This is a genomic window from Pseudoalteromonas sp. BDTF-M6, from assembly GCF_018334135.1.
Classification (GTDB): domain Bacteria; phylum Pseudomonadota; class Gammaproteobacteria; order Enterobacterales; family Alteromonadaceae; genus Pseudoalteromonas.
In genome coordinates this window covers 458,898-516,568 of sequence record NZ_JAGXTQ010000002.1, presented here as the reverse complement: position 1 = coordinate 516,568, position 57,671 = coordinate 458,898, and the positions used below count along the sequence as shown (strand labels likewise).

At 49.9% G+C, this 57,671-nt stretch carries 54 protein-coding genes and 1 riboswitch (2 of these 55 cut by a window edge); of the genes, 22 read left to right on the top strand and 32 right to left on the bottom strand.

What is annotated here, in order from left to right; genetic code table 11:
* From aceE to mdh, 3 genes are all read right to left on the bottom strand, one after another.
* Positions 1-787: the 5' end (the start) of a pyruvate dehydrogenase (acetyl-transferring), homodimeric type gene (gene aceE, locus KD147_RS06760; protein WP_212547299.1), read on the bottom strand. The gene continues 1,880 nt to the left of window position 1, outside the view; 787 of the gene's 2,667 nt are visible here — the first part of the coding sequence; it begins with the start codon at positions 785-787; its stop codon lies off the left edge, out of view.
* An 88-nt stretch (positions 788-875) separates the two neighbouring features.
* Positions 876-1,625 carry a pyruvate dehydrogenase complex transcriptional repressor PdhR gene (gene pdhR / locus KD147_RS06755; RefSeq protein ID WP_105253771.1) on the bottom strand — a complete coding sequence of 250 codons (750 nt, stop codon included), beginning with the start codon at positions 1,623-1,625 and terminating at the stop codon, positions 876-878.
* A 285-nt stretch (positions 1,626-1,910) separates the two neighbouring features.
* Positions 1,911-2,846 (bottom strand): malate dehydrogenase, encoded by a 936-nt coding sequence (gene mdh / locus KD147_RS06750; RefSeq protein ID WP_105200191.1) that lies wholly within the window; start codon positions 2,844-2,846, stop codon positions 1,911-1,913.
* Positions 2,847-3,340: 494 nt separating this feature from the next.
* Between mdh and argR the strand changes: the two genes are divergently transcribed.
* Complete coding sequence (gene argR / locus KD147_RS06745) at positions 3,341-3,808, top strand: transcriptional regulator ArgR (protein ID WP_105253770.1); 468 nt, start codon at positions 3,341-3,343, stop codon at positions 3,806-3,808.
* 18 nt (positions 3,809-3,826) lie between these two features.
* Here argR and KD147_RS06740 read toward each other — a convergent pair whose 3' ends face one another.
* From KD147_RS06740 to KD147_RS06720, 5 genes are all read right to left on the bottom strand, one after another.
* Positions 3,827-4,723: a Dyp-type peroxidase gene (locus KD147_RS06740; RefSeq protein ID WP_212547298.1), complete on the bottom strand. Its 897-nt coding sequence runs from the start codon at positions 4,721-4,723 to the stop codon at positions 3,827-3,829.
* A gap of 58 nt (positions 4,724-4,781) precedes the next feature.
* On the bottom strand, positions 4,782-5,822 hold the full coding sequence (locus KD147_RS06735; protein WP_212547297.1) for an ABC transporter ATP-binding protein: 1,041 nt from the start codon (positions 5,820-5,822) through the stop codon (positions 4,782-4,784).
* Positions 5,822-7,453, bottom strand: coding sequence for an ABC transporter permease (locus KD147_RS06730; RefSeq protein WP_105253767.1), 1,632 nt, complete (start codon positions 7,451-7,453; stop codon positions 5,822-5,824). Before KD147_RS06730 ends, KD147_RS06735 begins: the two co-directional genes overlap by 1 nt.
* Before the next feature lie 13 nt (positions 7,454-7,466).
* Entirely contained in the window at positions 7,467-8,483 is a 1,017-nt protein-coding gene (locus KD147_RS06725; protein WP_212547296.1) for an extracellular solute-binding protein, read from the bottom strand.
* A gap of 919 nt (positions 8,484-9,402) precedes the next feature.
* Positions 9,403-9,855, bottom strand: a complete 453-nt coding sequence (locus KD147_RS06720) for a Spy/CpxP family protein refolding chaperone (RefSeq protein WP_212547295.1) — start codon at positions 9,853-9,855, stop codon at positions 9,403-9,405.
* A gap of 165 nt (positions 9,856-10,020) precedes the next feature.
* Here KD147_RS06720 and KD147_RS06715 point away from each other — a divergent pair, with 165 nt between their 5' ends.
* Genes KD147_RS06715 through KD147_RS06705 form a run of 3 tightly spaced genes read left to right on the top strand, consistent with a single transcriptional unit; the run spans position 10,021 to position 13,020 of the window.
* Positions 10,021-10,704 carry a response regulator transcription factor gene (locus KD147_RS06715; RefSeq protein ID WP_212547294.1) on the top strand — a complete coding sequence of 228 codons (684 nt, stop codon included), beginning with the start codon at positions 10,021-10,023 and terminating at the stop codon, positions 10,702-10,704.
* Complete coding sequence (locus KD147_RS06710) at positions 10,705-12,072, top strand: ATP-binding protein (RefSeq protein ID WP_212547293.1); 1,368 nt, start codon at positions 10,705-10,707, stop codon at positions 12,070-12,072.
* A 6-nt stretch (positions 12,073-12,078) separates the two neighbouring features.
* Positions 12,079-13,020 carry an alpha/beta fold hydrolase gene (locus KD147_RS06705; RefSeq protein ID WP_212547292.1) on the top strand — a complete coding sequence of 314 codons (942 nt, stop codon included), beginning with the start codon at positions 12,079-12,081 and terminating at the stop codon, positions 13,018-13,020.
* Between the two features lie 192 nt (positions 13,021-13,212).
* On the opposite strand, the gene panP is transcribed toward KD147_RS06705, so the two are convergent.
* The 7 genes from panP to KD147_RS06670 form a co-directional block, all read right to left on the bottom strand.
* Positions 13,213-14,841, bottom strand: a complete 1,629-nt coding sequence (gene panP / locus KD147_RS06700) for a pyridoxal-dependent aspartate 1-decarboxylase PanP (RefSeq protein ID WP_212547291.1) — start codon at positions 14,839-14,841, stop codon at positions 13,213-13,215.
* A 249-nt stretch (positions 14,842-15,090) separates the two neighbouring features.
* Positions 15,091-15,756, bottom strand: a complete 666-nt coding sequence (gene trmB, locus KD147_RS06695) for a tRNA (guanine(46)-N(7))-methyltransferase TrmB (RefSeq protein WP_212547290.1) — start codon at positions 15,754-15,756, stop codon at positions 15,091-15,093.
* Positions 15,756-16,523 carry an ABC transporter permease gene (locus KD147_RS06690; protein ID WP_105187866.1) on the bottom strand — a complete coding sequence of 256 codons (768 nt, stop codon included), beginning with the start codon at positions 16,521-16,523 and terminating at the stop codon, positions 15,756-15,758. Before KD147_RS06690 ends, trmB begins: the two co-directional genes overlap by 1 nt.
* Positions 16,524-16,525: 2 nt before the next feature.
* Positions 16,526-17,446: an ABC transporter ATP-binding protein gene (locus KD147_RS06685; protein ID WP_212547289.1), complete on the bottom strand. Its 921-nt coding sequence runs from the start codon at positions 17,444-17,446 to the stop codon at positions 16,526-16,528.
* A complete protein-coding gene (locus KD147_RS06680; RefSeq protein ID WP_212547288.1) occupies positions 17,447-18,070 on the bottom strand; it encodes a flavin prenyltransferase UbiX in 624 nt (207 codons plus the stop codon).
* Positions 18,067-19,422, bottom strand: coding sequence for a UDP-N-acetylmuramate:L-alanyl-gamma-D-glutamyl-meso-diaminopimelate ligase (mpl, locus tag KD147_RS06675; RefSeq protein WP_212547287.1), 1,356 nt, complete (start codon positions 19,420-19,422; stop codon positions 18,067-18,069). The genes KD147_RS06680 and mpl overlap by 4 nt, the downstream gene beginning before the upstream one ends.
* Positions 19,423-19,614: 192 nt before the next feature.
* Positions 19,615-22,044 (bottom strand): zinc-dependent metalloprotease, encoded by a 2,430-nt coding sequence (locus KD147_RS06670; RefSeq protein WP_249318980.1) that lies wholly within the window; start codon positions 22,042-22,044, stop codon positions 19,615-19,617.
* Positions 22,045-22,221: 177 nt separating this feature from the next.
* Here KD147_RS06670 and KD147_RS06665 point away from each other — a divergent pair, with 177 nt between their 5' ends.
* Entirely contained in the window at positions 22,222-23,190 is a 969-nt protein-coding gene (locus KD147_RS06665) for a class 1 fructose-bisphosphatase (RefSeq protein ID WP_105187871.1), read from the top strand.
* Positions 23,191-23,250: 60 nt separating this feature from the next.
* On the opposite strand, the gene KD147_RS06660 is transcribed toward KD147_RS06665, so the two are convergent.
* The 4 genes from KD147_RS06660 to KD147_RS06645 all read right to left on the bottom strand — a co-directional run bounded on the left by KD147_RS06660 (position 23,251) and on the right by KD147_RS06645 (position 26,900).
* Positions 23,251-24,078, bottom strand: a complete 828-nt coding sequence (locus KD147_RS06660; protein WP_212547285.1) for a sulfurtransferase — start codon at positions 24,076-24,078, stop codon at positions 23,251-23,253.
* 45 nt (positions 24,079-24,123) lie between these two features.
* Positions 24,124-24,528, bottom strand: a complete 405-nt coding sequence (locus KD147_RS06655) for an FAD synthase family protein (protein WP_212547284.1) — start codon at positions 24,526-24,528, stop codon at positions 24,124-24,126.
* Positions 24,518-25,597, bottom strand: coding sequence for a CDP-glycerol glycerophosphotransferase family protein (locus tag KD147_RS06650; protein ID WP_212547283.1), 1,080 nt, complete (start codon positions 25,595-25,597; stop codon positions 24,518-24,520). Before KD147_RS06650 ends, KD147_RS06655 begins: the two co-directional genes overlap by 11 nt.
* A gap of 202 nt (positions 25,598-25,799) precedes the next feature.
* Complete coding sequence (locus KD147_RS06645; protein WP_212547282.1) at positions 25,800-26,900, bottom strand: phosphoribosylaminoimidazolesuccinocarboxamide synthase; 1,101 nt, start codon at positions 26,898-26,900, stop codon at positions 25,800-25,802.
* A 239-nt stretch (positions 26,901-27,139) separates the two neighbouring features.
* Between KD147_RS06645 and KD147_RS06640 the strand changes: the two genes are divergently transcribed.
* The 4 genes from KD147_RS06640 to KD147_RS06625 all read left to right on the top strand — a co-directional run bounded on the left by KD147_RS06640 (position 27,140) and on the right by KD147_RS06625 (position 30,741).
* Complete coding sequence (locus KD147_RS06640) at positions 27,140-28,216, top strand: CDP-glycerol glycerophosphotransferase family protein (protein WP_233998317.1); 1,077 nt, start codon at positions 27,140-27,142, stop codon at positions 28,214-28,216.
* Between the two features lie 72 nt (positions 28,217-28,288).
* Positions 28,289-28,987, top strand: coding sequence for an ABC transporter ATP-binding protein (locus tag KD147_RS06635; protein ID WP_212547281.1), 699 nt, complete (start codon positions 28,289-28,291; stop codon positions 28,985-28,987).
* A complete protein-coding gene (locus KD147_RS06630; RefSeq protein ID WP_212547280.1) occupies positions 28,974-30,242 on the top strand; it encodes an ABC transporter permease in 1,269 nt (422 codons plus the stop codon). The genes KD147_RS06635 and KD147_RS06630 overlap by 14 nt, the downstream gene beginning before the upstream one ends.
* Before the next feature lie 7 nt (positions 30,243-30,249).
* Complete coding sequence (locus tag KD147_RS06625; RefSeq protein ID WP_105253751.1) at positions 30,250-30,741, top strand: DUF3299 domain-containing protein; 492 nt, start codon at positions 30,250-30,252, stop codon at positions 30,739-30,741.
* Between the two features lie 83 nt (positions 30,742-30,824).
* On the opposite strand, the gene mutM is transcribed toward KD147_RS06625, so the two are convergent.
* Positions 30,825-31,634 (bottom strand): bifunctional DNA-formamidopyrimidine glycosylase/DNA-(apurinic or apyrimidinic site) lyase, encoded by an 810-nt coding sequence (mutM, locus tag KD147_RS06620; RefSeq protein ID WP_105187878.1) that lies wholly within the window; start codon positions 31,632-31,634, stop codon positions 30,825-30,827.
* 6 nt (positions 31,635-31,640) lie between these two features.
* Positions 31,641-32,129 carry a hypothetical protein gene (locus KD147_RS06615; RefSeq protein WP_249318978.1) on the bottom strand — a complete coding sequence of 163 codons (489 nt, stop codon included), beginning with the start codon at positions 32,127-32,129 and terminating at the stop codon, positions 31,641-31,643.
* A gap of 128 nt (positions 32,130-32,257) precedes the next feature.
* Between KD147_RS06615 and KD147_RS06610 the strand changes: the two genes are divergently transcribed.
* Positions 32,258-33,181 carry a manganese-dependent inorganic pyrophosphatase gene (locus tag KD147_RS06610; protein ID WP_105187879.1) on the top strand — a complete coding sequence of 308 codons (924 nt, stop codon included), beginning with the start codon at positions 32,258-32,260 and terminating at the stop codon, positions 33,179-33,181.
* A gap of 68 nt (positions 33,182-33,249) precedes the next feature.
* Here KD147_RS06610 and KD147_RS06605 read toward each other — a convergent pair whose 3' ends face one another.
* From KD147_RS06605 to KD147_RS06575, 7 genes are all read right to left on the bottom strand, one after another.
* Positions 33,250-34,005: a HesA/MoeB/ThiF family protein gene (locus tag KD147_RS06605; RefSeq protein ID WP_267894140.1), complete on the bottom strand. Its 756-nt coding sequence runs from the start codon at positions 34,003-34,005 to the stop codon at positions 33,250-33,252.
* The gene (gene thiE / locus KD147_RS06600; RefSeq protein ID WP_105187880.1) at positions 33,995-35,539 is read right to left on the bottom strand and encodes a thiamine phosphate synthase; all 1,545 of its coding nucleotides are present in this window, start codon (positions 35,537-35,539) and stop codon (positions 33,995-33,997) included. Before thiE ends, KD147_RS06605 begins: the two co-directional genes overlap by 11 nt.
* 7 nt (positions 35,540-35,546) lie before the next feature.
* Complete coding sequence (locus KD147_RS06595) at positions 35,547-36,338, bottom strand: thiazole synthase (RefSeq protein ID WP_212547279.1); 792 nt, start codon at positions 36,336-36,338, stop codon at positions 35,547-35,549.
* Positions 36,339-36,536, bottom strand: coding sequence for a sulfur carrier protein ThiS (thiS, locus tag KD147_RS06590; RefSeq protein ID WP_105187882.1), 198 nt, complete (start codon positions 36,534-36,536; stop codon positions 36,339-36,341). It lies immediately after the preceding gene.
* An 11-nt stretch (positions 36,537-36,547) separates the two neighbouring features.
* Complete coding sequence (locus KD147_RS06585; protein ID WP_105187883.1) at positions 36,548-37,552, bottom strand: FAD-dependent oxidoreductase; 1,005 nt, start codon at positions 37,550-37,552, stop codon at positions 36,548-36,550.
* Entirely contained in the window at positions 37,552-39,501 is a 1,950-nt protein-coding gene (gene thiC / locus KD147_RS06580) for a phosphomethylpyrimidine synthase ThiC (RefSeq protein WP_212547278.1), read from the bottom strand. Before thiC ends, KD147_RS06585 begins: the two co-directional genes overlap by 1 nt.
* 129 nt (positions 39,502-39,630) lie before the next feature.
* Positions 39,631-39,748, bottom strand: a riboswitch (TPP riboswitch).
* Positions 39,749-39,771: 23 nt separating this feature from the next.
* Positions 39,772-40,215: a YaiI/YqxD family protein gene (locus KD147_RS06575; RefSeq protein ID WP_212547277.1), complete on the bottom strand. Its 444-nt coding sequence runs from the start codon at positions 40,213-40,215 to the stop codon at positions 39,772-39,774.
* Positions 40,216-40,378: 163 nt separating this feature from the next.
* Between KD147_RS06575 and KD147_RS06570 the strand changes: the two genes are divergently transcribed.
* Positions 40,379-43,165, top strand: a complete 2,787-nt coding sequence (locus KD147_RS06570; RefSeq protein ID WP_212547276.1) for a S9 family peptidase — start codon at positions 40,379-40,381, stop codon at positions 43,163-43,165.
* A gap of 223 nt (positions 43,166-43,388) precedes the next feature.
* Here KD147_RS06570 and KD147_RS06565 read toward each other — a convergent pair whose 3' ends face one another.
* Genes KD147_RS06565 through zapB form a run of 3 tightly spaced genes read right to left on the bottom strand, consistent with a single transcriptional unit; the run spans position 43,389 to position 44,923 of the window.
* Complete coding sequence (locus KD147_RS06565; protein ID WP_212547275.1) at positions 43,389-44,375, bottom strand: MBL fold metallo-hydrolase; 987 nt, start codon at positions 44,373-44,375, stop codon at positions 43,389-43,391.
* Between the two features lie 36 nt (positions 44,376-44,411).
* The gene (locus tag KD147_RS06560) at positions 44,412-44,702 is read right to left on the bottom strand and encodes a cell division protein ZapA (protein ID WP_105187888.1); all 291 of its coding nucleotides are present in this window, start codon (positions 44,700-44,702) and stop codon (positions 44,412-44,414) included.
* Positions 44,702-44,923 (bottom strand): cell division protein ZapB, encoded by a 222-nt coding sequence (gene zapB, locus KD147_RS06555; protein ID WP_105200156.1) that lies wholly within the window; start codon positions 44,921-44,923, stop codon positions 44,702-44,704. The genes KD147_RS06560 and zapB overlap by 1 nt, the downstream gene beginning before the upstream one ends.
* Positions 44,924-45,188: 265 nt before the next feature.
* Here zapB and KD147_RS06550 point away from each other — a divergent pair, with 265 nt between their 5' ends.
* The gene (locus tag KD147_RS06550) at positions 45,189-46,028 is read left to right on the top strand and encodes a 23S rRNA (adenine(2030)-N(6))-methyltransferase RlmJ (RefSeq protein WP_212547274.1); all 840 of its coding nucleotides are present in this window, start codon (positions 45,189-45,191) and stop codon (positions 46,026-46,028) included.
* A gap of 49 nt (positions 46,029-46,077) precedes the next feature.
* On the opposite strand, the gene KD147_RS06545 is transcribed toward KD147_RS06550, so the two are convergent.
* Positions 46,078-46,935, bottom strand: a complete 858-nt coding sequence (locus KD147_RS06545) for a cation diffusion facilitator family transporter (protein ID WP_212547354.1) — start codon at positions 46,933-46,935, stop codon at positions 46,078-46,080.
* A 329-nt stretch (positions 46,936-47,264) separates the two neighbouring features.
* Between KD147_RS06545 and KD147_RS06540 the strand changes: the two genes are divergently transcribed.
* From KD147_RS06540 to pilB (KD147_RS06495), 10 genes are all read left to right on the top strand, one after another.
* Positions 47,265-47,711, top strand: coding sequence for an REP-associated tyrosine transposase (locus tag KD147_RS06540; protein WP_105214776.1), 447 nt, complete (start codon positions 47,265-47,267; stop codon positions 47,709-47,711).
* Positions 47,712-47,877: 166 nt separating this feature from the next.
* Positions 47,878-48,342, top strand: coding sequence for a tRNA (uridine(34)/cytosine(34)/5-carboxymethylaminomethyluridine(34)-2'-O)-methyltransferase TrmL (trmL, locus tag KD147_RS06535; protein WP_105200153.1), 465 nt, complete (start codon positions 47,878-47,880; stop codon positions 48,340-48,342).
* A 22-nt stretch (positions 48,343-48,364) separates the two neighbouring features.
* Positions 48,365-49,207 (top strand): carboxylating nicotinate-nucleotide diphosphorylase, encoded by an 843-nt coding sequence (gene nadC / locus KD147_RS06530; RefSeq protein ID WP_212547273.1) that lies wholly within the window; start codon positions 48,365-48,367, stop codon positions 49,205-49,207.
* 372 nt (positions 49,208-49,579) lie between these two features.
* The gene (locus tag KD147_RS06525; protein ID WP_502710217.1) at positions 49,580-49,987 is read left to right on the top strand and encodes a pilin; all 408 of its coding nucleotides are present in this window, start codon (positions 49,580-49,582) and stop codon (positions 49,985-49,987) included.
* Between the two features lie 67 nt (positions 49,988-50,054).
* Entirely contained in the window at positions 50,055-51,950 is a 1,896-nt protein-coding gene (locus KD147_RS06520) for a sulfatase-like hydrolase/transferase (RefSeq protein ID WP_212547272.1), read from the top strand.
* A complete protein-coding gene (gene pilB / locus KD147_RS06515) occupies positions 51,947-53,638 on the top strand; it encodes a type IV-A pilus assembly ATPase PilB (RefSeq protein ID WP_212547271.1) in 1,692 nt (563 codons plus the stop codon). The genes KD147_RS06520 and pilB (KD147_RS06515) overlap by 4 nt, the downstream gene beginning before the upstream one ends.
* A 97-nt stretch (positions 53,639-53,735) precedes the next feature.
* Complete coding sequence (locus KD147_RS06510; RefSeq protein ID WP_212547270.1) at positions 53,736-54,959, top strand: type II secretion system F family protein; 1,224 nt, start codon at positions 53,736-53,738, stop codon at positions 54,957-54,959.
* Positions 54,960-55,850 (top strand): prepilin peptidase, encoded by an 891-nt coding sequence (locus KD147_RS06505; RefSeq protein ID WP_212547269.1) that lies wholly within the window; start codon positions 54,960-54,962, stop codon positions 55,848-55,850.
* A complete protein-coding gene (gene coaE / locus KD147_RS06500) occupies positions 55,843-56,478 on the top strand; it encodes a dephospho-CoA kinase (protein ID WP_212547268.1) in 636 nt (211 codons plus the stop codon). The genes KD147_RS06505 and coaE overlap by 8 nt, the downstream gene beginning before the upstream one ends.
* Before the next feature lie 75 nt (positions 56,479-56,553).
* Positions 56,554-57,671, top strand: partial view of a type IV-A pilus assembly ATPase PilB gene (pilB, locus tag KD147_RS06495; RefSeq protein ID WP_212547267.1) — the 5' portion only. It continues 562 nt past the right edge of the window; the window shows 1,118 of its 1,680 coding nt (coding positions 1-1,118); its start codon is at positions 56,554-56,556; its stop codon lies beyond the right edge, outside the window.

Sequence of the window (57,671 nt, the reverse complement as noted above, 5' to 3'; positions counted from 1 at the left end):
GCTGTAGGTTACAGTTTACTAGGTAACATAGGTTGTCTAAGCCTTCACGGGCGGCAAAAGAGATAGCACCACGTGATTCTGGCTCATCCATCTCACCATCACCTAGGAATGCATAGACGCGCTGATTAGACGTGTCTTTAAGACCACGACCGTCAAGGTATTTCAGGAAACGTGCTTGATAGATAGAGGCAATTGGACCAAGACCCATAGATACCGTTGGGAACTGCCAGAATTCAGGCATCAATTTCGGGTGCGGGTAAGAAGGAAGACCCTTGCCATCCACTTCTTGACGGAAGTTGTCTAGTTGCTCAGCGGTTAGACGGCCTTCTACAAAGGCGCGGGCATAGATACCAGGTGAAATATGACCCTGGTAATAAACTAAATCACCGCCGTCTTGCTCGTTTGGAGCACGGAAGAAGTGGTTAAAGCATACTTCGTAGAATGCCGCTGACGACTGGAAAGACGCCATGTGTCCACCTAAGTCAAGATCCTTCTTAGACGCACGCAGAACGATCATGATCGCGTTCCAACGGATGATAGAGCGGATACGACGCTCGATATTTACATCACCCGGGTATGCAGGTTCTTGATCTGCTGGGATGGTATTAACGTAGTTGGTGGTGGTGCCGGTTGGCATATCAACACCGTCTAAACGCGCCTGCTCTAGCACTTGCTCAAGAATGAATTGCGCTCGCTCAACGCCCTCTTCACGCACTACCGACTCAAGGGCTTGTAACCACTCTTGGGTTTCTAATGCGTCTACGTCAACTTTATTGACTTCAGACATATGGAGTTTTCCTTATGTTTAAAATACGAATTTAAAATGCCAAAAAGCCCCCGTGCGAGCATGGCTCCACAGGGGCTTATAGCGAATTTTATTGTGTGCGGGTACGTCGCAATGAGCGCTCGATGCGCGAGTGCTCTTTGGTGGCTTCCAATAATGCTTCTTCGATAAAGGCTAAGTGGGCATTACTGGCTAAACGTGCCTGCTCCGGACGCCCTTCTATAACGGCATCCATTAACACTTGTCGATGCTCAGCAAGTTGCTGTGACACCTCTGTTTTCTTCATCAGTACCTGCAGGTTCTGCAGGACATTTTGTTCCAGCAAGGCTTGCATGCCACGCACCAGGTGCAGCAACACTACATTGTGTGATGCTTCAGCAATGCAAAAATGAAAGGCATTGATGGCTTTGGCCTTCGCCGCCAGATCGTCACTTGCGTGGGCGATTTTTTCGAAGCTTTCTTTGACCTTGTCAAAATCAGTTTGGGTACCACGCAAGGCCGCATAATACGCCGCAATTCCTTCAAGGGCATGACGAAACTCAAGTAAGTCAAATTGCGATTCCGGGTGCTTGCTGATCAGCTCAAACAGCGGATCGCTTAACCCTTCCTCCAACTGGTTTTTGACAAAGGTGCCCCCACCCTGACGGCGAGTGACTAAGCCTTTGGCTTCCAGTTTTTGAATTGCTTCGCGCAGCGAAGGACGAGAAACTTCGAACTGTTTGGCGAGCTCACGCTCCGGTGGTAATTTTTCACCCGGAGCTAACGAGCCCTCGAGAATCATGTTCTCAAGTTGCGCTAGGATCACATCCGAAAGTTTCGCTGCTTTGACTTTTAATGACATGGTTATTTTTAGCTTCGGGTAAATTGGTCATACCAAAAAGTGCAGATAAGGTATCAGATTCCCCTTAGACTGTCAAAATTGCTGCTATGCGCCGCCATTTTTATTCACTTCAGTATGTAAGATATGGACAAAAGTGAAAGTATTTTTCGTCCACCAAGAAATGGTCATACCAGTTAAAGGTATGTAAAAAAGCATAAAAAAAAGCCCCTACAACAAATGTGTAGAGGCTCTTGCATCCGCAGAGATGCTCTCCTTGGATGCCGCTAACGGCCCAGAGGCGTCAGCTTATTTATTCATGAAGTCGACACCTTCTTGGATGTCTTTGTTCAGAGTTGCAAGCATGTCGTCTTTTGCTTTTTGCTCAAACGCGCTTAGCTCACCGTAAGAAAGAAGTTCTTCAACACCGTTCTTACCAAGACGTACTGGCTGTGCGAAGAATTGTGCATCTTCACCATTACCTTCAACGTAGGCGTACTCGATTACGTCTTCACCCTGTAGGCCTTTCACTAGTGACAGGCAGAAACGGGCTGCCGCTGCACCCATTGAAAGTGTTGCGCTACCGCCACCGGCTTTAGCTTCAACAACTTCAGTACCCGCGTTTTGAATGCGTGTAGTAAGTGCTGCGATTTCCTCATCAGAGAAAGTAGCGCCTTCCACTTGTGAAAGAAGAGGAAGAATAGTTGTGCCCGAGTGACCACCGATCACTGGAACTTTAACCTGGCTTACGTCCAGGCCTTTAAGCTCGGCAACGAAAGTTTCTGCACGGATAACGTCAAGCGTTGTTACACCAAAAACGCGCGCCGGGTCATAAGTGCCTGCTTTTTTGAATACTTCAGCAACGATTGGCACAGTGCCGTTTACCGGGTTAGTGATCACACCCACCATGGCTTTAGGACAGTTTTTAACGATGCCTTCAGCAAGCGTCTGAATGATGCTCGCGTTTACGTTGAATAGGTCAGCACGGTCCATGCCTGGCTTACGCGGCATACCTGCAGGAATCAAAACAACGTCACAACCGCTTAGTGCTGCATCAAGGTCGTCTTTACCAAAACCTTTTACTGCTACCGCAGTAGGGATGTGTGATAGGTCTACGGCAACACCTGGAACAACAGGCGCTACGTCGTATAGAGACAGTTCAGAACCAGCAGGAAGGCTATTTTTTAGTAGTAAAGATAGCGCTTGACCGATACCACCGGCAGCACCTAAAACGGCAACTTTCATTTTAATTCTCCGTAAATAACGAGACTAGGTTATGTGAGATTTGGGTCATCAGACCTAAAGATGGCCCTAAAGATAATGAAAATAGGCCATAAAGACAAATTAATCCGCGTTATTTTGAGGATAATCTCGACCATAGTCGTAAACTTAACTGTAAAGATTCTAGGGTCTGTTTATCTTTGAGGTTTACTTTATGTTCAATCTAAACGCATTCTGGTCACGCCGCTCGTTATGGTGCATAGTCATTTTATGTACATAGCGAGTAACACAGAGCAGGATGCGTTTAGATGAACCCGTAGGGCAGCGCTTGTAGCGCATTTCTACTGTGTTGTTAAATGTTCATGTAGAATAACTACACCACACATGTGCCGCCTTGTATAAATACACTACAAACTGCTGCAGAAACAAACAGCAAAGGTCAACAGACCCTACTAAGATGAAATACACTGACTTCTTAGGTAGAATATTGACAACAATTTGCAAAGAAGAATGACATTATGCAAGCGCAAGAAAAACAAGAAGCTTTGGTAAAAGCCTTTAAGGCAATTCTTAAAGAAGAAAACTTCGGTTCACAAGGTGAGATTGTCGACGCCTTGAAGGAGCAAGGCTTTGACAATATCAGTCAAAGCAAGGTTTCGCGCATGCTCAGTAAATTTGGTGCGGTACGAACCCGCAATGCCAAGCAGGAAATGGTATACTGTTTGCCGGCCGAACTCGCCGTTCCAACCGCCAAGTCACCACTACGCCAACTGGTTATTGATATAGTTCACAACGAAATGATGATCATCATCAACACCAGCCCTGGTGCGGCGCAATTGATCGCCCGCCTGCTCGACTCACTGGGCAAGGCCGATGGCGTGCTGGGCACCATAGCCGGTGACGATACCATCTTTATCGCCCCCGCGAAGGTGTCAGAAATTGATGTTACCTTGGAGCGCGTGCGCAAACTGTTCGACAACGTATAAAAGAGGCTATCACCTCTTTTATAAACGTTTCAGTAAATCCACCGAGGGCGCAAAGAAGGCCGCGCCCATATCCGCCTGGGTGAAGTCGAGCCAGGCATCATAATGCAGATAATTCCCCAGCTGGCTATTGAGCATCTGTCCAAAAGCGGTGCCGCTGGCGGCACAGGTCACCGATAACAAACCTTGCTTATTCATACTCGCAAAGGGCATACCCTGGTGTAACAGTAGCGGCTGGCCCTTTTCATCTTTTAACTCGGTGCATACCGCATGACTATTGGCATTAAGTGGCATCAACAGCTCACTGTCGAGGCGAGTACGCCCCATCACGAACTCCTGCTCCTCTTGGCTCAGCGCTTGCCAGGCCACCAGGTTATGGGTAAAACGCTGCACATGGATATAGCTGCCGTGGGCAAAATAATCCTCGTCGCTCACCAAAGCAGTAAGCATTTTTTGCCGCCCATGAGGCGTATCTGGGGCATAGACAAAGCCATTAAAATCCCGACCATCAAGAAAACGAAAACAACTTATCTCTTCAACCAGCTCCACATCGGGCGCCAGCAACTGCAGGACTTGCTGGCCAAAGAGATGATTCACATCTTCTCGGTCCGAGCGTATTTGCACAAATAAATCGAACGGCTGGACACCGACACTGTGATCGCTGTGACTCACGCGCGGAAAATTCGTGAGTGTTGATGGTGTACGTTGGGGGTGTAAGAGCGGCCAATACTGGGCACCGATGGCGACAAAACTGGCGACCATGGCTTCGGAGAAACGCTCCTCAAACTCAGCCTGCACATCAAGGAGCCGAGCAAGCTTAACCTTAAGGGTTTCATCATGGCCATCAAGGACATTAAAAAAAAGGTGCAAGCCATGTAAGTTAGCTTGCGCGCACACGCCGGATTGCGCTTTGGCCATTTAAGTTCCTATGTTTTTATTCTTGGATTGTGCCCTCCTGCGGTGCGGGCCTGGGCGCTTAGGCGGTAAAAAAGTTTACCGCATGTGATGTAATTGTAATCGATAGCTTTTGTCCCGGCAAAAACTCTTGTTCAGGCTGCTTGACAGGCACTTCAAGCTCTTGGCCAAAGACCTGCACCCGATACACATACTCGGTGCCAACAAATCGCTTCGACAACACGGTCACCGGGCCACTTTCATCGGCAATAAGCTGCAGATCATGGGGGCGCACATACAACTGCCCCACCTGCTCACTGCCCTCAACCGCTTGCTGCGATTTAACCACCCCAAACTGGGTTTCAAAATGATAGTCATCCTGCTTTTGGGCATCCAGGTATAAACCCGTGCCAAGGAACTCGGCCACCACCTTAGAGCACGGATGGTGAAACAACTGCTGCGGTGTCCCCTGTTGGGCAATTTTCCCTTGGTGCATCACCGCCAGGGTATCGGCAAAAGCAAAGGCCTCTTCCTTGGAGTGGGTAACGAAAATCGCCGACACCTGTTGGTCTTTTATGATGCGGCGAATATCGGCGATCAATTGAAAACGCACCTGATGGTCGATATTAGAAAAAGGCTCATCCAGTAACAGCAGACTGGGCTTATAGGCCAGAGCTCGAGCGATGGCCACCCGCTGCTGTTGGCCACCAGATAATTGATGAGGATAACGGTGGGCACAATCTTCGAGATGGACCAGCGCCAGCATTTCCTTAACCCTTTTGGCCTTGTTGACCCGGGTCATGGCTTTGAGGCCAAAGGCAATGTTGTCGGCCACATTCAAATGTGGAAACAAAGCATAATCCTGAAACATCATGCCCATATTACGATGCTGAGGCGCAACAAAGCGGTTATCGTCGCATAAGATGGTCTCGCCGAGACGAATGACCCCTTGATGCGGGCGCAGCAAACCGGCAATAGCCTTGAGGGTGGTGGTTTTACCACAACCACTGGCCCCTAACAGGCAAAGGATTTCATTATCGCCTAAATGCAGGCTCAGGTTATCCACCACGGCACGCTCGCCATAGTTAAAGCTGATATTGTCTAAGTGAAGCTGTGCCGTCATCAGTGTTTTTGCTCCATCGAGCGGTTAATAAAATAGAGCGGAATTAGACCCACAACGACGATAAATAAGGCCGCCACCGAGGCCAGCTCAAGCTGTTCATCGCTCACATATTGAAAAACATGGGTTGCCAGAGTTTCAAAGTTAAAGGGGCGTAGCAGCAAGGCCGCCGGTAATTCTTTCATACATTCGATAAACACCAGCAGCGCCGCGGTTAAAATACCTCGCTTGAGAATGGGTATATGTACGCTGGTCAGGGTTTGTCTCGCACTGCGGCCCATAGACTGACTGGCCATATCCAAGCTGGGGCTAATGCGGCTAAAGCTCGACTCTATACTGCCATGAGCAATGGCATAAAAACGCACCACGTAAGCAAAAATAATCGCAAACAGGGTACCGCTTAAAAACAGCCCAGGCGCCTTATCATAGGGTTCCAGCCACTGGTTAACGCCCTCTTCCAAGGTGGTCAGCGGCAGCAACACGGCGATGGCCAATACCGTGCCCGGCAGCGCATAGCCAGTGCTTGCCAGGCGCCCAGGCCAGAGACTGGCAGGCGATGGCGTCAGGCGCTGGAAATAAACCACAAGCAGGCTCAAAACAATGGCCAGGACACTGACCAAGGCGGAAATTTTCAGGCTTTGCCAGGCATATAGGAAGAACTCGCTGTTCCAGGCCTGATCGAAATAATCAATGGCGTAGCCGCCTAACACCAGCACGGGAACCACGAACGCAACTAACAGGACTAGGCTGGCAAAGGCGCTGGCAGCAAAGGCCTTGGCGCCTGTAAGCGGATATAAAGACTCTTCACCGAGCTGAGTTTGTCGCTCAAACACCGCCTGATTACGACGGGAATAACGCTCGATAATGATAGCCACAAACAGGATTAGCAGCATGATGCCGGAGATTTTTGCCGCAGCGGTCAAAGAATAATAACCAAACCAGGTGTCGTACACCGCCGTGGTCAGGGTGCTAACGGCAAAGTAGCTTACGGTGGCAAAATCGGCCATGGCTTCCATGCTGATCAGCGCCACCGCCGCAGCAATGGCGCCCTGGCTTAAAGGCAGGCTGATCTTAAAAAAGCTCTGTGCCGGGGTGTTGCCCATGATTTCGGCGGCCTGCACCAGCTTATGCGACTGCTCTTTTAATGCCGTTTTAAATATCAAAAACAAGTAGGGGTACAACACCAAGGCCAGCATAACAATGGCACCGCCCAGAGTACGGATATCGAAAAACCAATAGTCGTCGGGAGATTGCCAGCCAAAGGCATCGCGCAGTGCAATTTGCACCGGTCCGGCGTAGTCAAACAGGTCGGTATACACGTAGGCAATCAGATACGTGGGCATGGCCAAGGGCAACATCAGCGCCCAGGAAAAGAGTTTTTTGCCGGGAAAATCACAGTAGGCCACCAACCACCCCAGTGGCAGCGCAATCACGCAGCTTAATAAGGCCACACCGAGGATCAAGAGGATGGTGTTGCCAATATAATCCCACAGCACGGTATTCCACAGGTGCGCAAACACCTGGGGGTCGCTTTGCAGAGATTCAAAAATCAGGAAGCCTAACGGCAACGACAGGCCTAAGCCTGTCGTCCACGCAATCAGCTGCCATGAGGACAGCGAAAATTTAAACTGCATTGAAACTAATCAGTTAAAGGTCGAATTTAACCTCGTCAAGAAGTCGTAACGCAGCGCTACGGTGCTTGCTTATTTCCGCTAACGGCAGCGTGTCTTCTTTAAACTCACCCCAAGATGCCACGAGCTCGGACAGGGGCACACCGGGCTTAACCGGATATTCCATATTGACGGAGGCATACATATTTTGCGCCGTATTGTCGGTCATAAACTCGATCAGTTTCAAGGCATTTTCCTTGTTTTTCGAGTGCTTGGTTAGTACCACGCCGGAGACATTTACATGAGCGCCCCTATCTTGCTGATTAGGGAAGTTAATATAGACGGCATCTGCCCAGGCCTTTTGCTGCTCATCCTGCATCATTTTGCCAAAGTAATAACTGTTGCCAATGGCCACATCGCACAGGCCTTCTTTAACCGCTTTCACTTGGGCACGGTCATTGCCTTGTGGCTTACGGGCCAGGTTTGCCTTGAGGCCTTCCAACCACTTTTTCGTCTCGGTCTCACCATGGTGAGCTATCATCGACGCTACCAGACCTAGGTTATAAGGGTGCTTACCCGGGCGCATACAGACCTTGTTAGCATAAGCTTCCGTGGCTAGGTCTTCGTAACGTAAGGTATCGAGTTTACCAACGCGATCTTTCGCAGAATATACATTACGTACTCGTTTCGTCAGCGCCACCCACTGACCATTAGGATCACGAAAACTGGCAGGAATGTTGGCGTCGACCTGTTCGCTACTGATGGTTTGCGTCAACGCCATGTCTTCTAATTGCATTAGTGCACTGAAGTTTGACGTCAGCACCAAGTCAGCTTGGGTGTGTTTGCCCTCACGCTTTAAGCGCTCTATCAAACCTTTTTTGGCAAACACCACCTTGGTTTCGATACCGGTTTGCGCCGTGAATTTTTCTAAAATAGGTTCAATTAAGAAAGGTTGGCGAAATGAATAAATATTAACGGTTTCTGCCGCCAAGGCCGGCGCCGCAGACAAAACAGAAACAACCGATGCCAATGCAAATCCTAGTGCTTTTTTCACCAAAGACTCCTACTTAAATAAAAATAATTCTCAAAAGCATCATACTGTTTAAGACAAAAAAGTACAGCGCTAAGCCGCTAAGCAAAAGAATAATTTCCCGGTTGGCCCGAAACTTTGTGAGATATATCGCACAGTTCACCGCGTTATTACCGCAATCGCTGCTAAAAAAACGAACAAAAAAAACCTAACCTTTTGATTTTTAATTCAAATATAAATTGTTGCGATACTTTTACAGAATTTAGTATGAGTTTAACTGGCTGACCTAGGTTAAAACTTTCCCTTATACTAACTTCATCGCTTGTAAGGGCATACGAGCGTTAAAAGTTAAGGAAACCACAGCAGGGATTGCCAGGATTTGTGCACCGGATGTGCTCAAGAGCCAGGAAGGACAACTGCAGGAAGCAGGACACAAGGACTGTAACCAAAAACAAGGACGAAGAGCAGGATGCTCAGGCACGGGATGTGCGAGGGGACACAGGCATTGGTTCGCCTAAGGAGTGCCAGCAGGAAGCGGGCAACACAGGATGTGGGGGAGAGAACCAAAGCGGCTTAGTAATTCAAAATGCTAACTACATGCGATGCACTGTGCCGTACGACAGGTTGTCACAGGAAAAAAGGGGACAGGGACGACACTGCAGCAGCCATGTTGCAGCTTAACCACTATAGTGGTTACAGGGAGTTGAACTTGCTTCAATACCGGCAGGATGCTGGAAAATTCCGTCAGCGCGACCTATATGGTCGCGTCTTTTTTTTCTACCACTCAAAATTTCTTTTCACCTTTACACCGGCGCGACCGCTCACATTTAAAATACCTCAACCGGCTATCGACCCGTGCAGCGGACAAAGAAAAAGGGAGAAACCTCCCCCTCCTTTAATGCCACCGCACAGATCTGGGCTTTTTATACTTCAGCAAGCCTTCTTATTTGTCACCATCGCGTTTATGTCCACGGCGCTCTTGATGCTTTACCTTTGCCCGTGCCCACTTCTGTTGCTGCTCTTCGGTGAGAATATTCCATACCTGATGCCTGGATTTGAGATGTGCAATTTTGCGCTCCAGTTGCTTACTTTGCTGGGCCTGAATGATTTCGCGGGCCGCCTGCTCGTCAAAACTGTCGCTGGTATTTGTAAGCGCTTGTAAGGCTTGGTGACTCTCGTGGCGAGAGCCCCGCTGCGGCTTAAGCTGTTTATTAGCATCCATAATGGCTTTAATTTGCGTTTGCTGCTGTTCACTCAGTTGGAGGTGCGTAATCATGCGCTCACTGAGCATACCGCGCTCACCATGCTTGTGGTGACTCCCCTGTCCCGCCATCGCGGCGGTTGATGCTAAACCGATAGAAATAACGGCGACTGTAAGTAACTTATTTAATTTCATAACGGACTCCTACGTTGTCCTTGGTTGTGAACTGGGTGCGTTATTTACTCTAGCAAGTGCAACGCAAAGCTATGTCAGAGGCACGTAAAGGTTGTGTAAAGGTGTCGCACTGTAAACAGTCGATCAGTTAGTATGAGCTGAGAACAGTTGTTTTTGAGATAGACGATGAAGGTTTTATTAATTGACGACGACATTGAACTGGCATCCATGCTCAGTGAATATATTCACTCGCAAGGCTTTGATGTAGAGTGTGCCCATGATGGCGAACAAGGCCTGGCTCTGGCCTTGGAAAACAGACACGACCTTATTCTGCTTGATGTAATGCTGCCAATACTGGACGGCTTTGAAGTACTAAAACAACTGCGTACCACTTCCTTGGTGCCGGTGATCATGCTGACCGCAAAGGGTGATGATTTTGATCGCATCTTCGGTCTTGAGCTTGGCGCCGACGACTATATTCCTAAACCCTTTAATCATCGCGAACTGATCGCCCGGATCAAGGCGATCACCAGGCGCATAGAGCATATAAACCATAGCCAACCACGACAAGAGCTGGAGTTTGCCAACCTTTCTATCTGCATGCAAAGTCGCAGCGCCAGCGCTCAAGGGCAAACCCTCACCCTGACCGGTACCGAGTTTGCTATTTTACATCTGTTGTTGCAAGAGCCCGGCGCGGTGATCAGTAAAGAGCAAATTAGCGAACAGGTTTTAGGCCGCCGTCTCGCCCCCTATGATCGCTCCATCGATATGCATGTCAGCAATCTGCGCAAAAAAATAGCCGAGCACATAGAGAACGAGCGTATTCGCACCATTCGTGGTGCCGGTTATGTCCTGATTGGAGACGCCTAAGTGAGCAATCCCTTTAACAAGCTCTATGTAAAAATTTTCCTGTGGTTTTGGCTGACTTTCGCCGCCACCATAATGCTGATGGCCGCCTTAAGCTCGGTCAGCTTCAGCGATCTTAGCTATGAACCTTTGCAAGGCAGCGATGCCCACTATTTTAAGCGCCTGGGTCACGCGGTTGAGCGCTCGGCAAAAAAGCATCAGCACTCGGCGCAGGAGGTGATCAACCTGGGACGCTTAAAAAAACGCAAGCTGTATTTATATTCGCCGGACAAGGACCTGGCTTACAGTAATTTTAATGCCGGCGAAGCGGTGGATTTAAGCCTGTTAAACTTTCGTCCCGATATGGCACCGCAAATGATTTTTAACGAGCATTTCCACGCCCTGGGGCCGCTGCTAATCAACCTGCCCGATGGTCAGTACCAGCTTTATGAGTTGCGCCCAGAACGCCCCCTGCCCTGGTTTGTGCGTCTCAAGTTGCTCCCGCACTGGCTTAAGGTCACGGTCGCCATTGGCGCCTCCTTATTGCTGAGCTTTCTCTTTACCCGCACCCTGATCGGCCCACTGAATTCGCTGCGCTTTAGCGCTCGGGCCATTGCCGAAGGGCAACTCGACAGCCGTGTCACCCTGGCCGCGCAACGAAGCGATGAAATTGGCATTCTCGCCCGTGAATTCAATGCCATGGCGCAGCGCCTGGAAACCCTGGTCAATACCCAAAGAACCTTGCTCGGGGATATTTCCCATGAGCTGCGCTCACCGTTAACGCGTTTATCCCTCGCCTGCGCCATCGCCCAGGACAAGGCCGACAAAGACACGCTAGTGCAGTTACAACGTATTGAAAAAGAAGCGCAATTATTAGACCTGATGATAGAGCGCATTCTCACCCTGTCGCGTTTGGAAAATCGCCAACAAAGCCTGCAAACCGAACTGATGTCACCGGCGCAACTCTTTACCCCGGTCTTTACCGATGCCGAATTTGAGGCTAGGTCGCAAGACAAAACCCTGAGTTTACCCTCACTGCCGGATCAGCCCTTGTTGCGAGTAGATGCCATGCTGTTGGCCAGCGCCTGTGAAAACTTGCTGCGCAACGCCATTAAGTACGCCAACAGCCATATCGAGGTGACGCTCAAACACGAGCAGCAACAATGGCAACTCAGCATTCGCGATGATGGCCCCGGCGTTGCCGAGCAAGAGCTCGCCCATATTACCGAGCCCTTCTATCGCGTTGGCAGTGCCCGAGCCCGCAACAGCGGCGGCACGGGTCTGGGCTTGGCCATAGCCGCCAAAGCCATCGCCGCGCATCAGGGGGAGCTGGTATTGCAAAATCATCCACAAGGTGGTTTAGTAGCCACCATCAAGCTACCTACGACTTAATACTGAATGTTTTATTCCAGCGAAGCCCTGCTCCATAAAAACGATGACGCCATCGCCCATTTTTGGCACAAGGAGATGAGCTCAGGCTTTTTGGAAACCAAGCACGGCAAGTTGTTTTATGCCTATCATCTGCCCTATCGCGCCGATTACGCCATAGTGATCAGCTCGGGACGCATCGAGGCGGCACAAAAATATCAGGAGTTGCTGTGGGAGTTGGCGCGTAACAATATCGCCGTGTTTATTGTCGACCATCAGGGTCAGGGGCGCTCTTACCGCCATCTCGCCGATGTGCACAAGGGCTATGTCGGCCACTTTGATGACTATAAATCAGATCTGCACCAGTTTATCACCGAGGTAGTGAACCCTCAGTGGCAGGGCAAAAAAATCCTGCTCGGTCACTCCATGGGCGGCGCCATTGCCCTGGACTATGTTTGCACTCACCCAGAGCAGTTTGCCGGGCTCTTTTTAAGTGCGCCCATGTTGCAAATAAACACGGGTTCAACAGCCCCCTGGCTTGCCAAGTTGTGGGCCAGCTCGGTCTGCACCTTTACTAAGGGCGAGGGCTATGTGCCCGGGCACGGCCCTTATGCGGCGGTGCCATTTAACGAAAATGAATTAACTCACAGCGAGGAGCGTTACCGGCGTTTTCGTGCCCTGTATCAGCAAAGCCCGGAGTTACAGCTCGGTGGTGTGACCTATAAGTGGCTGGATGCGGCCTTTAAGGCAATCGCTCAACTCAGGCAGAGTCAGTGCCCGGTGCCCTTGTTTATTGCCGCGGCGCAGGAGGATAGCGTGGTCGATACCTCGCCCTATCAGGACTTTGTCCATGCCCAGCAGCAGGCCGCATTAAAAACCTACTCTGGCGCTCGGCATGAACTTTTATGCGAGCAGGACTCCATACGAAAAGCCCTGCTGCGCGATTTGCTCAACTTCTGCGAGCAATTATAAGTAACCTGAGCTTCGGATAGCTAATGCCTTTCTAGCAGCCAGTTTTGACGCTAACGGCGTTGAATTCACTACCAATAGCCAGCTATTAGTGCGTAAATTCGCCTGGTTATCCCTAAAACTCTCTGGCTAGACAAGGGGGTATTTATAGTGAACTTTAAAAAACAATAAGTTAGCTCATCCCTTACCCAAACCTCAGGTTAAGTATTTCGCCAGGTATTTCTTATACATGGGGTCGGACAACGCCAATTCCCGCTGCTCCGCCAAGATATCTTGAAGTATCTCTTTCGAGGTCAATGGGTTGGCCAACACCACGCGAAATACCACGGTAGGCTGATAACCGTATTCGGGAGGCGTTAAGCGTGTCCGCGAGACAAACGAGCGACCGGCCTCACGCTGACGCTTCTGCATACTGGCGGTAAAACGGTTAAGGGCGGCGTATATGTCCAACTTGGTTTGCTCATCGGCGGTTTTTAATCGCTCCCTAATGGCCTCTGGTACGTAGCGATAGGTCAACAAACACAGCTCGGGCTCGGAGATCAGTTCAAAGTCCGGCTCCGCCTTGATCAAATCGGCAAAGTAACGGGCCTTATCCAAACTCTTATCGATCAGCATTTCATAGCCCTTGCGGCCAATAATGCGTAAACAGGCATGCACCAGCATCGCCATCCCCGGACGACTGCCCTCCAGGGTGTGGCTGCCTAAGTCTTTCGAGCCCTTACGCAGAATATACTCGGCATGGTGCTCGATGGCATCGGTGGCGCTGGGGTCTTTAAACAGCACGATACCTGCCCCCATGGGCACATACATTTGCTTATGTGCATCTATGGTGATGGAGTCGGCACGCTCAATGCCAGTCAACAGGTGACGGGCATTTTGCGACAATAAAGTCGCCCCGCCCCAGGCTGCATCGACATGGAAGTGACAGTCAATTTCCGCGGCCAAATCGGCCATCTCGTTGAGCGGGTCGATATTACCGGTTTCCGTCGTTCCCGCTACACCCACTATGGCCATCACCTTAATACCCTGTGCTTGCAGCGCCTGCGCTTCTTTGCGCATGGCCTCAACATCCACCTTGTTGTCTTTGTCGGTAGGAATGGAAATGAAGTTATCGCGACCAATGCCAAGCAAGTCCGCCGACTTACCCAGTGAATAGTGGCCTCGCTCGGATACCAACACCGCCAGGCCTTTATAACCATAGTGGAACATGGCCGCCACCAGGCCTTGTGCACCTATGCCTTTAAAGTCACCCTCGGGTTTGAGCAAGCGGTTTCGGGCAATCCACAGCGCTGTGATATTGGCGACCGTACCGCCGGAGCAGAAGGCTCCCAGCGAGGTTTTCGCGCTATGCATCCACTTATCGTAGAACGCTTGCTTGCGGTCATAAGCCATATGATGCAGCATACCGATAACCTGGCGCTCCAAAGGCGTAAACGCTTTTGAGGTCTCAATTTTTACCAGGTTCTGGTTTAAGCCCACCATGAGCTTCGACAGTGGCAACACAAAGTGCGGCAGGGCCGAGGTCATATGACCGATAAAACTAGGGGCGGCGGTGTGCACCGAATGCGCGACCAGCTTCTCCATGATATCCTGGGCATGAGCGCTGACAAACATAGGCTCTTCGGGGATTTGCGCCGATTCAAAATCGCGCTCGATCTCATGCAACGGTTTTTCCACCGCGGCAATATTCTCATTCAGGAAGCCCGCCAGATTACTGGATATTTCGGCTTCTATTTTGCTGAGCGTTGAGTCCGGGGCCTCTGGCACCGTAAAGACGCGCATCAAGCTGTGCTCTGATGCTACGGCAAAACGCTTATCACTCATGACATACCTAACTGGGTTGGCTTGGATACCAATTCACGAAACTGGTATAACGCGATGACGGATCGCTTCAAGCAGTCGATTTACTTGCGCTCACTTTATAGCAATCACCTTAGAAAGTCTTGCGGCTTTAGGCAATTTTAAGAAAGTTGCATGAACTTTTTGCGACATTTTCACTATAAATGGCAATGATATGGGCGCCTTAAACCAAGTCTTGACTAAGCCAGGCTGAGCCTAAAACGCCCTTTGTAACTAAAGTTGCACCACCAGGCGATAGCTTTGTTGACCACTGGCCCAATACTTGCGCTCGAACGGGGTAATGGCGGTATCACTGGCGTATTCACTGACCTGAGTAGGGTGACCGGCCAACTGCAGGGCTCGGGCAAACTCGCGCACGTAAATATCCCAGTTGCTGCGCACTTCAAGCTGACCACCTAACTGCACTATGCTTGGAAATACCGCGGCGCCATGCCAGCGCCGTTGCAAGTGCTTGGCCTTGGGCCAGGGGTTTGGATACAGCAAATAATGGTGCGTTGGCTGCCACTTGGCCTTTACGGCCAAACGCCAAAAGTCGTTCAGATCCGCTTGCACCAGCATGTATTGACCATTTTCGTCCTGGCGATATTGCACATCATGCTTATCCAAACGATGCGCCGACTTGTCGATGCCTATCACCAGGGCTTGTGGGTGCAGCTTAGCCAAATTGGCGGTGCTTTCTCCGACGCCACAACAGGAGTCGAGAATGATGGGCCCGTTAAAGGCCTGCACCTTGGCATTGACCTCATCAAAGGCCGCTTGCGTATGCGCGGCAATAGGTTTTTTAAACTCTGCCTTGAGGTGCTTGTTAACCACTTCATCAAGCTTTTCATGCAGACTCGGCTGGTTAGAGACTATGGCTCTTGAATTTGCTTCGCTCATCAGTGACGCAGCCCCACGCCCTTGCGAATTAGCGTTAATGCCACGGTAAACAACACAGTGATAAAAACCAGAAGCACACTAAAGGCGAACCAGATGTTCACATCCGACACCCCTAAAAAGCCGAAGCGGAAGGCGTTAACCATATAGATAATGGGATTGATCTGTGACACCCCTTGCCAGAATTCAGGCAATAGGCTGATGGAGTAAAACACCCCGCCTAAATAGGTCAGCGGCGTCAGCACAAAGGTCGGAATAATGCTGATATCGTCAAAGCTGTTGGCATACACGGCGTTGATCAAACCACCAAGGGCAAACACCGCCGAGGTGAGGATCACAGTCGCCACAATTACGAAGATGTTATGAATTTGGATATCCACAAAAAACAGCGATACCAGGGTCACAATTAAGCCCACCAGCATACCGCGTGCCATGCCACCGCCCATGTAACCCAGCACTATGATGTAATTGGGCACCGGTGCCACCAGCAGCTCTTCAATGCTCTTTTGGAACTTGGTGGAATAGAAGCTTGAAGCCACATTCGAATAAGAGTTGGTGATCACCGACATCATAATAAGACCCGGAACGATAAACTCCATATAACTAAAGCCGCCCATTTCGCCGATGCGCGAGCCGATCAGGCTGCCAAAAATAACGAAATACAAGGTCATGGTGATTGCTGGGGGGACCAGGGTTTGCACCCAAATACGCAAAAAGCGAATACACTCTTTGATCCAGATACTTTTTAGCGCGACGCCATATTTTAACATGATTACTCCCCTCGCCCTTGATTTAACAAGCCAACGAACAACTCTTCTAAACGGTTGGCCTTGTTGCGCATGCTTAGCACCGTATTGCCCTGCTCACTCAAGGCGCTAAATACGCCATTGAGGCCCTGTGACTTAGCGACTTCAACTTCCAGGGTATGCTCATCGGTCAGGGCAAACTGATAGCCGTCCAGGCTCACCGGTTGCACCGGCTGTTTTAAATCGAGCACAAAGGTTTCTTTATCCAACTTGGCCAGCAAGGCTTTGATGGTGGTGTGCTCTACTATGATGCCATGATCGATAATGGCGATGTTCTTACACAACAATTCGGCTTCTTCAAGGTAGTGCGTGGTCAGGATAATAGTCACGCCTTGTTTGTTGATTTCACGTAAGAAATCCCACATGGAGCGGCGCAATTCGATATCGACACCGGCGGTTGGCTCGTCGAGGATCAACAACTTGGGCTCGTGCATCAGGGCACGGGCGATCATCAGGCGACGCTTCATCCCCCCGGAAAGGGTGCGCGCGGCCTTGTCTTTTTTGTCTAACAGACCAAGCTGTGCCAGGTACTTATCGGCGCGTTTATGGGCTTCGGCACGAGGCACGCCATAATAGCCCGCCTGGTTGACTAAAATCTGTTGCAGGGTTTCAAACTGGCTAAAATTAAACTCCTGCGGGACCAAGCCCAGTTCCGACTTAGCCGCTTCCAGGTCGGTATCGATATCATGACCGAAGACCTCCACCTTGCCCGCCGTTTTATTCACCAGGGATGAGATCACCCCTATGGTGGTGGACTTGCCCGCCCCATTGGGGCCTAGCAGGGCAAAGAAGTCGCCCTGCTGAACTTGTAAATCAATGCCTTTGACGGCTTCAACGCCGTTTTTATAGGTCTTTTTTAACCCTTGAATATTCAATGCAATGGTCATTTATTTTTGCTCTCCATAACCCCAACGCGAGGTAAGTGTTTGCGCTATGCCCAGATGATCGAGAATACGGGCTACCATAAAGTCGACCAGATCGGCTATCGACTCGGGTTGATGATAAAAGCCCGGAGCCGCCGGCATAATGGTGACGCCCATGCGCGCCAGTTTAAGCATGTTTTCCAGGTGAATTTCGCTAAAAGGGGTTTCTCTGGGTACTAAAATCAGCTGTCCGCGTTCTTTAATCACCACATCAGCGGCGCGCTCCATCAGGTTATCCGAGGCGCCAGTAGCGATGGCCGAGACGGTGCCGGCACTGCACGGGCAGACCACCATTTTTTTCGGCGCGGCGGAGCCCGACGCCACCGGGCTGAACCAGTTGTCCTTACCGAATACTTTAAGTTGACCGTCTTGGGCATGAATCAGCTCGCTCAGCTGCTGCGTGGCTTTCTCTTCATTACCCGACAGCTTAATGCCGGATTCGGTGTCAAACACCACCCGGGCAGCGCTGGAGATCAACACAAACACCTGGTGGCCCTGCTCAATCAACACCTGCAATAATCGCAGACCGTATGGGGCGCCGGAGGCGCCGCTAAAGGCAAGAGTGATAGGTTCTTTGAATGTACTCATGATGTTTCCTTTTGTGCCAAGGCATCGAGTAGCTTCTGATGAATGTCGCCAAAGCCACCGTTACTCATAATCAGTATATGACTCCCCTTGGCGGCGGCAGCCACTATCTCGCCCACCAGGGCGTCCATATCTGCCAAACAACGGGCACCAGCCTGCTCGGCACGCGCTTGCAATGACCAGCCCAGCTCGGGAGGCTCGAATAAAAACACCTGATCGGCCTCGGCCAGGGAGTCCAGTAAGGTATCCTGATGCACGCCCATCTTCATGGTGTTCGAACGCGGCTCAAGCACCGCAATAATTGACTCATCACCCACCTTGGCACGCAAACCCGCCAAGGTGGTGGCAATGGCCGTGGGGTGATGGGCAAAGTCGTCATAGACGTTGACACCCGCCACCTCACCCTTGTGCTCCATACGGCGCTTTGGCGAGATAAACTCCGCCAGCGCAGCGATGCTGGTTGCCACCGGAATACCCACATGGCGAGCGGCGGCTATGGTCATCAGGGCGTTCTTAACATTATGCTCGCCAATGGCCTGCCAACGCACCACGCCTTGTGGCTCACCGGCAAGCAATACGGTGAATTCACTGCCATCGGCCTTAAGTAGCTGATAATCCCATTGCGCGGCGCCTAAGACTTCTTGTTCACTCCAAAAGCCCTTATTGATCACCTCGACCAGAGCCTGATCATTGCTGGGGTAAATCGCCTTGCCTGTGCCCGGCAGGGTACGCAGTAAATGGTGGAACTGAGTCTGTATGGCTCCTAAATCGGCAAAAATATCCGCATGATCAAATTCCAGGTTATTTAGGATCAGCGTTCTTGGCAGGTAATGGACAAACTTGCTGCGCTTGTCGAAAAACGCCGTGTCGTATTCATCGGCTTCGATAACAAAAAACGGGGTTTCACCCACTCTTGCCGAGATCCCAAAATTCTGTACGACACCGCCAATTAAGAAGCCCGGTTTAAGGCCGGCGTATTCCAACACCCAGGCCAGCATGCTGGCGGTGGTGGTTTTACCATGGGTCCCTGCCACCGCTAATACCCAACTATCACGCAAGATATGCTCTTTTAGCCATTCAGGTCCCGAGGTATAGCGCAGGCCTTTTTCCAGCACATACTCAACACAGGGGTTGCCGCGGCTCATGGCATTACCAATCACCACCACGTCGGGAGCCGGCTCTAACTGCGCCGGGTCGTATCCCTGCACCAGCTCAATGCCCAACTCTTCCAGCTGCGTGCTCATCGGCGGATACACGTTTTGATCCGAGCCGGTGACATGGTGGCCCAATGCCTTGGCAATCGCCGCAATGCCACCCATAAAGGTGCCGCAAATGCCGAGAATATGTATGTGCATAATGACTTCCTAAATAGCCCGAACCTGGGCTGCTATCTGGCTAGACATATCAGTCTTGAGCGAATTATATGTGTCGTGGTAGCTAATTTCTTAACCCGCGCTCGGGTTAAATAATAAGGCCGCGCAATAGGCGAGTATTGCGCGGCCTTATATGATGCCAAATTTAGCCTGACCAATCTACCTAGGGTCTCCCTAAATAGGCGAGCCCGGCGGTAAAGGCAATGGCTTAAAGCTTTGTTGCCACTGACCGTTTTCTAGGAAATGATTTATGGCATCGGCCAAATGTTGTTTAAAGGCGCTTTCCCCAGAGCTGACGCTTCCTAGCAGCTTGTTTTGTCTGTAATCCTCCGCCACACGCTGCAGGTAAAATTTAAACTGAGCCTGCACCTCCGGCGCCACCTTGTCGCTGGCAACCAGGGTTGCGAAGTGCTGCGCCGTCAACCATTGAATACGGTGTTGCACTTTTGCCTCCATGGCATTGCCATGGTTGTTATCGAATACGCTCTTTACCAGGGTATCGAGTAATGCATCAAGGTTATAGGCCTGCTCGGAGCGGGCGCCCTGTTGCGCCAAGCGATTAACGCGCTCCGGGTGCAATAACAAGCTGAGGCTGTGATTTGCCGCTACCTCGGGCAGAGCCATGGCATCTAAGGTAATGCCAGTGCGACCGACAATGCTTTCACGGGTGCTGTATTCGCCATAGGCTTTAGGCGGGATCAGCGCCAAAATAGACTCAGGGATCACCAGCTCTTTGGCGTCTAAAGTGAGCAAAAGCGAATCCAAAGCACGGCGCTGCACCTCGGCATCGACCACTTGCGCACCCTGTACTTGACCTTGACCACGTACCTCGTAGCTGTAATCCACACCGGCGATCAGCTTGACCACGGCTTCCACCTGGTAACGGTGGAATAAATACAGGGGCACCAACACTTCTTCAAGCTGAGATAATGAGGTGCCGGATTTGATATTTTCAATACCAAAACGGGCTAAGGCTTTTGCTCGCACCGCCATTACCCGAGCTAACTCGGTACTGGGGTTATCGCCGTTGTCCCACAAATGGCCCGTTGGGTGGGCACCGCCCTGGGCTCGGGCGTCTCTGTCGGAGATAAACTCGAGACCTAGCTCTTTATTTTCGGCAAGGATCTTGGCCAGGGCTTGTACCTCGTTTTGTCGGCTGAAGTCGCCATAACCATATTTGATCACCTGCTCATCCCATACGCCCATCCCCTTGGCATAGCCTTTGGATGTATCCAGCACTCCCTGCTCGTCCAGGCTGACTAACGGGTGAGGGTAATCCATCACCGAGGCCCGCGCTTGAGGCGAGGCGGCAAAGTTATGAGCGATACCCAGGGTATGGCCAATTTCATGGGCGCTGAGCTGGCGAATTCGATCCAGAGCCATGGCCTGCAACTCGGCGGTGACTTCATCCCCCTTTTGATACGGGGCCGCCAGGGCTTCGGCAATCAGGATATCCTGGCGTACACGCAGCGAACCCAAGGTCACATGGCCCTTGATGATCTCGCCGGTGCGCGGGTCTATCACCGAACCGCCGTATGACCAGCCGCGGGTAGCGCGATGCACCCATTGAATGACGTTAAAGCGCACGTCCATGGGGTCGGCATGCTCGGGGAGCATTTTTACCTGAAAGGCGTTTTTATAACCGGCTTTTTCAAACGCGCTATTCCACCATTTGGCACCATCGAGCAAAGCAGTGCGCACCGGCTCCGGCACGCCCGGGTCCAGGTAGTAAATAATGGGTTTAACCGGCTCGCTCACGGCCTGGTTGGGGTGCTTTTTGGCCAGACGATGGCGGGGAATATAACGCACCAACATGCTCTCGCCCAAAGGCGCCGAATAGTCCTTGTGTTCTACGCTCCAATAACCGGACTGCGGATGGAATACCCGCGGCTGATATTTATCATCCGGTAAGGCAATTAAGGAGTGGTGCATATTTACGCTAATGGCGTAAGGGTCGGCGCTAACCTGTTTCACATACTCGCCGGGCTTGGTACCGGTAAAGGTGAGCACCGCTTCCAGTTCGGTATTTTTCACAAATGACTTACTGCGCGGCATAAACACCGCACTGCGGCTGGTGTCGACACTAAAGTTGCCCTGTTTGCGCGCCGCAAGGGTACGGCTTACGCCATGTACATCGCTCAACAAGTAAGGGGTGTAATCCACCAGCACTCGGGTATCCGTGCTGGCCTGCACTTCAAAGCCATATAGAATACTGGAGGCAAAGGCTTCATTAACGCTTTGCTGCTCTGCACTATTACTGCTTGAGGCACGGTAATAGGTGTTCAAGCCACGCAGCATCACCTTGTTGCCCATGCGCTCGAACTGTGCCAAATAGGTGTTGCCTAATTGGCCTCTGTCTAACCCGATATCGTTGGAGCCCAGACCATAGGGTAAGCTTTGCTGTAACAGGAACGGCGCCTTCAGCTTATCTACCTCGAGATAAAGTTTGCCCTCGTCATTGGCGTAATAAAAGGTGAAATAGCCAGGATATTTGCTCATATTTTGAGTAAATTGGCTGATAGACTTAATTGCTGCCTGCGCTTGGGTTATCATAGGCATGAACAAAAGAAACAGTGCTATTCGTATTATCTGCGTACTTGGCATAATTCTCACTTTTGTTGTTATTGGTATCGTAGGTTGGCTGTGGAATTTATAAGCCTTGAGTATATCTTTATGCTTAGAGTCTACAACCACAAAGCGATAAATAGACAGCGTAATCTAGACGACACTCTCTCACTTTAAAATGTCGTATAGACCCCATAAAACTTAGGAACAATTAAGATGCGACGACTCCCCCCAGTCTTGCTTGAAGATGGTTGCTCACATGACCTTATTTCACTTATCCGTACTATTTTAGCGGCCTGTAAAGAAATCTCTTTCCGTGTTGGCCAAGGCGCCCTATCTGGCGTGCTAGGTTCAACATTGGATGAAAACATCCAGGGCGAAACGCAAAAGAAACTGGATGTACTTTCCAACCAGCTGTTGAAAGACATCCTTTTAGAGTCCGGTTATGTTAAGGCCATCGCCTCGGAAGAAGAGCCGGGCACGGTTGCGGGTAACCCAGACGCGGAATACATAGTCGCATTTGACCCTCTTGATGGCTCATCCAACATTGATATCAATTCATTGGTTGGCACCATTTTCTCTGTTATGCGCGCTCCAAAGGATGCAGATCCGGCTGATCCTAATATCTTTTTGCAAAAAGGTGACCAGCAGGTAGCCGCAGGTTATGTGCTCTACGGCCCATCGACCATGCTGGCGCTTACCACGGGCCAAGGCACACGTATTTTCACCTTGGATAAAACCCAAGGTACCTTCCTGTTGACTCAGGACTTTGCCAAGGTGCCCGAGCAAACCAAGGAATTCGCCATTAATACATCGAACCAGCGCCACTGGCAGCCGGCGATGCAAAACTATATTGCCGACTTATTGGCCGGTGAAACCGGACCGCGCGGTCGCAACTTCAATATGCGCTGGATTGCCGCCATGGTTGGCGATGTTCACCGTGTGCTTAGCCGCGGCGGTTTATTTACCTACCCGGAAGACACCAAAAACCCAGAAAAGCCGTATAAATTACGCCTGCTTTATGAAGCCAACCCTATGGCCATGCTGATAGAGCAAGCCGGTGGTCTGGCTTCAACTGGCTATGAGCGCATCATGGATATCGAGCCAGAGCAAATTCACCAGCGCGTGGCGGTGATTTTGGGCTCAAAAGAAGAAGTGGAAGCCTGCTTAAGCTACCACAAATAAAATGAAAAAAGGGCAGTCACCACTGCCCTTTTTTATTTAACCCGATTTCGAGTGAGTTCCCTATTTCTCCAGCGGTAATTCATGCCGAGCCCCCCACTCGCTCCAAGAGCCATCATAAACCTGCAAATCCCTAAAGCCGCACTCATAAGCCGCCAAAGCCAAAATACAGGCGGTAATGCCCGAGCCACAACTAAACTGCAAGCGCTGAGTGTCTTGATCAAGCACGTGCGCCAATGCTTGCTGTAACCGCTCCTGTGACAGCAGCTCACCATCGACAATTAACTCGGCATAGGGCAGGCTCTTGGCGTTAGGGATATGGCCGGCACGCATGCCTTCACGGGGCTCGGCCATCTCGCCAGTGAACCGCTTAGCCGGGCGGGCATCAAGCAATAAGGTGGAGGCATCGTCAATCGCCGCCAGTACCTGCTCGGTAGTAATAAAGAAATCACGCCGCGGCGAAGCCTTGAAATTGCCAACAGCTTCGGCGCGCTGCCAACCTTGCTGCACCGGCAACTCGGCCATACGCCACGCCGGCAAACCGCCACGCAGCACCTTAACCTTATCGAATCCAAAGGCCTTGAACATCCACCAGGCTCGGGCGGCGCTAAATAAGCCCTGGTCGTCATACACCACCACTTCCGAGTCCTGATTTACCCCGGCGGCTTGCATCTGTTGCTCGAATTGTTCGGCGCAGCACAGTGTATGAGGCCAGGGGCTGGCGCTATCGGCCAAGGCGGTTTTAATATCAAAACGCAACGCCCCTTTAATGACCGCCGCCGGCGCATATTCGCCTGACTTACCCGGCAGGACCATGCCGGCATCAAAAATTTTTAGCTTAGGGTCATGCAGCTGCGCATTAAGCTGTGCCGCGCTGATTTGCTGGCTCATACGTCACCTTGTCACTGACTATTCATTGCCACGATACAATGGACGTTAGCAGAACTGCGGCTGTCGCACCACTTCGATTATTTCTGTGGTAGAGATACTTGGAGTACGTGGTAAGTAAATCACTTCACAAATGTCGCTAAATTCATCGAACTTACCGCGCCAATCATCACCCATAACCAGGATATCGGCGCCATGCTCTTTGATATATCGGCGCTTAAGCGTTAGGCAGTCTTCCACAAACACCCGGTTAACATCCGACATAGCGGCAATGATACGCAAACGGTCTTGTTGCGAATAAACGGGCGCTCGCCCTTTTTTCTCTACATTTAAGGCATCAGAGGACACACCGACGATCAACTCATCACCCAGTTTTGCGGCGCGTTGTAACAGGTTTACATGGCCGACATGAAACACATCAAATGTGCCAAACGTAATTACTTTAATTGTCATATAAGAAGCTTACTATTCGCTGAGAACTTAGCCCATCCAGCTTCCCTGCGAGCTTTGTTATTGTTTTTATGTTGTCTTGATTATGTTTTGCCTGCGGTTGCGATAAAGCTTGCTCAATCGCTCCTGGCAATTGTTTCACTTTATCGACTTTGAAAGTTAAGGCATTGAAATAGTCGATATCCGAGTCTAACCTTGCCTTAAATCGATAGGCAAAGGGACCTCGATACGACCACCGTAATTTATAAAAATTGCACCAGATAACGGGCTTTTCCAGGGCAAAAAATTCGAAAATCGCCGAAGATGCATCCGATATCAGCACATCGGCCAAGGCCATAAAGGGCACTAAGTTATAATCGGTGACGCCCGCCACATAAACATTTTCCCGCTGTGCCCAACGAGAAAGCAGTTGTTGCTGCTTTTTGTATTTCTTTTTCGTGAGTGAGAAGAAATGCGGCTTAATAATGATGTTGCAGTGGGCGTATTCATCCACCCAGTTTTTATCCATCATTTCTATGGAGCTAGGATAAAATGTGGGCGCATAAAGCAAGGTTGGCTTAGTGGAGTCCAAACCCAAGCCTTCCAGACTGGGTTGCGATGCCAAAGCCCCGCTGTGCAATAGCGGGTCGAGCTTAGCGTATCCGGTATCAACGAAGCGATCATCCGGGTACAGGCTTTCAAGGCGCTGCAAACGATGTTCACCTTCAACGAAACGCACGCTAGCGGCATTATGTGAGGCATCGTAATAACAGGCTTTAGGGCCTATGCCATGCTGCATTAACGCCGTTTTTTTGCTTTGGTTAAGCAGTTGCATTTGAGCAAAGGCCTTACCAAAGATGATCCAATCGCCGTCACATTGGCGATAAAAATCGAGGGCATCTTTCTCACTATTGAGCCAATGCACCGGCAATTGTTCGGTGTCGATCGCCTTTTGTGATGCCTTAACCAGTGCTTTATCCTGATCGGCATAAAACACAAAGCACACCGCCGCCCCTTTATCTACCAAGTGCTTATAGACAGGCAAATATTGTGGCAGATAGTACAGGTGTAAAACATCAAAGAAGACTTTCATCAAATACATCACACAGTGTTAACAACAGCAGAGCATCATACTAGAAATGACAATAAAATTTCTAGCCAGGCGCTGAAATACAGGAAATAAGTGCTAGTGCTTTTTTGCGTGTTGGGTCGCAGACCCATCTGACATTATTGAGGGGGGGATATAAAAATACCGCTGCACCAAGGTGAGCGGTATTTTTGAAAATGGAGGGAAATTAGTCGATTAACTGATATTCGTTATCGAGAATGGCAATGATTTCACCGCGCGGATCACTTGGTATTTGAATGTCTGCACCAATAATCTTACTGGCAATCCCCACATAGGTTTGCGATACCTGCATCATTACCTCTACCGGCAGCTTATACGCTTTAGCCAGGGCTTCACGCTCATCCATGCGATCTTTATTTAGCAACACATCGCTGTCCGGCACGTTATTGATCAACAACTGACGGAAACCTTCTTTTGAGTTTTCAATGATCTTGCCGTCGCGGTATGCCGGGCCATCCCAAATACGCGAAGAGTCAGGTGTGCCCACCTCGTCGATATAGATAAGCTGTTCGTTGCCGTCCATATCTTCCACATAACCAAACTCAAACTTGGTATCAACGAAGATCTGATCCAACTTAGCCAACTCGGCACTGATCAGCTCAAATCCTTGAGTCAGCAGGTGCTCATACTTGGCAACATCGGCTTCGCTGCTGAAGTTAAAGGCATCGAGGTTATCCGTGATGTTCTTACGAGTGATGTTTACATCATCCACCGCCGGCACATCGTCAAGACCTTCGATAATGCCCTTGGTTGACGGCGTGATCAGCACTTCATCCAGCTTCTGGTTGGCTTCCAGACCTTCCGGTAGGTCGATACCACAGAAGGTACGAATGCCCTTGGCGTAGTCGCGCCACATGCTGCCGGTAATATATTGACGCGCAATGGCTTCAACCTTGACGGTTTTCGCTTTACGGACGATCCACACATAAGGGTGAGGAATATCAACAATATGGTTGCCCGCCAGGCCGGCCGCATCAAATTGTTTAAACCAGTGCGCCGCTACCGCGTTAAGTGCAATGCCCTTACCAGGGACGCCATTAAGGCTCTCTTCACCCTGCCAGATGCAGTCGAATGCAGAAATACGGTCGGAGATAACCATGATCGCCAGCTCGGTGCCTTTAGGCACGGCATAACCTTTCTCAGCAATTAAGCGCGCGCTGTCTTGCTCGGTTAACCAATATACCGAGCGAACCTTGCCACTGTGCACGGGTCCTTTGGTACGAATAGGTAAATCGTCATTAATGTCTAAGACTTTATAATTGCTCATGGCTACTCCAACAAGGGCTTGAGAGGCTAATGCTTGGCCTTGGCGGCGCTCACGGCAACCAAGACTTTAGGCGCGATATAATAAGCTAGCTGGGCACGAAGATAAAGAAAAACGCCGACGATAGCGGACTTTTGTCCTATCTTTTTTCACCCCTTCCTAAAACCCCTGCTTACCCCCTGTCAATCAATCTTCATCTTGTTGTAAACTAAAAAACATCTTAATCGCTTAAGGGCCTCAAAGTGGATTTAGCAAGCAGCACTCAGGGTAAACGTTATTTAATGTATATCGCGCAAAATTACTCCTATGCGATTTTGCGCCCATTGCAGCAAGAGATCCTGAATAACGGGGGTGAAGTAAAATGGTTCCTAGAGGGCGATGAAGTTAATCCGGACTACCTGCATAAGGACGAGCAACGCTTACTTAGCATCAATGAAGTACGCACATGGCAACCCCATGCCAGTTTTGTGCCCGGTAATGTCATTCCCAATTTTATTCCAGGTAAAAAAATCGCCGTTTTTCACGGCTTTGATGCGGGCAAACGAAATCGTCGAGGACAATTAGATCACTTCAATATTCGTGGTTGTTTTGATGCCTATTGCACACAAGGCCCGAGCACCACGTTACCTTTCCAACAGCTTGCTGCGAAGCATAAACATTTCCGTGTTGTCCAAACCGGCTGGCCAGCCCTGGATACACTTTTTAGACCCACTAACAGTAACCCCTATGTTGTTGAGGATGATACACGCAAGACCATACTTATCTGCTCCACCTTTTCACGAAATTTATCCCTAGCCCCCATACTTGTGGATACGATAAAGCAACTCAGAGACAGTGGGAAATACCGTATTCTCGTGCAATTTCACCCGAAAATGGCAGCGGATATTGTCGACCAATATAAGGCCCTGCAAAATAACGACCTCACCTTCATAGAAACCGACAATGTCATTCCATTGTTACAGGCCGCCGATGTGATGCTCTGCGATACCTCATCTATTTTACTGATGTTTTTATTATTACGCCGCCCTGTGGTGACCTTTAACAATCAAGCCCCCGGTCCGCACTTACTCAATGTCACGGATGCCAGTGAGGTTGAATCTGCGATCGATCACGCGCTTACCCACCCAGAGCCATTAATGAAAGAAGTTGAAGCATTCTGTCAGCAGCTCCACCCCTATCAAGATGGCAACTCTAGCCAGCGTGTGCTTGCAGCAACCAATGACCTCATTGAGACGGATGGCACAGAACTCAAACGCAAGCCGCTTAACCTCATTCGCCAATTCAAAATGCGTAAAAAACTCGGCTATTGGCGCTTTTAATCGCAACGTACTGAACGCGCCACGGCAGTGTGATACAGTCACGCCTATGAGTGGCGCAAACCTGTAAAACACATGATTGAAATCGATAAGTTGTGGTTCTCTTGGCAAGGAAAAACTGCCGATCCCACCCTCAAGATTGACGCTTTGCATGTAAAACAAGGTGAACATCTTTTTTTACACGGCCCAAGTGGCTCGGGTAAATCGACCTTATTGTCCTTACTGGCGGGAATTCAAGTGCCGCAACAGGGTGCAATTACCTTGAATAATACCCAACTTAATCGTCTCAGCAGTTCCCAGCGAGACCAGTTTCGCGCCGATCATATTGGCTATATTTTTCAAAGCTTTAATTTGTTGCCTTATCTAAACCCCATTGACAACGTGACGATCGCATGTGAGTTCTCTCGGCTTCGCAAACAGCGCGCTTTATCTCACGGTGATTCATTAACACACTTGGCAAAAAACCTGCTGGTGCAACTGGGTCTCGACGAACAGCATCACCACAAAGCAGTAAACACGCTCAGTATTGGCCAACAACAGCGCGTCGCCGCGGCGCGTGCGGTGATCGGCGACCCGGAAATCATCATTGCCGATGAACCGACCTCGGCGCTGGATGAAGCCAATCGCCAGGCCTTTATCGAATTGTTATTCGCGCAAACGGATAAGACCGGCGCCACCGTGGTGTTTGTCAGCCACGAACAAAGCCTGGCGCCGCTGTTTTCCAAGGTGGTGCATCTGGATGAATTACAGGGAGGGGCCGATGATCTTGCTTAAATTAGCCAGCAAAAGCCTGCTCAATCGCCGCGCCAGTGTGTTGTTAAGCCTGCTAACCATAGCCATTAGCGTGATGCTGCTGCTCACCATAGAGCGGGTGCGCATGCAGGCCAAGGAAAGCTTTGCCGCCACGGTGTCGGGCACGGACTTGATCGTTGGCGCCCGTACCGGCGATATTCAATTGCTGCTGGCCTCGGTATTTCGCATCGGCCATATGAATAATGGCGTGAGCTGGCAAAGCTATCAGGATATCAGCAGCAAAAAAGGCATTAAATGGGTGCTACCACTGTCTTTGGGCGATACCCACAAGGGCTATGCAGTCCTTGGCACCAGCGGTGATTATTTTCACTACTTTCAATTCGGCAAAAAACAGCATCTCAGCTTTAGTGCCGGCGGCCCCTTTGCCCAAGCCAATGAAGTGGTGTTGGGCGCCGAAGTGGCAAAACGCTTGGGCTATGGCTTGGGTGATAAAATTGTCGTCGCCCATGGCATGGGCAAAACCAGTTTTCATCACCATGATGACAAACCACTGGTTGTGGTGGGCATTCTCGCCGCCACCGGCACCCCAGTAGATAAAACCCTGCATGTGCCTTTGATTGCCATCGACCAATTGCACGGTGCCGAGGCGGTGCAAGTAGAACACCATGAACACTCAGATCACGAGCAGCACCATCAGGAAGCTGACGACCTCATAGGTGAGCCCAAACAGATCAGCGCCTTTTTACTGGGTTTTGACAGCCCCCTCTATACCCTGCAGGTCCGCCGAAACATTAATAATTATCAGGCCGAGCCGCTGATGGCCATTATGCCTGGGGTCACCTTGCGGGAATTATGGGGCATGTTGGCCATGGTCGAAAAGCTGCTGCTGTTGTTTTCCGTAGTGGTGCTAGTCGTCAGCCTGCTGGGCATGCTCACCACCTTGCTAGCCAATCTGTCGCAGCGACGCCGTGAGTTGGCCATTTTGCGCTCGGTGGGGGCAAAACCCTGGCATATATTCTCCTTGATGAGTATGGAATCCTTGTTGATCAGCCTGCTCGGCACCACCTTTGGGGTCGCCCTGTGTTATCTTTTACTGGCGCTGGCACAGCCGCAATTACAGGCTCAGGCCGGTATCAATATCGGTCTTCAAGGCATCTCACGCTATGAACTTATGCTGATCGCCGTTATTATGGCGGCAGCCTGGATCGTCGGCTTAATCCCCGCCGTCCGTGCCTATTTTTACTCCCTGCATGATGGGATGAGTGTTAAGACCTAGGATTATTATGAGTCTATTTAATCGTTTTCTAGCCGTACTATTCACCTGTGTGAGTGTGGCTTCTTTCGCCAATGAACCCGTGGAAATTTTCTGGGAAGATTTACTGCCCGAGGGGCATGTGACCGTCGATACCCGTAATTCCGCCGCCAGTCACGAAGGCGCCGATCAAAACTGGGTGCAACCAAATTTAGACGCACCCGTGGTGCAAAAATACAATGGTAAAACAGTAAGCTTGCCGGGCTTTGTGGTTCCCCTTGAAGGCGACAGCGAGGTGATCACCGAGTTTCTGCTGGTGCCTTATTTCGGTGCCTGTATTCATGTGCCGCCACCGCCACCGAATCAAATTGTGCACGTCACCATGGCCGACGGCGTGCCTATCGAGAGCCTGTATGATGCCATCGTCGTGACCGGAGTCATGAGTGCCGAAAGCTGGAGCGGTGATATCGCCAAAACCGGCTATAAAATTAAAGGTATTGGTGTGGCACCCTTTGAGCTGTAAAGGCTAGCTCTACCGCAACTGCAACAGGCCCGCAATCGCGGGCCTTGTTTTAAATCGACTTGGCTAACCTAAAACTAAGACGATTAACGTTGGCAGCGCTTACAATACACTGTGCTGCGCCCGCCCAAACGGATTTCCGTCAATTCGCTTTGACATTCGACACAAGGCTGGCCCTTACGGCCATAAACCAACAATTGCTGAGCAAAATAACCCGGTTTGCCATCGCTTTGAGCAAAATCCTTTAAGGTGGTACCGCCTTGCTCTATGGCTGCCGCCAAGGTTTCCTTGATGATCGGCGTCAATTTTTGATAGCGCGCTAAACTCACCTTCCCAGCTTCACGCTTGGGGTTAATTCCGGCCTTAAACAGGGACTCGTTGGCGTAAATATTACCGACCCCAACCACCACATGATTATCCATCAGAAACTGCTTAATAGGCTGCTTCTTATTACGCGACTTGGTAAACAACCAGTTGGCATCAAAGTCTTCGGTCAGCGGCTCGGGACCAAGTTTACTAAACACCGAATGCAGGCTGTCGAGCTCCTGCCACAGACAGGCACCAAAGCGGCGGGAATCGTTCAACCTTAAACTCAGGCCATTATCGAACTCAAACACCACATGGTCATGCTTTTTAAGCGGTTCGTTTATGGGCACCACCCGTAAATGGCCAGACATGCCTAAATGCAGGATCACCGCCCCTTCGTCTGTGTGCAGCAACAGATATTTGGCACGACGGGTCACGGATTCAATGATTTTGCCGCCCAGTTCATACACTTGCTCACTTACCGGCCAGCGCAACTGCCCTTGGTGAACACTTACTTTAGTTATGGTGTGGCCTTCAACATGAGGCGCTATGCCCAAACGGCTTACCTCGACCTCTGGAAGTTCAGGCATACTAATTTACCCTTTTAAATGTAAAAATAACCGTTGCGCTTGTGCCTGTGTAAGCCTAAGCCAACGCTGTTGATGTTTATCAAAAAGCTGATACTGCTGGGCATCCTTATAGAGCACAAAAACCCAGGGCTGAGTCTCTCCGGCAAGACTCAGGGTTGCCACTAATAACGGCTCGGCGTTAATTTGCGCTCCTATTTCGGCCTGCATACTCTGCCAGGCCTGAATCCGCGTTGCCAGCTCCGCGACATTAGCATTTTCAGCGTCAGCCTCGGGCATCCCCTGAATGCGCCAGCCGCTACCGATGCGCTCAATACGCACGCCAGGGTATTCCAAAGCGAGAATATAGCTTTGCTCGGGCAGCAGGGGTTGTGGCCCTTCGGGCTCGCTATTGCCGCCAAGTTTATGATGCAACCCATTGAATACAAAGATCATTATCAACATGGAAAAAATAAGTAGATTATTCCATGCCTTGCGCGATAACTTGATAACCGCCATTGCAGGTCCCTAGTTAATATCTTGGCCCTCAGTGTAACCAAAAAGTCGCCTTCAATCAGCCCATTTGCCGCTACCCCAGTGCGGTTAATTATTGTTACAATAGGGGCAAAGTATTTTGGAGAGTCACAATGGCCATGTATGTAGTGGGACACAAGATCCCTGATTCTGATTCTATCTGCGGTGCAATTGCACTGGCGTACCTTAAAAACCAAATCGGTGAAGAAGCGATCCCGACCCGTTTAGGTGAAGTATCACCGGAAACTCAGTTTATCCTTGACCGTTTCGGCTTCGAAGCCCCAGAGCTAAAAATGAGCTATGCCGGTGAAGATGTGTATATCGTTGACCACACCGAGAAAACTCAGGCTCCTGATGATATCGACCAGGCTCGCGTCGTTGGTGTGGTAGACCACCATAAACTTGGCGATCTGACTACTTCAACTCCTCTTGAGTGCTGGATCCGCCCGGTTGGTTGTTCAAACACCATTATCAAAATGATGTATGACTTCTACAACGTCGAAATCCCTAAAGGCATCGCCGGTTTGATGATGTGCGCCATCCTGAGCGACACGGTGATTTTCAAGTCGCCAACCTGTACCACGGCCGATATCAAATGCGTTGAAGCCCTGGCAGAAATCGCTGGTATCGACGATGCCAAAGAGCTGGGCATGGAAATGTTCAAGGTAAAATCTGCCGTTGAAGGCACTCCGGCACGCGACCTGGTTATGCGTGATTTCAAAGACTTCAATATGAATGGTAACCTGGTTGGTATCGGTCAGTTGGAAGTGATCGACCTGGCCGTATTCGACGATATCAAGGCCGATCTGGAAGCGGATATCGCCAAGCTGAAAGAAGAAGGCAATCGTCACAGCGTATTATTGCTACTAACCGACATCATGAAGGAAGGCTCACAAATGCTGATCGCCTCCGATGATGAGGGCTTAGTGGCCAAAGCCTATGGCGCCGAGATCAGCGACTCAAAAGTATGGCTAGACGGCGTATTGAGTCGTAAAAAGCAAGTCGTGCCGCCACTGCAAGAAGCATTCGCAGGCTAAAGCCCGACCTAGATTGCTCTAATACCGCCTTTCTGGGCGGCAAAAAAGCCAAGCATCGCTTGGCTTTTTTATTTTCCACAGCAGTCACAGTCCGGGTCTTTAGGCAGTTTAAACTGTTTTTGCCCTAGGGTATGAGCATTATAACTGTGCACTACTCCCGTCTCACCGGTCCCAAGAATACACTGAATAGCCAGCAAGGCCTGCTGCGCCCCAATAATGCCAAGTAAAGGCGCTATCACCCCCTGAGTCGCGCAATTATCACTGGGGTTATCTTCGCGCTCGGGAAAGACACATTCATAGCAAGGGGATGCCGCGCGGCGAAAGTCAAAATAGGCCAGATGCGCATTAAAGCCAGAAGCCGCGGCACTTACCAATGGCTTCTTCTGAGCATAGCAGCTGCGATTAACTGCGTAGCGGGTGGCAAAATTATCGCTGCAGTCCAACACCAGATCGCTGTCGTTTACCAGCTCATCCAAATTGTTGGCATCGGCGCGTGTCACGATCGCTTCTACTGCAATCTCATTGTTTAGGCTCGCCAGTACCTTGGCCGCCGCTTTGGCCTTGGGCTGACCTAGATGATTGACCTTAAAAAGGACCTGACGCTGCAGATTACTGAGCTCTACCAGATCATCATCCATCAGCCGTAGGCGACCAATACCGCTGCTGGCCAGATACATCAGCGCCGGGCTGCCCAAACCGCCACAGCCGACTACCAGCAGAGTGGCGTTTTTTAGCCGCAACTGGGCATCCATGCCAAAACCATCCAACATCAGCTGGCGAGAGTAGCGGATCTGCTCTTTAGCGCTTAACTCTTCAACACTCACCAGGTGCTCCACTCATAACCTGCTGCAGTTCTTCAATGGCCGCTTGCGGGTCCGCCGCTTCGGTAATGGCGCGTACCACGGCAATGCTGCCAACGCCGGTTTCCACCACCTCGGCCATGCGCATCAGATCAATGCCACCTATCGCCACACAGGGATAATGCGGCTGCATCAGGGGCACAAAATGGCGCAGCTTTTCCAGGCCCTGTATTTGCCCGCTCATATCCTTAGTGGTAGTCGGGTAGATGGCACCAAAGGCCATATAGCTGGGACGATAATTGTGCGCCAGCAGCATTTCATAGAAGCCATGGGTGGATAAGCCCAACCGCATGCCGGCATCTTGAATAGCCTTTAGGTTGGCGGTGTGTAAGTCTTCCTGGCCCAGGTGCACGCCATAGGCGCCATGTTTAAGCGCCAACCGCCAGTGGTCATTAATAAAGACCTGTGCCCGATGGACTTTGCCTAACTCAATGGCGCGGAGAATATCCTGCTCCAGATTGCTGGCGTGAACGTCTTTGATACGCAGTTGCACGGTTTTAATGCCGTTTTGCAAACACAGTTCCAACCAATCCAAGGAATCCACCACGGCATACAGACCAAGACGCTCAGGGCAAGGAGCGAAGCCGGCGGCATAATTAAAATCACTGTCACAATCGAAATCCAAGGCATCGCCCAACCAACTACCCGGCTCGATCACCTGGGGGAAGTCGGCCAAATTCACCGGGAACTGGGTATGAGCAACCGGGCCAACGCCCTCGCCATAACGCCCAGCAGCTTTTAACCCTGCATTGATATAGGCCTTACCAAGGATAAAGGCATCTTTAAGGGGATACCCCTTGGCCAGGCAGGATGCCAGCACCGAGGACAAAGTACAGCCGGTGCCATGGGTATGGGGCGTGACAACGCTCTCATTTCCCAGCCAGTACTCCTGCTCGCCGTGGCGGCAAAAATCAACGCAGTAACCTTGCGGATAATCCCAGTGTCCGCCCTTAATAATCACCGCTTTAACGCCCCACTCTTGCAGGCGTTTGGCGGCATCACGCAGGGCATCCGGCCCTATCAGGTACACCCCGGTAAGCATTTGCGTTTCGTGCACATTGGGGGTGATCACATCCACCAGCGGTAACAGATGCGTTTTTATGGCGTCGGCAATCTCGCTTTGCGCGTCTTCCTCAATCAGACTATCGCCGCTGCTGGCAATGGCCACCGGGTCGTAGACAACCTGGGGCGGCGTCTCCCAATTGTCGCGGTAATACTGTAAGTGCTCGGCAACCAACTGAATTTGCTGGACATTGGCAAGCATGCCTATTTTTATCGCCCGAGGGCGCAGGTCATGGGCCAGGGCCTGTAATTGTGACTCGATAACCGCCAAATCCACCGGGTTCAGTGCCTCAACGGCAACGCTGTTTTGCGCCGTCAGCGCCGTGACAACGCTACAGCCATGTACGCCAAAGCTGCGCATGGCCTGTAAATCGGCTTGAATACCGGCACCGCCGCCGCTATCCGAACCGGCAATTGTCCAAACTATTTCGCTCATACTGCTCTCACTCGTTAAACTGGTGCCATACTGGCATACCCAGGGTCGGTGTTGAAGGCACGGCGGTGGATTTTACTGCCATGGGACCGGCCAAATAGCTTTGTCTGCCGGCCAAGGTGGCATTGGCAAAGGCCTTAGCCATCAAGACCGGATCATTGGCCCCGGCGATGGCTGAGTTTAACAACACCGCATCGGCGCCCAGCTCCATGGCCTGACAGGCATGGGACGGCACACCCAGCCCGGCATCGACAATCAAGGTGACATGAGGCAGGCGCTCGCGAATGCTTTGCAAGGCATAAGGGTTAAGAATGCCCTTGCCCGTGCCTATGGGTGCCGCCCAGGGCATGATCACCTCACAACCCAAAGCGGCCAGGCGCTGGCAAATCACCAGGTCGTCGGTGCAATAGGGTAAGACCTTAAAGCCCTTGGCCAGCAATTGCTCGGCGGCCTCAAGCAAGGCCACAGGATCCGGCTGCAGGTTATAGTCATCGCCAATAAGCTCGAGCTTAATCCAGTCGGTGGCGAAGACCTCACGACACATCTGTGCCAGGGTCAAGACCTCTTGCACGCTGTGGCAGCCCGCGGTGTTGGGCAACACGGTCAAGCCGGTGTCCTTAATAAGCTGCCAAAAATCATCACCACCAGCTCGAGAGTTTTGCCTCCTAAGCGACACAGTAACTATTTCGCTGTCACTGGCAAGAATCGCCTCATGCATGCACTTGGGTGACGGATAAAGTGCCGAGCCTATGAGTAAACGGCTACTAAACTCCTGGCCGTAAATAGTCAGTTTATCGCTCATCTAACCCCCTTGTATGGGTGACAGAATATCCAGCCGGTCGCCGTCTTGCAGCGCAAGGTGCTGATATTGCCCCTGGGCCACAAATTGGCCATTGACGGCCAAGGCAAAGGGAGGCTTGGCACCAAAGGTAACCAGGGCCTGCTCTGCGCTGGCCTTTTCCGGCACCTCAAAGGCGCTGTCATTAATAAAAATCTGCATAATTCATTACCTTAAAATGCGGTATTAAACTCGGTCAAAGCCGAGCGCACCACGGCGGGAGCCAGCATATAACCGTGGCGGTACAAGCCGTTGATACTGATCACCTTGCCCTGGCGACTGACGCTGGGGCGGTTATCCATCAGTGCTGGACGCAAGCCCACCTGCAAGGCCTCAATATGAGCCTCGGCAAAACCACTGTGTACGCTAAACGCGGCACTCAATAGCTCCAAACCACTGCGCACCGTGACTGGGCGCTGATCCTGAGATTCGATTTCCGTGGCACCTATGACATAACGATTGCCCGGTTTCGGAGCAATATAAATGGGGTAACGCGGATGCATCAGGCGCACCGGGCGCTGCAGGAAAACCTCGGGAGCCACTACCCGAGCCACCTCGCCTCGGACACCACGCAAGGGCAGATCGCCCTTGGCGCCCATGCCGCGACAATCAAGCACCGCCAGATAGTCCTGCTGGGCCAGCTCCAGCGGCTGCACCTGGGTATGAAAGTGAAAACGCACTCCGGCATTTTTTAAACGCGCATAGCTATGGTGGAAAAAGCCGAGGTTATCTAACTGCCCCTCACTGGGCAGGTAAAGCCCGCCGCCAAAACGCCCCGCCAGCTCCGGCTCCAACTGGCGCAGGCGCGCCGCGCTTAACTGCTCCGGCGCATAACCGGCCAAGGGCTTCAGCTGCTTTTGAAAATGCGCCATCGCACCCTGATCCTGGGCATGGGCGACAACCACAGTGCCTTGGCGCTGAAAATGCACCTGAGTGTCGAGCAGCGCCAGCAATTGCGGCCATATCGCCAGAGACTCCAGCCCCTGCTCGGCCAAATCCTGCTCGCACAGCACCGACTCGGCCAAGGGCGCGAGCATGGCGGCGGCCACCGGACCGGCACTGCCACTGCCCTCGGCGTCACCGCTGTCAAAGACTTCGAGCTGATAATGCTTGGCCAGCAAGAGTGCGGCCACCCGACCGCACAAGCCAAAGCCCACTATGGCTATTTTTCTACCCATTAATAGGCCTTGTGGTAAAGCTCGCTGCCGGCGGCCTTAAACTCCGCAGACTTGGCCTTCATCTCAGACTCCACATCAACCATGCGAATACTGATTTCCTCGCCCAAATTATTCGGGTCTATGCCCTTGGCTTCTAAGTCCTTGGCATAGTCACGCACTTCCTGGGTGATCTTCATGGAGCAAAATTTAGGTCCGCACATGGAGCAAAAATGCGCCACCTTGCCGGATTCCTGCGGCAGGGTTTCATCGTGATACTCACGGGCACGATCCGGGTCGAGACCCAGGTTGAATTGATCCAACCAGCGGAACTCAAAGCGCGCCTTAGACAGAGCGTTATCGCGCTCTTGGGCGCCAGGATGACCCTTGGCCAAGTCCGCCGCGTGGGCGGCTATCTTGTAGGTGATCAAACCTTCTTTTACGTCTTCCTTATTGGGCAGACCCAGGTGCTCTTTTGGCGTCACATAGCAGAGCATGGCACAGCCGTACCAGGCGATTTGCGCCGCACCGATACCCGAAGTGAAATGATCATAACCCGGGGCGATATCCGTGGTCAGCGGCCCCAAAGTGTAGAACGGCGCCTCGCCACAATGTTCCAGCTGCTCGTCCATATTGGCCTTGATCATATGCATGGGTACATGACCCGGGCCTTCGATAAACACCTGCACATCGTGCTGCCAGGCAATTTTTGTCAGCTCGCCCAGGGTGCGCAACTCGCTAAACTGGGCTTCGTCATTGGCATCGGCAATCGAGCCTGGACGCAGACCATCGCCCAGGGAGAAGCAGATATCGTACTGCTTGAGGATTTCACAGATCTCTTCAAAGTGGGTGTAGAGGAAGTTTTCCTTATGATGCGCCAGACACCATTTAGCCATAATAGAGCCACCGCGCGAGACGATGCCGGTTACCCGCTTAGCGGTCATAGGCACATAACGCAGTAACACACCGGCGTGGATGGTAAAGTAATCCACCCCCTGCTCCGCCTGCTCAATTAGGGTATCGCGGAAGATTTCCCAGGTCAGGTCCTCGGCGACACCATTAACCTTTTCCAGCGCCTGATAAATGGGCACTGTGCCCACCGGTACCGGTGAATTACGAATCACCCATTCGCGGGTTTCGTGAATATAACGACCGGTGGATAGATCCATTATGGTGTCAGCACCCCAGCGCGTCGACCATACGGTTTTTTCTACCTCTTCCTCAATGGACGAAGTCACCGACGAGTTACCGATATTGGCGTTGACCTTGACCAGGAAGTTACGGCCAATGATCATCGGCTCGGATTCCGGGTGGTTTATATTGTTAGGGATCACCGCGCGGCCACGGGCAACCTCGTCGCGCACAAACTCAGGCGTAATAAACTCGGGAATGCTGGCACCAAAAGACTGGCCCGGGTGCTGTTCCTTAAGTAATTGCTCACGTACCTCGGCACGGCCCATGTTTTCGCGAATGGCAATGTATTCCATCTCCGGGGTAATTATGCCCTGACGCGCATAATGCATTTGCGTCACGTTTTTACCGGCTTTAGCACGGCGGATCTGGGGCAAGTGCTCAAAGCGAATATGATCCAGGCCTTCATCGGCCATACGTTGCTGGGCAAACTGTGAACTTTTGCTCTCTAGTAACTCGGTGTCGTCACGCCCTTCTATCCAGGCCTGACGAAACTTAGGTAAACCCTTGCGTACATTGAGCTCAAAGTCGGGATCCGTGTATGGGCCCGAGGTGTCGTAGACGCGGATAGGGGCATTTTTTTCATAGATGGGGTTGTCTTCGGTGCCACCGACAAAGCTGTCGCTCAGGGCAATCTCGCGCATGCCCACGCGCACGCCGGGCAAGGTGCCTTCAACATAGACTTTTTGCGAATTTGGAAAGGGTTGACCGGTAAGGTTATGAATATAGTGCGACGCCGCTTCGCGGTTTTGACGACGACTTGGTTTGTTCGATTCTGACATGACGCTTCTCATTAATTGGTTGAGTGTGTCTTGTCTGGAGGTGCAAAGACCTTGCTGGTCTGTGCCTTTGGTCCGTGCGCATACGCGCCGCTTAGGCTGGGCCGAACTTGTGCCAAGTTAGCACAAGCGTGCCGAGGCAAGCTTGTTCCCTACGCAGGTATGAGCCTGATCAGGTTAACGGATCCCGCAATTGCGATCTCAGCCCCTTGATACCTAATGGTAAGTTAGGGCACTCCGACAAGTGTTCGCCGCGCAGTCTAGCCTAGAAACTCACCGCTGCGCAAGCCAGCGATCGAGATGATTGGCAAATTGTTGTTTATCCTGGGCACTCAACGGCGCCTGACCACCGGTTTGAATACCGCTGCTGCGCAGGGTATCCATAAAGTCGCGCATATTCAGGCGTGACCTGATATTTTCCTTGGTATAGAGCTCGCCGCGGGTATTCAGTGCCAGTGCGCCCTTATCGATCACCTCCGAAGCGAGGGGAATATCACTGGTGATCACCAGCTCACCGCTTTGCACCTGCTTCACAATTTCGTTGTCGGCCACATCAAAGCCTGGCATCACCTGCTGCATGCGTAAATACTCCGAGGCCGGCAGGCGAATATACTGATTGGCAACAAACACCACCTTGGTTTTGGTGCGCACCGCGGCGCGGCAAATTATCTCGCGAATGGCCACCGGGCAGGCATCGGCATCAACCCAAATACTCATAATCATGATCTGCTAAAGGAAAACATCAGTATACGCGGGGTTAGGTCGAAGAAAAACCGCCAAGGTGCGATTCAACGGCAATAACGGACGGCTTATCGAATTTAGTCGCGCTGCACATTTAAGCGCTTACAATGGGCAAAAAACGATACAGGAATGAATTGTTATGAAACCTGCACTGACAGTACTCAGCGCTGCGCTGTTCGCGACGCTTGGCACCCAAGTTTATGCCCAAGAGGCACTCGAATTTAGCGATGTCTTTGATTTTAAATACCCCAAAGCCACCGTGCTGGGTGAGCAAGGCAAGGTACTGGCCTTTAGCGCTACGCCCTATCGCGGCGACGCCCAGGGTCTGGTGTATGACCTTGAGAGCAACACCTTGCTTGCCAGCGTTGAGCGCGGCACCCAGGCCAGCATCAATAAAAACAGCCAGTGGGCCGCGTTTTTGCAAGTTCCTTCCCTGTTAGAGAAAGAAACCGCAGATAAAAAAGCCAAGAAAAAACTAAAAAACACACTCGTATTGGTCAATACCCAAAGCGGTGAGCAACAAGAGTTTGCTGCGGTGAAAGACTATCAAATCTCCGACGATGGTCGCTGGCTTGCCTATCGCCATGAGCAAGAAGAAAACAAAGCGAACGATAAAGGCGAAGAAACTGATGCACCAGCAAACGGTGCAGAAAGCTCAGGCAAAACCGAAGACGCCATTAAGGCCGATAAAAAAGACAAGGTCTTAGAGCTGGTTGTTGTGGACTTGAGCTCGGGTGTCAGCAGCAGCCAGGACGCAGTGCTCAAATTCGCCTTTAGCCACACAGGCGCTGGCTTGCTGTTCAATACGCAAAGTAAAGACGGCAGCGAAAACGAGATCAGTTACCTGGACTTAAACAGCGGCCAACGCCATGTGCTTATCGATGAGCCGGGTGTGACCTTAAGCACCATCGACTGGCATCCAATGCAAAACCTAGTGGCCTTTAATGTCGGCAACTATGTGAATGATGACCAGCGTCGCCGCGACTATCGCACCATGCTTTGGCATGTTGAGCAAAACAAATTACAGGACCTGGATAGCCAATGGCAGGCGGGTAAAAAAGGCACGTTGAGCTGGTCTGAAGATGGCGAACGCTTGTATTTCACCGCCCGTCCTACCCTTGCCGCCAAACCCAAAGAGCTAAAGTATCAAGACGTCGAGTCACTGCGTGATTACGACACCATTATGGCCCAGGCCAAGCTTAATCTATGGCACCATCAAGACGCTGAAATCAAACCTCGCGAAGAGCAACAATGGGGTGAAGAGAATAAGCACCGTCATTATCAGGCGGTATATCACCTTGATGGCAATAAGGTGGTACAGCTCGCGGATGCCCAGGTTCCCGAGCTCAACCTAAATAAAAAGGCCGATCACCTGCTTGGTTACAACAATCAGGATTACCTGTCACAAATCACCTACAAGGGCTTCTATAGCGACTACTATGCGGTCGATGTACTAACCGGTAACAAGCAACTGATTGTGGCCGAGCATCCCCATCGCCCCAGCCTGTCGCCCACGGGCAAGTATGCGGTCTTCTTTGACAAGGGTGTCTGGCAATTAAAAGACCTGGGCAGCAACAAGGTCCGCCCCCTAAGCAAGGCCATTAATGCCATCTTTGCCGATGATCAACACGACTACCCGTCTCCTGTCAGCGATTATGGTGTCGCCGGCTGGTACCGAGACGGCTCCAAGGTGTTAATTAACTCCAAGCATGATATTTGGGCGTTTGATACCCGCAGCGGGGAAGCCCAGGCACTGACCCAGGGCAAGGCCAACAACAAACAATATCGCGTGATTAACCTCGACAGTGACAAGCTCGGGTTTAATCCGGATGAAACTCTGCTGCTGCGCGTATTTGATTTAAAAGACAAGCAAGCGGGAGTGGCCCAGCTCAAGCTAACGGATAAGTCTTTAGTAACCTTGCTCGACGGCGACGCTCGTTTCGACCTGGTGAAAAAAGCCAAACACGCCGATAAGTATTTGTTTACCCAGCAAAGCTACTCGCAATTCCCGGATTACTGGCAAGCCGATAAAGACCTGGCCAATGCCAAGCAGGTCACTAACCTCAACCCGCAAATCGATCAGTTTAAATGGGGCAAAAAACCCGAGCTAGTCAGCTATAAAGGCTATGATGGTGAAGATCTTCAGGGTGTACTGATCAAGCCGGCCGACTATGTCGAGGGCAAAAAAGTACCGGTAGTCATCTACTTCTATCGCTATATGAGTCAGCGTCGCTACGATTTCCCGAAGATGGAGCTGAATCACAGACCCAACTTCCCCATGTTTACCTCTAATGGTTATGCCATCTTCTTGCCGGATATTCGCTTTGAAGTAGGTCACCCGGGACCCTCGTCGACTAAAACCATGATCAACGCGGCGCAAAAGCTCATTGATATGGGCGTTGCCGACCCTGATGCCATCGGCTTGCAGGGCCACTCATGGGCGGGTTATCAAAGCGCCTTTATGGTTACGCAAACGGATATGTTTAAGGCCGTGGTGTCTGGCGCCCCGGTATCGAACATGACCTCGGCCTACAGCGGCATACGCTTGAAATCGGGTCTGGCTCGCCAGTTCCAGTACGAAACGGGTCAAAGCCGTATCGGTAAGCCCTTGTATGAGGCTCCCGAGCTCTACATTGAAAACTCACCGGTGTTTTTCGCCGACAAGGTGAACACCCCTATTATGGTGATGTTTGGCAATGAAGACGGTGCCGTGCCCTGGCAGGAAGGCATTCAATACTACCTGGCGCTGCGCCGTGCCGGTAAGGATGTGATCTTCTTGGAATACGAAGGCGAACCTCATCACCTCAAGCAATTCCCGAATCAGGTCGACTTCTCGATTCGCATGATGCAGTACTTTGACCATCACCTAAAAGGCAAAGCCGCACCACAGTGGATGCAAGAAGGCATTCCCTTTTACGAGGAATAAGAACGACAAAACATTGTAGGTCGGTGCTTCGCGCCGACATCTAAACAATTTTGCATTTTTGTCGGCCTGAAGGCCGACCTACAACGACATGGTAAGAATCGTGCACATTTGTAGGTCGGTGCTCTGCGCCGACATCTAAGCAATTTTGCATTTTTGTCGGCCTGAAGGCCGACCTACAACGACATGGTAAGAATCGCGTCCTATTGTCGGCCTGAAGGCCGGCCTACAGCTGTTTCGCGCGTTTAATGCCGGCTTCCAAAAACATGGCATAAGCTCGTTGTGCCAGCTCATCATCCTGAGGCTGATACCGCTTGGGAAAGGTTTCAACCAAGGTGGCAACATCGGTGCTTGGGTTCGCCTTAACATGAGCCACTATGGCCTCAAGCCAGGCCTTGGGCTTTGTTAAATCGGACGTTGCAAGGACACCGCCATGACCCGGCAGCACCTGAGTCACGGGCAAGTGTGATAACTCCTCCAAGGCCATCAGCCAGGCCTGATAATTGGCCTCGCCCGGATAGGGCAGAGTATCGACCATATCGGCGCCAACCAGCAACTTATCGGCCCATACCAATACGGCAATATCACCCTGGGTGTGCGCGGCAAAAGGCAGTAGCTCGACTTTCAACTTACCAAGGTCCAGCTCGTTTGGTTGACTTATCACCTTGCCGGGGGATGAAAAGCGCAGCGCCTGCCACTGTTTAAAACGCGCCTGGGCCCGCGCTATCTTTTCCCGCCAGGGTTGTTGCTCCAGCTCTGACAGGCTTTCCATGCGCTGTTGGCTCAAGGCCAGACTTTTGGCAAAGCCATCCAAACGCTCGTTTAACTGCTCATGGGCCAGGTGGAAATTCTCACCAAGGGATTGGTGCACTATAAGCTGCGCATCGGGAAAATGCTTTTGTACCATGGCTAAACCAAGCAAGTGGTCATCATGGGCATGGGAGGCCAGCATATAACACAAGGGGACGCGCAGTTGCTCTTTTAGGTGTGCAATAAATACTTCCGTTTGCGTAAACTCCCCCGGAGCATCGACCAGCAGCGCACACTGCTCCCCTTGGATCAGCACCTGGTTGGAATCATAAAAGCGCAACTTAGCGGGCTGCTCAATAAAGTCCACATGCTCGCTGACCGTTTGCCAGCTCTGCTGAGCTTGCAGGCCGGTCGCACTCAGACATAAAACAAGGGCACTTAGGCATTGACGGTATTGACGCATAATTGAGTCTCCGTAAAAAAGGCGCTTTAGGGCGCCTTAATCTTCTTGCTGCAAGGCAGCCTCAAGCTTATTGCATAGGGCGTGCTGCTGCACAGACTGCTGATGTAACTGCGCCTTCGCCTCGAGCAGTTCATGCGACAAGGTCAGCGCCACTAGCAGCAGGGCCTTGTCATCATTTCTTATTGACGAGCGCGCACGCACTCGCTCTACGTTAGCATTTAAGTTTTCGGCCGCAGCAAGCAGCGCCTGCTCTTGCCCCTCGGGACAAGCAAACTGATGCTCTTTACCGAGCAGGTTTACCTTAACGCTGTGCCCTTTGTCACTCATTAGCTCGCCGCTTGCAGCTTCTCAAGTAATGAGCTCAATGTGGTGCTGGTTTCTTTTTGCTTTTCTTCGCTTTCAAGCACTTCAAGTTGCAAGGTTTCGTTTTCGTCTTGTAACTTGGCATTGCTTTCACGCAGCGCCGATACTTCTTGGCCTAGCTCTGCATTGCGGGCAATTAGTTTATCGACCAGTTGTTCGAGTTGGGAAAGGGTTTCTTGATTCATAAATGCGCTCTTTAAACTGTTGATTAGAGTGTGCAAATGTAAAGCAATCTGCCTAGGGATGCTAGGGGTTACAAGCGAATTCCTGTAAATTTTTCCAGTATTAACAGCGGGTTCATTTTCAACCGACCAAGGTTCAGCAAGCGTTTAACTTATCAGCGCGCTTTTTATACAAACAAGTCTTGGGCATGCTATTGGCCATCATCGGCTGTTTATCGCTGACAATAAAGAGTAAAATGGCGGCGCAACTTTTTGGTCTGGATTATTTATGCTCAGTTATCGTCACTCCTTCCACGCCGGCAACCCGGCGGATGTCGTCAAACACCTGGTATTGGCTCAGTCGCTTAAGCACATGGTGAAAAAAGACAAGCCTTTTGATTATATCGATACCCATTCGGGTGCGGGCTTTTTTGCCCTCGACAACGCCGATATGCAAAAGACCAAGGAGTATGCCGAAGGTATTGCCAAGCTTTGGGATTACCAGGGTGATATTGAGGCATTGAGCGACTATGTAGCTTTAATTAAGAGCATGAATAATAGCGCGGCGTTAGCCCATTACCCCGGCTCGCCTAAGGTGGCCGAGCATTACCTGCGCAAGCAAGACAAGGGTTGGTTTTTTGAGTTGCACCCGCAGGATTTGGCCTTGCTTGAGAAAAACATGGCCGGCAAGCGCTCATTGCGAGTAAAAGGTGAAAACGGCTTTAGCGGTTTACTCGGCTTGGTGCCGCCTTTATCTCGTCGCGCCTGCGTACTGATGGACCCGCCTTACGAAATTAAAAGCGATTATGACAAAGCCGTCGACAGCCTTATTAAAGCTCATAAGCGCTTTAGCAGCGGCACCTATTTGCTTTGGTACCCTGTGGTGGATCGCGAGCGCATCGACCGTATCGAACAACGTCTAACCCAAAGCGGCATTAAGAATATTCAGCTGTTCGAACTGGCCACCAGTGCCGACACCGACACCCATGGCATGACCGCCTCCGGCATGATAGCCATCAACCCGCCTTACACCCTGATGCAGACCATGGAGCAAGTGCTGCCCGAGCTGGTCACCTTATTAAGCGACAGCAGTGGCTTTTACCGCGCCCTACAATTGGTGGAAGAATAAGTTAGGCTTTTGTAGTAGGTCGGTGCTTCGCGCCGACATTTAATCAAAGCTAAAGGTGCTTGCGCGTCGCAGAGACAGGATCTTGGTGTATCAACACATCCACCTCCCCGCCGAACTCGGGATGTTTTTGCAGGCTAAAGGCGTCCTTTACCATAAGCTCAACCTCGTCGGCGATGCGATGGGCTTGCACTAAGGGAATATGGTCATCCAACTCTAAGTGAAACTCGACAAAACGCACCTTACCGCCTTGGCGGGTACGTAGGGCATGCACACCGTGCACAGCCTCATGAGCGCAGGCAACCGCCACTATATGCGCCTTTTCTTCATCGGGCAGCTCCTTATCCATCAGGTGCCCCGCACTTTCAGTGGCAATTTGCCAGGCGTTATACAATAAATAGGCGGCAACCAAAATGGCGAAATAAGGATCGGCGCCACTTACCCCGTAATAAGCCAATAACAATGCCACCATCACAGCTAGGTTAAGGAACAAGTCACCCTTGTAATGCAAAGAGTCGGCCTTAAGAGCCACGGATTCGGTGCGCTTTAGCGCCTGATATTGCACAAACACCACAACCAGGGTACAGAAGATTGCAAACACACTCACCCAGACACCAAGCAAAGAATGCGTGATGGCGACCGGATTAAACATGCGCTCTATGGCATGAAAAGCGAGCAAACAGCCACTGCCGGCAATAAAAGCAGATTGGCCAAGGCCAGCCAGGGCTTCTGCCTTACCATGACCAAATCTATGGTCATCATCGGCGGGCTTTAGTGCATAACTAAGGACAAAGAAGTTCATCAGGGTGGCACTGATATCCAGTAAGGAGTCGGTAAGGGAGCCCAACATAGCCGCCGACCCCGATGCCAACCAGGCCCAGGCCTTAGCGAAAATCATTACGCTAACCATAATCAGAGTGCTGACGCTGGCAAAGCGCACCCAAAAATCATACCCCTTCCCTGTCTTTGGTTTTGGTGCTGCGTTGGCCACTAATTATACTCGCTATGATTCATTTACTTATATGGGCGTTATTGTAACCAAGTTTGCCATGCTTAGGCTAATTTTGGCTTCGCCCTTGTAGGTCGGGGTTTGCCGCCAGGGATGACGGTAGTAGAGCAATGCAGGAGCACATTGCCGATAACCCCGACAATAGATCACCACTTTCTCTTTATCGATGCAAAGTACCTAACTTAGGAATATAAACTATAATTCAATTTTAGCCTTCCAAGGATCTGGACATGAGCTTAAATGATTTACGAAAAGGACATTTTAGTCAGGCTAATGGTGAATACTTCATCACTTTTACTTGTTACCAACGCATTCCATTTTTTCAACGCTTTGAACTGGCAACATTATTCTGCTGGCATTTACATCAACATGAGCTTGCTTGTCGCTGCACTTGGCTGACTTGGGTACTGATGCCAGATCATTTCCATGGTTTATTGCGCTTAAACAAGGATAACCTGCATGAGGCGGTGGGGCGTTTAAAGGGAGCCACCGCGGCCGATATCAACACGCTTTTAGCGCGTAAAGGCAAAGTGTGGCAACCCGGCTACTTTGAACGTCAATTAAGGGCCGAAGAGGACAGGTTGCAAATTGCTCGCTATATTGCCGCAAACCCGCTACGTAAACATCTGGCTTCCAACCTTGGACAATACCCGTTTTGGAATTCCCGCTATTTGTAATCTAGGTCGGTGCTCTGCGCCGACAAAGAAAGTATGACGATCTATTGTCGGGGTGAAGCCCGACCTACAACGACAAAGGCTGGCCTACAAAAGATGCGTTCTTAATGCCAAGTTTGATATACTTGCGCCAATTTTGGCTTAGCACCTTAGATTGTCGATAAACACCATGCTAGACATCATCTTATTTCAACCGGAAATTCCACCCAATACCGGCAACATTATTCGCCTCTGCGCCAATACCGGGTATCGCCTGCATTTAATCGAGCCGCTGGGCTTTGAATGGGATGACAAACGTATTAAACGCGCCGGTTTGGATTACCATGAATTTTCTCAGGTGCAGCGCCATGCTGATTTGCAAAGCTATATCGACTCACAGCAACCAAAGCGGATCTTTGCCTGCACCACCAAGGGCAAGAAGTATCACCACGAGGTGAACTATCAGGCCGGCGATGCCCTGCTCTTTGGCCCTGAAACCCGAGGCTTACCGGATGACATTATTGCCGCTCTACCAGAGCAGCAGCGCGTGCGCATCCCCATGCAGGCCAATAGCCGCAGCATGAATCTGTCCAATGCGGTCGCGGTGTTTGTGTTTGAATCTTGGCGCCAGCTCGATTTCGCCGGTGCCGTTTAACTCTTCCCATAGGTAATAATTTATGACCCCAACTCCAGAACTTATCACCCGCCTGGTGGCGCAAGCACTTGCGGAAGATTTAGACGGACAAAGCGCCCTTGAGGGCGATATCACCGCGCAACTTATCCCCGCCGAGCAACAAGCCGATGCCAAGGTGATCACCCGTGAAGCTGGTGTATTCTGTGGTAAAGACCTGGCAATCGAAGTATTTCAACAGGTTGACCCAAGTGTAGAGCTGACCTTTTATATCGCCGACGGCGAACAAATGAGTCCGGATCAGCTTCTATTCACCGCCAAAGGCAATGCCAGAGCCATACTGACCGCCGAGCGCACCGCTCTAAACTTTGTGCAAACCCTTAGTGCCACTGCTACTGCGGCTCACAGCTATGCCCAAGTACTGGCGGGTTCCAACACCGAAATCTTAGATACCCGTAAAACCATTCCCGGCCTGCGCGCGCTGCAAAAGTATGCGGTAAAATGCGGCGGCGGGCGTAATCATCGCATCGGCTTATTCGATGCCTTTCTAATTAAAGAAAACCACATCAGTGCCTGTGGCGGTATTAGTGCGGCCATTGCTCAAGCGCGCAAAAACCATCCAGAAAAAGCAGTGGAAGTGGAAGTAGAAAACCTCAGCGAATTAGATGAAGCGCTGGCCGCGGGCAGCGATATCATTATGCTCGACAACTTTTCGCTGGACGATGTACGCACCGCGGTAGAGCGCACATCAGGCCGCGCCAAACTGGAAGTGTCCGGGAATATCACCTTCGAAACTTTGCAACAATATGCTAACGTCGGCGTTGACTTTGTATCCAGCGGCGCCCTCACCAAGCATATCAAAGCTATTGATTTATCAATGCGTTTCTAAAATAGATCCAAGCAATTTGACGCCGATACAAATGTTACACAATGTTATAAAAAGGGCTACCCAAAATAAAATCACCGTGATAGCATCTAGTTTCAAAGAATGAGGTTTATAAAATAAAGTAATACTTTGTTATAAATCAATGAAACTGTAACATCGGCAGCGTACACTTTTAAAAAATGCGGGTTAAGTTCGTAGCTCCTTAAAATTAGGCTACAATTTAACCGAACATTAGCGGTGCCGGCATTTTTTGTGTTAATGACTTTTAAAATTATTTAAAGCTATTAACATTGAAAACCAACCGGCGCTAAACTAGATTAAAGCAGTAGCTCTGGTTACCTTAACTTTGCCCAAAAAATCCTTTAGGAGAGGAAAATGGAAAAAATGACTCACAACAAACAACAGGGTTTCACCCTAATTGAATTAATGATCGTAGTTGCGATCATCGGTATTCTTGCAGCTATCGCGTTGCCAGCGTACAAAGATTACACTATCCGCGCAAAAGTATCTGAAGGCCTAGTTCAGGCTTCTGGTGCTAAGGCAACAGTATCAGAAAACTTGGCAACTGGTACTGCTCCGTGTGCAGGTGTAAACACAGGTACTATCGGTGACACTACTGTTAGCTGTACTGTTGGTACAGGTGCAATTGGTGCTTCTGTTGAGACAGGCACTACACCAGCTACTGTAGCACTTACACTTACTCCTACAGATGGTAGTGCAGGTATCGCTTGGGCATGTACTACAACTTCTGACGTAAAATACGTTCCTTCAGAATGCCGTTAGTAATCTAACTCCAAAAATTAATGGGAGGTTTATCCTCCCATTACATTAGTGACAACTCCAATCTACAATGCTTAAACACTTCTTTTCACATATTTGTGTCGTCTTACTTGTAACCTACATTTACTTCACTTTTGAGCTTGCCCGCGCTATTGATACTAGATCAGTTTTTAAAGGAACACTTGGGTATGACGCTTTGACATCTTTGCCTTTTTGGGTAGAGTTATTAAAGTTTATCTTTTTCCTTTGCTCAATCTCAATAGTATGCGCTGTTGTTACATTAAGGTTTAGCAACTCCTTACACAAACTAACCTCTAAGTGGCTTTCTCAAGGCTCTTGCGACTTTTTATCAGTCATTACATTCTCTTTTATTATTTTGACACTTTCTTCATTCACATTCCCTAATTTACACTTCAGCTCAATTGAACTGAAGAAAAACGAGACGCTCATCTATGTCGTTGCCGCCATATTCATGGCTGTAGTTTTGTATGGAATTAAAAAACGGGAATTAACTTTACTACTGATTTTTTGCGGTATCCTATTTTCACCCAACATAAAATTCAATAAGAACAACAAGGTACACAAAATCACCACACACCCCAATATTGTTATTCTCTCAATAGACTCCCTTAACATCAGTGATATAAATAGTGAAAACACACCTTTTATCAGTTCATTTATTCAAAAGAACACCTATTTACCAAATACATATACAAGTAACGCAAGAACCTTTCCGTCCTGGGTAAGCATACTGACAGGGTTATATCCGGTTAATAGTGGAGCTAGGTTAAATTTAACTGATTTTAAACGACTTAATACTCAGACACTCATTACCCACAAGTTAAAAAAGCGGGGCTATACAACCATATACGCCCAAGATGAAAGAAGATTTAACAACATTGGGAAGCGATATGGATTTGATGCTGTTGTAGGCCCCCCTGCCACCGCTTTAGAATTTTTGCTAGCAAAACTGGTAGACATTCCCCATATTGCACTTTTCTCTAATTACACAGTTATTGGCAATATAGCTCCATATTATGTATATAACAGGGCTAACTGGAAGACGTATCAACCACAAAACTTTAACGAACAAATTATTAGTACTATCGAAAATCAAAGCGGGCCGATATTTGTAGCAGCCCACTTTACTCTTCCTCATTGGCCATATAAGTATAAGGAATCCTATTCTTCCAAGGGCATAGAGGATAAATACTTTGACATGCTACGAATAGCCGACAAGCAAGTTCAAGATTTATATGATTATATGAACACCTCTGGTTTTCTTGACAACTCTATGCTTTTTCTAATTTCAGATCATGGAGAAAGCTTTGGCAGAGATAAAGATGGAGTATTTACATTATCGGAAATCAATACAAGAACCCTAGGGCATGGAACAAATATAATGTCTTTAACTCAATACAAAACCTTAAATGCTTTTGAGTCAACCTTCAAATGCCAAGCTCTCACAGCTATTGATCGACAAGTAAATTATTCTTTAGCTGACTTAAGCCCTACTATACTTAGCTGCCTTGGAGAAAAAAATGTGAGCCAATTTGATGGACAGGTTTTCTCCAAAGTAGATAAAGATCGATTTATACCTCTCGAAAGCTCTTTGAAGCCCCTTTTTGATGCAAATGGAAACATTAATGAATCAGTAACCATCAATAAAAACCTGAAAATGTATAAGGTGAACTCCCTTGGACAGTTAGTTTTCAAAGAAGAGAAGTACCAAGACGCCGTGAATTCGAAACAATTTGGTGGAATCCAAGGAACTTTGATGGTCTCAATAATGGAAAATCAACAAGTTTTCATTACTGACATGAACACCCAACAAGCAATCCTGTTTGATAAATCGCATTTGCACAGTGAAAAAACTCAACATTTATTGGAAAAAACATTACAGTACTTTAGTCGAAATTTATCTATTCAAGATAATGAAATCCAAGAAAATAAGCTCTCAGAATGAATACTAACTCACCATTAGCTCGACGACTAGCCAACCTAGGCGCATTTGAGCTTTCAATGTTAAGCTCAAGCACAGAAGCTCACTCTAGTTTAGCTGAAACTTTGTGCAATTTAGCGAAAATGAAACCAGAACAGCTTCAGGCTCATGCTAGTCAGATTTTTCACGTTTCTCAATTTGATCTTTCGCAGTTTGATCCGGCTTATTTCCCTGACGAACAATATATAAATGAAAAGCTTATCAAGAAGCATAAGCTACTACCAATCGCCGTAGAAGGTAAAACACTATACTTGGCAACTGCTGATCCAACAGATTTTAGCGCCTTTGAAGACTATGAATTTAATACCGGTATGCAAACCGAACCTGTGGTTGTCCGCTATGACTATTTAGAGAAAGCAATCGACTCTTTGTTTGATGGCTCTTCCAGCCTAGGATTAACAAAAAGTGATATGGAGGAGCTCGAAGGCGTAGAATCAGATGAGAGTAGTAATAAGAAAAGCCTTACTACCGACGTCAATAGCAAGGAAGACGATGCCCCCATTATCGTCTATATCAATAAGATCTTAATGGATGCCATTAAGCGTGGCGCCTCCGATTTGCACTTTGAGCCCTATGAAAAACGCTACCGCATTCGCTTTCGCGTCGACGGCGTACTCCATGAAATTGCTTCGCCACCAGTTAACCTGGAAAGCCGTATTGCCGCCCGTATTAAGGTTATGTCCCATATGGACCTTGCGGAGAAGCGCAAGCCTCAGGATGGACGCATTAAGCTAAAAATTAGCGCGAAAAAAAGCATCGACTTCCGGGTCAGTACCCTACCCACCCTGTGGGGTGAAAAAATCGTAATGCGTATTCTTGATAGCTCAAGCGCTATGCTAGGCATCGATGTATTGGGTTACGAAGCTGAGCAAAAGAAATTATATTTAGATGCCCTAGCCCAACCCCAGGGTATGATATTGGTGACCGGCCCCACCGGCTCGGGTAAAACCGTATCTCTGTATACCGGCTTAAATATACTCAATACCGCCCAGCGCAATATTTCAACCGCCGAAGACCCGGTAGAAATCAACTTGGAAGGTATTAACCAGGTGCAGATTAATATGCGTGCGGATATGACCTTCGCAAATGCTTTACGTGCCTTTTTACGTCAAGACCCGGATGTGGTCATGGTGGGTGAGATACGAGACTTAGAAACCGCTGAAATCGCTATTAAAGCGGCACAAACCGGACACCTGGTGCTTTCTACCCTGCATACCAACTCTGCGCCGGAGACCCTGACTCGTTTAATGAATATGGGTGTGCCCTCTTATAATATCGCCAGCTCGGTCAGTTTGATTATCGCCCAGCGTCTGGCACGACGTCTATGTAATCACTGTAAAGAGCCAGAACAATTACCCCAGGAAGAGCTTATCAAGCAAGGCTTCACTTATGAGCAATTGGCTGAGCTCACTATTTTCAAGGCTAAAGGCTGTGATGAATGCACCGAAGGTTATAAAGGCCGGGTGGGTATTTACGAGGTCATGCCCATTACTCCGAAAATAGCGGAAATTATTATGCGTGGTGGCAACTCCCTAGAAATTGCCCAGGTCGCAACCCAAGAAGGCGTTAATAACCTTCGCGCCTCAGGCCTAAAGAAGGTGGCCCAGGGGGTAACCAGCTTGGTAGAAATAAACCGTGTTACCAATGCGTAGATAACAAATTTAAACCTTAATGCTCTACACTAAAAGTAAGCGAAACGTAACCACCGTGTTACTATTAGTCTAGTACAACAGGATTGTGGATAGAATAATGGCAAAACAACTAAAAAGTCAGATGGACACCTTCCAATGGGTAGGGGTTAGCTCCCGAGGTAAAAAGCTTGAGGGTGAACTCAATAGCACCAGTATAGCTCTAGTTAAGGCGCAGCTGCGTAAGCAGGGCATCACCCCCTCTAAGGTAAAGCGCAAGCCCAAGTCGCTTTTTGGTGGTGGCCAAAAACGAATTATCCCAAAAGATATCGCGGTGCTAACACGCCAAATAGCCACCATGCTATTAGCAGGTGTTTCCTTGGTACAAGCCATTGACATGATTGCCGACGGCTCGGAAAACCCCAGCGTAAAAAATTTACTCAAAAATATAGGTGAAGAGGTTAAAGCCGGTCACCCACTGAGCTCTGCACTGCGTAAGCACCCTAAATATTTTGACGATCTTTACTGTGACTTGGTTGCCTCAGGTGAACAGTCCGGTGCCCTTGATAGAATTTTTGATCGTATTGCCTTGTACAAAGAAAAGGCAGAAGCGCTTAAGTCCAAAATCAAAAAAGCAATGTTCTATCCCATAGCAGTAATCATTGTTGCCATTATAGTAACATCCATTCTCTTGATTTTTGTAGTGCCTCAGTTCGAAGAAATTTTCTCTGGCTTTGGGGCTGAATTACCACCCTTTACACAAATGGTAATCGGTATATCGGAGTTTATGCAGGCGTACTGGTGGGTTGCCTTGCTAGTTGTGGTAATTGGCGGCTATCTTTTTGCTCAAGCCCGTATGCACAATAAAGACTTTAGCGATAAAGTCGATGCCTATATTTTAAAAATCCCTGTTATCGGCATGATTTTGAATAAGGCCGCGGTCGCCCGATATGCCCGTACCCTGTCGACTACCTTTGCCGCTGGTGTGCCCTTGGTTGATGCCCTAGACTCTGCAGCGGGCGCTTCAGGTAATGCCGTCTATCGTGATGCCATTCTAGAAATTAAAGCAGAAGTCAGCTCGGGTAACCCTATGAACTGGGCCATGCGTAATTCCAATATTTTCCCTGATATGGTAATTCAAATGGTCGCCATAGGTGAGGAATCTGGTGCATTAGACGATATGCTTGCCAAGGTCGCCACCATCTACGAGCAGGAAGTGGATGATGCCGTTGATGGCCTATCCAGCCTGCTTGAACCCATGATTATGGCAGTGTTAGGTGTGTTAATCGGTGGCTTAATCATCGCCATGTACCTGCCAATATTCCAACTAGGTTCAGTAATCTAAATGTTTTCAGAAGTACAAAGCTTAATGCAAGCGCAGCCGTGGTTTTTTTATACCACGGCTTTTTTCGTGTCCTTAGCTATTGGCAGCTTTTTAAATGTAGTTATCTATCGACTGCCAAAAATGATGCAAACGCAATGGCAAGGAGAATGCCGGCTCTTGTTGGCGGATAAATTGACTCAAGGAGATGCTGAGGACAACCAAGGCACTTTCAACTTGATTACGCCAAGCTCCACCTGCCCTAAGTGTAAAAGCAAGATAAAGCCTTGGCAAAATATTCCCGTTCTAAGCTGGCTTTTGCTCGGCGGCAAATGCGCCAAATGTAAAAACCCGATTTCGGTGCGCTATCCTGCCGTAGAGCTCACCACCGCACTCTTAGGAACCCTAGTTGCCTGGCAACTAGGCGCCAGCGAACTGGCACTCCTCTATATTGCTGTGACCTGGTGTCTGGTGGCCCTGACCTTTATCGATATCGACCATATGCTGTTGCCGGATCAAATTACCCTGCCACTGCTCTGGTTAGCGCTTTTGGCCAGCGTTCTAGGCATCACAATCCCCCCTAGCGAGGCTATTATCGGTGCTGCGGCCGGTTATTTAAGCCTTTGGAGCGTTTACTGGTTGTTTAAACTGGTAACGGGAAAGGAGGGCATGGGATATGGCGACTTTAAATTGATGGCGGTATTTGGCGCCTTACTGGGTTGGCAAGCTTTGCCCATGATTATCCTGCTCTCCAGCGTGGTTGGTGCAGTACTGGGTATTATCTTACTGACAATTCAAGGGCGCGATAAGGCCACTCCAATTCCCTTTGGCCCTTATATTGCCATCGCGGGCTGGATAGCCATGCTCTGGGGTGAGCAAATACAGGCAAGCTATATGAGTATGGTTCTTGGCTAACACACATCCTTGGGTCTTGGGCTTAACCGGTGGTATTGGCAGCGGTAAATCAAGTGCCAGTAAATTTTTTGCCGAACTCGGCATCGAGGTTGTCGATGCCGACCAGGTTGCCCGCCAGGTTGTCGAGCCGAGCAGTCCGGCGTTAACAGCCATAGTTAAACGCCACGGGGAAGCCATTATCGATAATAAAGGCGCCCTTGATAGAGCCAAACTACGCAAAATCATTTTTAGCGATAACAACGAGAAGCAGTGGCTCAACAACCTACTCCACCCACAAATCCGCACCGAGATGCTCACTCAGCTCGCCAATGCGCAAAGCCCCTACGTAATTTTAGAGGCGCCACTGCTGTTCGAAAATGGGCTGGAAAAATACTGTCAGCGTACATTATTGATTGACGTGCAATTAGAGTTGCAATTAACGCGCACCTGCGAACGTGATAAGCTGCCATTAGAAGCGGCAAAGGCCATCATTGCCGCGCAGATGAGTCGTAGCAACAAAGTAAAAAAAGCCGATGATATTATTAGTAATTCCGGCACATTAGCGGCACTGAAAGTCAAGGTGCAGCGCTATCATTACAGTTATTTAAACATAGTTAAGTTGCAATCTCGTCCAGATAAGCAACAATAACGATATAACCTGTAATAACTTAGTTTGTTAAAAGCTTATTATAATTACATCTAGCTTGCGTTATATCGGTAATATATGAACATTAACTCTCCTTTGATCCGAAAGTTTATAACCTTGGGGCGCCTTGATAATGACAAGGTGAGGCTTGAGCAGGATCGTTGTCGCAGTGCCGCCGAACTTATCGTGCGCTGCAGTAATATGAGTCAAAATGAACTTTTAACTCAGTGCGTTGAACTCTTTCGGGTTCCCTATTTTGATCTCAGCCAGTTTGATGAACAAAGCATAGATAAAAGCCTGCTCAAAGAGCGCTTGATCCGCCGCCATCACGTTATTCCCTTAGCGCAAAAGGGGAATAGGCTGATGCTGGCCGTTTCCGACCCTACCGACTACGGGGCGCTGGAAAACTACGAGTTCAGTACTGGCATGCAATGTGATGTGGTGCTCTGTGATTATCAGCAAATCGATAAAATAATCGAAAACCTATTCGATGCCACCCATGCCTTAAAAATCTCTGAGGAAGACGCAAAAGACCTAGGCCAAATCCATCATGAAGACGACGATCATGCAGCCGATGAGCATGAAACCCGAGATGACGACGCCCCCATCATTGTCTACATCAATAAAATCCTTCGTGATGCCATTCATCGCGAGGCCTCGGATCTGCACTTTGAACCCTATGATGGCGAATACCGCATTCGCTTTCGCATCGATGGTGTTTTACATGAAATGGCCCATCCGCCGTTTAATTTATCCAATCGTCTCGCCGCGCGTATTAAAGTAATGGCCAAGCTGGATATCTCCGAAAAGCGTAAGCCTCAGGATGGACGTATTAAGCTGAGTCTGTCGCAGCATCGTAAGATAGATTTCCGTGTGAGCACCCTGCCGACACTCTGGGGTGAAAAAATCGTAATGCGGGTACTCGACGCCTCGGATATCACCCTGGGGATCGACACCTTGGGCTTTGAGGAGCAGCAAAAGCAATTATATTTGCAAGCCCTCGCCCAACCCTATGGCATGATCCTCGCTACCGGACCTACCGGATCGGGTAAAACGGTGTCCCTGTACACCGGCCTCAGCATTTTAAATACGGCCGAACGCAATATTTCTACCGCAGAAGACCCGGTGGAAATCAACGTTAAAGGCATTAACCAGGTACAAATTAATCCCAAGGCCGCTCTAACCTTTGCCAACGC

Coding starts and splice junctions, on each gene's coding strand:
- KD147_RS06670 (WP_249318980.1), bottom strand. CDS start 22,044: ATGCCAAGTACGCAGATAATACGAATAGCACTGTTTCTTTTGTTCATG.
- KD147_RS06720 (WP_212547295.1), bottom strand. CDS start 9,855: ATGAAATTAAATAAGTTACTTACAGTCGCCGTTATTTCTATCGGTTTA.
- thiE (WP_105187880.1), bottom strand. CDS start 35,539: ATGAGCGAAATAGTTTGGACAATTGCCGGTTCGGATAGCGGCGGCGGT.
- KD147_RS06660 (WP_212547285.1), bottom strand. CDS start 24,078: ATGAGCCAGCAAATCAGCGCGGCACAGCTTAATGCGCAGCTGCATGAC.
- trmB (WP_212547290.1), bottom strand. CDS start 15,756: ATGAGCGAAGCAAATTCAAGAGCCATAGTCTCTAACCAGCCGAGTCTG.
- thiS (WP_105187882.1), bottom strand. CDS start 36,536: ATGCAGATTTTTATTAATGACAGCGCCTTTGAGGTGCCGGAAAAGGCC.
- KD147_RS06570 (WP_212547276.1), top strand. CDS start 40,379: ATGAAACCTGCACTGACAGTACTCAGCGCTGCGCTGTTCGCGACGCTT.
- KD147_RS06595 (WP_212547279.1), bottom strand. CDS start 36,338: ATGAGCGATAAACTGACTATTTACGGCCAGGAGTTTAGTAGCCGTTTA.
- KD147_RS06520 (WP_212547272.1), top strand. CDS start 50,055: ATGCTTAAACACTTCTTTTCACATATTTGTGTCGTCTTACTTGTAACC.
- KD147_RS06615 (WP_249318978.1), bottom strand. CDS start 32,129: ATGGCGGTTATCAAGTTATCGCGCAAGGCATGGAATAATCTACTTATT.
- KD147_RS06650 (WP_212547283.1), bottom strand. CDS start 25,597: ATGAAAGTCTTCTTTGATGTTTTACACCTGTACTATCTGCCACAATAT.
- KD147_RS06625 (WP_105253751.1), top strand. CDS start 30,250: ATGAGTCTATTTAATCGTTTTCTAGCCGTACTATTCACCTGTGTGAGT.
- KD147_RS06730 (WP_105253767.1), bottom strand. CDS start 7,453: ATGCAGTTTAAATTTTCGCTGTCCTCATGGCAGCTGATTGCGTGGACG.
- KD147_RS06585 (WP_105187883.1), bottom strand. CDS start 37,552: ATGGGTAGAAAAATAGCCATAGTGGGCTTTGGCTTGTGCGGTCGGGTG.
- KD147_RS06655 (WP_212547284.1), bottom strand. CDS start 24,528: ATGACAATTAAAGTAATTACGTTTGGCACATTTGATGTGTTTCATGTC.
- KD147_RS06735 (WP_212547297.1), bottom strand. CDS start 5,822: ATGACGGCACAGCTTCACTTAGACAATATCAGCTTTAACTATGGCGAG.
- KD147_RS06715 (WP_212547294.1), top strand. CDS start 10,021: ATGAAGGTTTTATTAATTGACGACGACATTGAACTGGCATCCATGCTC.
- KD147_RS06505 (WP_212547269.1), top strand. CDS start 54,960: ATGTTTTCAGAAGTACAAAGCTTAATGCAAGCGCAGCCGTGGTTTTTT.
- mutM (WP_105187878.1), bottom strand. CDS start 31,634: ATGCCTGAACTTCCAGAGGTCGAGGTAAGCCGTTTGGGCATAGCGCCT.
- KD147_RS06525 (WP_502710217.1), top strand. CDS start 49,580: ATGGAAAAAATGACTCACAACAAACAACAGGGTTTCACCCTAATTGAA.
- KD147_RS06510 (WP_212547270.1), top strand. CDS start 53,736: ATGGCAAAACAACTAAAAAGTCAGATGGACACCTTCCAATGGGTAGGG.
- argR (WP_105253770.1), top strand. CDS start 3,341: ATGCAAGCGCAAGAAAAACAAGAAGCTTTGGTAAAAGCCTTTAAGGCA.
- KD147_RS06575 (WP_212547277.1), bottom strand. CDS start 40,215: ATGAGTATTTGGGTTGATGCCGATGCCTGCCCGGTGGCCATTCGCGAG.
- KD147_RS06565 (WP_212547275.1), bottom strand. CDS start 44,375: ATGCGTCAATACCGTCAATGCCTAAGTGCCCTTGTTTTATGTCTGAGT.
- KD147_RS06610 (WP_105187879.1), top strand. CDS start 32,258: ATGGCCATGTATGTAGTGGGACACAAGATCCCTGATTCTGATTCTATC.
- KD147_RS06690 (WP_105187866.1), bottom strand. CDS start 16,523: ATGTTAAAATATGGCGTCGCGCTAAAAAGTATCTGGATCAAAGAGTGT.
- pdhR (WP_105253771.1), bottom strand. CDS start 1,625: ATGTCATTAAAAGTCAAAGCAGCGAAACTTTCGGATGTGATCCTAGCG.
- nadC (WP_212547273.1), top strand. CDS start 48,365: ATGACCCCAACTCCAGAACTTATCACCCGCCTGGTGGCGCAAGCACTT.
- KD147_RS06545 (WP_212547354.1), bottom strand. CDS start 46,935: ATGGTTAGCGTAATGATTTTCGCTAAGGCCTGGGCCTGGTTGGCATCG.
- KD147_RS06635 (WP_212547281.1), top strand. CDS start 28,289: ATGATTGAAATCGATAAGTTGTGGTTCTCTTGGCAAGGAAAAACTGCC.
- zapB (WP_105200156.1), bottom strand. CDS start 44,923: ATGAATCAAGAAACCCTTTCCCAACTCGAACAACTGGTCGATAAACTA.
- KD147_RS06665 (WP_105187871.1), top strand. CDS start 22,222: ATGCGACGACTCCCCCCAGTCTTGCTTGAAGATGGTTGCTCACATGAC.
- panP (WP_212547291.1), bottom strand. CDS start 14,841: ATGAGTGATAAGCGTTTTGCCGTAGCATCAGAGCACAGCTTGATGCGC.
- KD147_RS06740 (WP_212547298.1), bottom strand. CDS start 4,723: ATGGCCAAAGCGCAATCCGGCGTGTGCGCGCAAGCTAACTTACATGGC.
- trmL (WP_105200153.1), top strand. CDS start 47,878: ATGCTAGACATCATCTTATTTCAACCGGAAATTCCACCCAATACCGGC.
- pilB (WP_212547271.1), top strand. CDS start 51,947: ATGAATACTAACTCACCATTAGCTCGACGACTAGCCAACCTAGGCGCA.
- thiC (WP_212547278.1), bottom strand. CDS start 39,501: ATGTCAGAATCGAACAAACCAAGTCGTCGTCAAAACCGCGAAGCGGCG.
- KD147_RS06550 (WP_212547274.1), top strand. CDS start 45,189: ATGCTCAGTTATCGTCACTCCTTCCACGCCGGCAACCCGGCGGATGTC.
- mpl (WP_212547287.1), bottom strand. CDS start 19,422: ATGCACATACATATTCTCGGCATTTGCGGCACCTTTATGGGTGGCATT.
- KD147_RS06680 (WP_212547288.1), bottom strand. CDS start 18,070: ATGAGTACATTCAAAGAACCTATCACTCTTGCCTTTAGCGGCGCCTCC.
- KD147_RS06630 (WP_212547280.1), top strand. CDS start 28,974: ATGATCTTGCTTAAATTAGCCAGCAAAAGCCTGCTCAATCGCCGCGCC.
- KD147_RS06705 (WP_212547292.1), top strand. CDS start 12,079: ATGTTTTATTCCAGCGAAGCCCTGCTCCATAAAAACGATGACGCCATC.
- KD147_RS06560 (WP_105187888.1), bottom strand. CDS start 44,702: ATGAGTGACAAAGGGCACAGCGTTAAGGTAAACCTGCTCGGTAAAGAG.
- KD147_RS06685 (WP_212547289.1), bottom strand. CDS start 17,446: ATGACCATTGCATTGAATATTCAAGGGTTAAAAAAGACCTATAAAAAC.
- mdh (WP_105200191.1), bottom strand. CDS start 2,846: ATGAAAGTTGCCGTTTTAGGTGCTGCCGGTGGTATCGGTCAAGCGCTA.
- KD147_RS06645 (WP_212547282.1), bottom strand. CDS start 26,900: ATGAGCAATTATAAAGTCTTAGACATTAATGACGATTTACCTATTCGT.
- KD147_RS06540 (WP_105214776.1), top strand. CDS start 47,265: ATGAGCTTAAATGATTTACGAAAAGGACATTTTAGTCAGGCTAATGGT.